Annotated in this window: 51 protein-coding genes and 4 pseudogenes (1 of these 55 cut by a window edge); 23 read left to right on the forward strand and 32 right to left on the reverse strand. The window is 58.6% G+C overall.

The features are described 5' to 3' along the window. Positions 1-83: 83 nt before the first annotated feature. The 3 genes from AB5Y71_RS00225 to dinG form a co-directional block, all read right to left on the reverse strand. A complete protein-coding gene (locus AB5Y71_RS00225) occupies positions 84-980 on the reverse strand; it encodes a histone deacetylase (protein ID WP_368170705.1) in 897 nt (298 codons plus the stop codon). A 181-nt stretch (positions 981-1,161) separates the two neighbouring features. Next, on the reverse strand, positions 1,162-1,821 hold the full coding sequence (locus tag AB5Y71_RS00230) for a DUF2057 domain-containing protein (protein WP_042655856.1): 660 nt from the start codon (positions 1,819-1,821) through the stop codon (positions 1,162-1,164). Between the two features lie 142 nt (positions 1,822-1,963). After that, a complete protein-coding gene (dinG, locus tag AB5Y71_RS00235) occupies positions 1,964-4,036 on the reverse strand; it encodes an ATP-dependent DNA helicase DinG (RefSeq protein ID WP_368170706.1) in 2,073 nt (690 codons plus the stop codon). 395 nt (positions 4,037-4,431) lie between these two features. On the opposite strand from dinG, the gene AB5Y71_RS00240 reads away from it, so the two are divergent. Then, complete coding sequence (locus AB5Y71_RS00240; RefSeq protein ID WP_100654041.1) at positions 4,432-5,457, forward strand: porin; 1,026 nt, start codon at positions 4,432-4,434, stop codon at positions 5,455-5,457. Positions 5,458-5,680: 223 nt separating this feature from the next. Here the strand turns inward: AB5Y71_RS00240 and AB5Y71_RS00245 are convergent. The 4 genes and pseudogenes from AB5Y71_RS00245 to AB5Y71_RS00260 all read right to left on the reverse strand — a co-directional run bounded on the left by AB5Y71_RS00245 (position 5,681) and on the right by AB5Y71_RS00260 (position 9,342). Continuing rightward, positions 5,681-6,702, reverse strand: a pseudogene (locus AB5Y71_RS00245) (IS481 family transposase). A gap of 79 nt (positions 6,703-6,781) precedes the next feature. Then, on the reverse strand, positions 6,782-7,165 hold the full coding sequence (locus AB5Y71_RS00250; RefSeq protein ID WP_368170707.1) for a hypothetical protein: 384 nt from the start codon (positions 7,163-7,165) through the stop codon (positions 6,782-6,784). A gap of 87 nt (positions 7,166-7,252) precedes the next feature. Continuing rightward, entirely contained in the window at positions 7,253-7,837 is a 585-nt protein-coding gene (locus AB5Y71_RS00255) for a hypothetical protein (protein ID WP_368170708.1), read from the reverse strand. 581 nt (positions 7,838-8,418) lie between these two features. Beyond that, complete coding sequence (locus AB5Y71_RS00260; RefSeq protein ID WP_368170766.1) at positions 8,419-9,342, reverse strand: autotransporter domain-containing protein; 924 nt, start codon at positions 9,340-9,342, stop codon at positions 8,419-8,421. 265 nt (positions 9,343-9,607) lie between these two features. Between AB5Y71_RS00260 and AB5Y71_RS00265 the strand changes: the two genes are divergently transcribed. Then, a complete protein-coding gene (locus tag AB5Y71_RS00265; RefSeq protein ID WP_005337611.1) occupies positions 9,608-10,483 on the forward strand; it encodes an OmpA family protein in 876 nt (291 codons plus the stop codon). 85 nt (positions 10,484-10,568) lie between these two features. On the opposite strand, the gene gloA is transcribed toward AB5Y71_RS00265, so the two are convergent. From gloA to AB5Y71_RS00310, 9 genes are all read right to left on the reverse strand, one after another. Further along, a complete protein-coding gene (gene gloA, locus AB5Y71_RS00270; RefSeq protein ID WP_005347113.1) occupies positions 10,569-10,982 on the reverse strand; it encodes a lactoylglutathione lyase in 414 nt (137 codons plus the stop codon). Positions 10,983-11,038: 56 nt separating this feature from the next. After that, a complete protein-coding gene (gene nth / locus AB5Y71_RS00275; protein WP_368170709.1) occupies positions 11,039-11,680 on the reverse strand; it encodes an endonuclease III in 642 nt (213 codons plus the stop codon). 13 nt (positions 11,681-11,693) lie between these two features. Beyond that, positions 11,694-12,446, reverse strand: coding sequence for an electron transport complex subunit E (locus tag AB5Y71_RS00280; protein WP_068977593.1), 753 nt, complete (start codon positions 12,444-12,446; stop codon positions 11,694-11,696). 24 nt (positions 12,447-12,470) lie between these two features. Beyond that, positions 12,471-13,103: an electron transport complex subunit RsxG gene (gene rsxG / locus AB5Y71_RS00285; RefSeq protein WP_368170710.1), complete on the reverse strand. Its 633-nt coding sequence runs from the start codon at positions 13,101-13,103 to the stop codon at positions 12,471-12,473. A gap of 153 nt (positions 13,104-13,256) precedes the next feature. Further along, entirely contained in the window at positions 13,257-14,309 is a 1,053-nt protein-coding gene (gene rsxD, locus AB5Y71_RS00290) for an electron transport complex subunit RsxD (protein ID WP_368170711.1), read from the reverse strand. A gap of 11 nt (positions 14,310-14,320) precedes the next feature. Then, the gene (gene rsxC / locus AB5Y71_RS00295; RefSeq protein ID WP_368170712.1) at positions 14,321-17,011 is read right to left on the reverse strand and encodes an electron transport complex subunit RsxC; all 2,691 of its coding nucleotides are present in this window, start codon (positions 17,009-17,011) and stop codon (positions 14,321-14,323) included. A gap of 14 nt (positions 17,012-17,025) precedes the next feature. Next, positions 17,026-17,604 (reverse strand): electron transport complex subunit RsxB, encoded by a 579-nt coding sequence (rsxB, locus tag AB5Y71_RS00300; protein WP_005350799.1) that lies wholly within the window; start codon positions 17,602-17,604, stop codon positions 17,026-17,028. Positions 17,605-17,606: 2 nt separating this feature from the next. After that, positions 17,607-18,188, reverse strand: coding sequence for an electron transport complex subunit RsxA (rsxA, locus tag AB5Y71_RS00305; protein WP_005337600.1), 582 nt, complete (start codon positions 18,186-18,188; stop codon positions 17,607-17,609). A gap of 181 nt (positions 18,189-18,369) precedes the next feature. After that, entirely contained in the window at positions 18,370-21,513 is a 3,144-nt protein-coding gene (locus AB5Y71_RS00310) for a DUF3427 domain-containing protein (RefSeq protein WP_368170713.1), read from the reverse strand. A gap of 153 nt (positions 21,514-21,666) precedes the next feature. Here AB5Y71_RS00310 and AB5Y71_RS00315 point away from each other — a divergent pair, with 153 nt between their 5' ends. Next, entirely contained in the window at positions 21,667-22,134 is a 468-nt protein-coding gene (locus tag AB5Y71_RS00315; protein WP_368170714.1) for a hypothetical protein, read from the forward strand. A gap of 163 nt (positions 22,135-22,297) precedes the next feature. Then, the gene (locus AB5Y71_RS00320; protein ID WP_043825666.1) at positions 22,298-22,666 is read left to right on the forward strand and encodes a VOC family protein; all 369 of its coding nucleotides are present in this window, start codon (positions 22,298-22,300) and stop codon (positions 22,664-22,666) included. 220 nt (positions 22,667-22,886) lie between these two features. Here the strand turns inward: AB5Y71_RS00320 and AB5Y71_RS00325 are convergent, their stop codons facing one another. Beyond that, the gene (locus AB5Y71_RS00325; RefSeq protein ID WP_368170715.1) at positions 22,887-24,467 is read right to left on the reverse strand and encodes an alpha/beta hydrolase; all 1,581 of its coding nucleotides are present in this window, start codon (positions 24,465-24,467) and stop codon (positions 22,887-22,889) included. 434 nt (positions 24,468-24,901) lie between these two features. Here AB5Y71_RS00325 and rluF point away from each other — a divergent pair, with 434 nt between their 5' ends. Further along, positions 24,902-25,918 (forward strand): 23S rRNA pseudouridine(2604) synthase RluF, encoded by a 1,017-nt coding sequence (rluF, locus tag AB5Y71_RS00330; RefSeq protein WP_368170716.1) that lies wholly within the window; start codon positions 24,902-24,904, stop codon positions 25,916-25,918. Positions 25,919-25,985: 67 nt separating this feature from the next. Here the strand turns inward: rluF and AB5Y71_RS00335 are convergent, their stop codons facing one another. Next, positions 25,986-27,248, reverse strand: a complete 1,263-nt coding sequence (locus AB5Y71_RS00335; protein WP_368170717.1) for an MFS transporter — start codon at positions 27,246-27,248, stop codon at positions 25,986-25,988. Positions 27,249-27,423: 175 nt separating this feature from the next. Here AB5Y71_RS00335 and AB5Y71_RS00340 point away from each other — a divergent pair, with 175 nt between their 5' ends. Next, on the forward strand, positions 27,424-28,266 hold the full coding sequence (locus AB5Y71_RS00340) for a LysR family transcriptional regulator (protein WP_368170718.1): 843 nt from the start codon (positions 27,424-27,426) through the stop codon (positions 28,264-28,266). A gap of 74 nt (positions 28,267-28,340) precedes the next feature. Here the strand turns inward: AB5Y71_RS00340 and rsmS are convergent, their stop codons facing one another. Both rsmS and AB5Y71_RS00350 read right to left on the reverse strand, forming a co-directional pair. Further along, on the reverse strand, positions 28,341-28,496 hold the full coding sequence (rsmS, locus tag AB5Y71_RS00345; protein WP_005359642.1) for a pleiotropic regulatory protein RsmS: 156 nt from the start codon (positions 28,494-28,496) through the stop codon (positions 28,341-28,343). Between the two features lie 94 nt (positions 28,497-28,590). Next, positions 28,591-29,058 carry an acyl-CoA thioesterase gene (locus AB5Y71_RS00350; protein WP_368170719.1) on the reverse strand — a complete coding sequence of 156 codons (468 nt, stop codon included), beginning with the start codon at positions 29,056-29,058 and terminating at the stop codon, positions 28,591-28,593. A 138-nt stretch (positions 29,059-29,196) separates the two neighbouring features. Between AB5Y71_RS00350 and AB5Y71_RS00355 the strand changes: the two genes are divergently transcribed. Both AB5Y71_RS00355 and AB5Y71_RS00360 read left to right on the forward strand, forming a co-directional pair. Then, complete coding sequence (locus tag AB5Y71_RS00355) at positions 29,197-29,835, forward strand: tellurite resistance TerB family protein (protein WP_368170720.1); 639 nt, start codon at positions 29,197-29,199, stop codon at positions 29,833-29,835. A 154-nt stretch (positions 29,836-29,989) separates the two neighbouring features. Continuing rightward, positions 29,990-30,448, forward strand: coding sequence for an N-acetyltransferase family protein (locus AB5Y71_RS00360; protein ID WP_368170721.1), 459 nt, complete (start codon positions 29,990-29,992; stop codon positions 30,446-30,448). Positions 30,449-30,541: 93 nt separating this feature from the next. On the opposite strand, the gene AB5Y71_RS00365 is transcribed toward AB5Y71_RS00360, so the two are convergent. Then, positions 30,542-31,957: a PLP-dependent aminotransferase family protein gene (locus AB5Y71_RS00365; RefSeq protein WP_368170722.1), complete on the reverse strand. Its 1,416-nt coding sequence runs from the start codon at positions 31,955-31,957 to the stop codon at positions 30,542-30,544. 122 nt (positions 31,958-32,079) lie between these two features. Between AB5Y71_RS00365 and AB5Y71_RS00370 the strand changes: the two genes are divergently transcribed. From AB5Y71_RS00370 to AB5Y71_RS00395, 6 genes and pseudogenes are all read left to right on the forward strand, one after another. Beyond that, the gene (locus AB5Y71_RS00370; RefSeq protein ID WP_368170723.1) at positions 32,080-33,651 is read left to right on the forward strand and encodes a cytochrome ubiquinol oxidase subunit I; all 1,572 of its coding nucleotides are present in this window, start codon (positions 32,080-32,082) and stop codon (positions 33,649-33,651) included. Beyond that, positions 33,651-34,790 carry a cytochrome d ubiquinol oxidase subunit II gene (gene cydB, locus AB5Y71_RS00375; protein WP_368170724.1) on the forward strand — a complete coding sequence of 380 codons (1,140 nt, stop codon included), beginning with the start codon at positions 33,651-33,653 and terminating at the stop codon, positions 34,788-34,790. The genes AB5Y71_RS00370 and cydB overlap by 1 nt, the downstream gene beginning before the upstream one ends. A 16-nt stretch (positions 34,791-34,806) precedes the next feature. Then, positions 34,807-34,917, forward strand: coding sequence for a cytochrome bd-I oxidase subunit CydX (gene cydX / locus AB5Y71_RS00380; RefSeq protein WP_005337572.1), 111 nt, complete (start codon positions 34,807-34,809; stop codon positions 34,915-34,917). Between the two features lie 128 nt (positions 34,918-35,045). After that, positions 35,046-36,004: pseudogene (locus AB5Y71_RS00385) on the forward strand (MBL fold metallo-hydrolase). After that, a complete protein-coding gene (locus AB5Y71_RS00390) occupies positions 35,997-36,326 on the forward strand; it encodes a hypothetical protein (RefSeq protein WP_139472826.1) in 330 nt (109 codons plus the stop codon). Before AB5Y71_RS00385 ends, AB5Y71_RS00390 begins: the two are co-directional and overlap by 8 nt. Beyond that, positions 36,314-36,478 (forward strand): annotated as a pseudogene (locus AB5Y71_RS00395) (DUF692 family multinuclear iron-containing protein); the annotation flags it as partial. The gene AB5Y71_RS00390 and the pseudogene AB5Y71_RS00395, both read left to right, overlap by 13 nt. Before the next feature lie 56 nt (positions 36,479-36,534). Here AB5Y71_RS00395 and AB5Y71_RS00400 read toward each other — a convergent pair. Both AB5Y71_RS00400 and AB5Y71_RS00405 read right to left on the reverse strand, forming a co-directional pair. Beyond that, positions 36,535-36,699: pseudogene (locus tag AB5Y71_RS00400) on the reverse strand (NAD(P)H-dependent oxidoreductase); the annotation flags it as partial. Between the two features lie 155 nt (positions 36,700-36,854). Next, positions 36,855-38,033 (reverse strand): MFS transporter, encoded by a 1,179-nt coding sequence (locus AB5Y71_RS00405; protein ID WP_041208527.1) that lies wholly within the window; start codon positions 38,031-38,033, stop codon positions 36,855-36,857. 354 nt (positions 38,034-38,387) lie between these two features. On the opposite strand from AB5Y71_RS00405, the gene AB5Y71_RS00410 reads away from it, so the two are divergent. Further along, the gene (locus tag AB5Y71_RS00410; protein ID WP_233267785.1) at positions 38,388-39,398 is read left to right on the forward strand and encodes an HAD family phosphatase; all 1,011 of its coding nucleotides are present in this window, start codon (positions 38,388-38,390) and stop codon (positions 39,396-39,398) included. Between the two features lie 161 nt (positions 39,399-39,559). Here the strand turns inward: AB5Y71_RS00410 and dkgB are convergent, their stop codons facing one another. From dkgB to AB5Y71_RS00435, 5 genes are all read right to left on the reverse strand, one after another. Beyond that, positions 39,560-40,363 (reverse strand): 2,5-didehydrogluconate reductase DkgB, encoded by an 804-nt coding sequence (dkgB, locus tag AB5Y71_RS00415; RefSeq protein WP_270656695.1) that lies wholly within the window; start codon positions 40,361-40,363, stop codon positions 39,560-39,562. A gap of 74 nt (positions 40,364-40,437) precedes the next feature. Then, the gene (locus AB5Y71_RS00420) at positions 40,438-40,734 is read right to left on the reverse strand and encodes a putative quinol monooxygenase (protein WP_040097728.1); all 297 of its coding nucleotides are present in this window, start codon (positions 40,732-40,734) and stop codon (positions 40,438-40,440) included. A 171-nt stretch (positions 40,735-40,905) separates the two neighbouring features. Beyond that, positions 40,906-41,835, reverse strand: a complete 930-nt coding sequence (locus tag AB5Y71_RS00425; RefSeq protein ID WP_368170725.1) for a hypothetical protein — start codon at positions 41,833-41,835, stop codon at positions 40,906-40,908. 304 nt (positions 41,836-42,139) lie between these two features. Next, positions 42,140-42,502 carry a VOC family protein gene (locus AB5Y71_RS00430; protein ID WP_368170726.1) on the reverse strand — a complete coding sequence of 121 codons (363 nt, stop codon included), beginning with the start codon at positions 42,500-42,502 and terminating at the stop codon, positions 42,140-42,142. Beyond that, a complete protein-coding gene (locus tag AB5Y71_RS00435) occupies positions 42,489-42,887 on the reverse strand; it encodes a DUF6404 family protein (RefSeq protein WP_368170727.1) in 399 nt (132 codons plus the stop codon). Before AB5Y71_RS00435 ends, AB5Y71_RS00430 begins: the two co-directional genes overlap by 14 nt. A gap of 195 nt (positions 42,888-43,082) precedes the next feature. On the opposite strand from AB5Y71_RS00435, the gene AB5Y71_RS00440 reads away from it, so the two are divergent. Beyond that, positions 43,083-43,985, forward strand: a complete 903-nt coding sequence (locus AB5Y71_RS00440; protein WP_368170728.1) for a LysR substrate-binding domain-containing protein — start codon at positions 43,083-43,085, stop codon at positions 43,983-43,985. Between the two features lie 171 nt (positions 43,986-44,156). Here AB5Y71_RS00440 and AB5Y71_RS00445 read toward each other — a convergent pair whose 3' ends face one another. The 4 genes from AB5Y71_RS00445 to AB5Y71_RS00460 form a co-directional block, all read right to left on the reverse strand. Next, positions 44,157-44,390, reverse strand: a complete 234-nt coding sequence (locus AB5Y71_RS00445; RefSeq protein ID WP_368170729.1) for a hypothetical protein — start codon at positions 44,388-44,390, stop codon at positions 44,157-44,159. 193 nt (positions 44,391-44,583) lie between these two features. Further along, positions 44,584-46,560 (reverse strand): methyl-accepting chemotaxis protein, encoded by a 1,977-nt coding sequence (locus tag AB5Y71_RS00450; RefSeq protein ID WP_368170730.1) that lies wholly within the window; start codon positions 46,558-46,560, stop codon positions 44,584-44,586. A gap of 226 nt (positions 46,561-46,786) precedes the next feature. Continuing rightward, entirely contained in the window at positions 46,787-48,289 is a 1,503-nt protein-coding gene (glpK, locus tag AB5Y71_RS00455) for a glycerol kinase GlpK (protein WP_005337546.1), read from the reverse strand. Positions 48,290-48,343: 54 nt separating this feature from the next. Next, positions 48,344-49,192 carry an MIP/aquaporin family protein gene (locus AB5Y71_RS00460; protein WP_005350866.1) on the reverse strand — a complete coding sequence of 283 codons (849 nt, stop codon included), beginning with the start codon at positions 49,190-49,192 and terminating at the stop codon, positions 48,344-48,346. 489 nt (positions 49,193-49,681) lie between these two features. Between AB5Y71_RS00460 and glpT the strand changes: the two genes are divergently transcribed. The 7 genes from glpT to hdfR form a co-directional block, all read left to right on the forward strand. Further along, positions 49,682-51,040 (forward strand): glycerol-3-phosphate transporter, encoded by a 1,359-nt coding sequence (glpT, locus tag AB5Y71_RS00465; RefSeq protein ID WP_005337540.1) that lies wholly within the window; start codon positions 49,682-49,684, stop codon positions 51,038-51,040. A 102-nt stretch (positions 51,041-51,142) separates the two neighbouring features. Then, positions 51,143-51,901: a DeoR/GlpR family transcriptional regulator gene (locus tag AB5Y71_RS00470; RefSeq protein ID WP_005337538.1), complete on the forward strand. Its 759-nt coding sequence runs from the start codon at positions 51,143-51,145 to the stop codon at positions 51,899-51,901. A 317-nt stretch (positions 51,902-52,218) separates the two neighbouring features. Continuing rightward, entirely contained in the window at positions 52,219-53,706 is a 1,488-nt protein-coding gene (gene glpD / locus AB5Y71_RS00475; protein WP_368170731.1) for a glycerol-3-phosphate dehydrogenase, read from the forward strand. Between the two features lie 106 nt (positions 53,707-53,812). Continuing rightward, positions 53,813-54,901 (forward strand): glycerophosphodiester phosphodiesterase, encoded by a 1,089-nt coding sequence (glpQ, locus tag AB5Y71_RS00480; protein WP_005337531.1) that lies wholly within the window; start codon positions 53,813-53,815, stop codon positions 54,899-54,901. A 218-nt stretch (positions 54,902-55,119) separates the two neighbouring features. Further along, positions 55,120-55,602: a serine protease inhibitor ecotin gene (eco, locus tag AB5Y71_RS00485; protein WP_005337529.1), complete on the forward strand. Its 483-nt coding sequence runs from the start codon at positions 55,120-55,122 to the stop codon at positions 55,600-55,602. A gap of 299 nt (positions 55,603-55,901) precedes the next feature. Continuing rightward, positions 55,902-56,273, forward strand: a complete 372-nt coding sequence (locus AB5Y71_RS00490; RefSeq protein WP_005350885.1) for a DUF413 domain-containing protein — start codon at positions 55,902-55,904, stop codon at positions 56,271-56,273. Beyond that, on the forward strand, positions 56,273-56,356 hold the beginning of the coding sequence (hdfR, locus tag AB5Y71_RS00495) for an HTH-type transcriptional regulator HdfR (protein WP_267528388.1). Its footprint extends 789 nt past the window's final position; the window shows 84 of its 873 coding nt (coding positions 1-84); its start codon is at positions 56,273-56,275; its stop codon lies off the right edge, out of view. Before AB5Y71_RS00490 ends, hdfR begins: the two co-directional genes overlap by 1 nt.

Consider the following 56,356-nt stretch of genomic DNA (forward strand, 5'->3'; position numbering starts at 1 on the left):
CCCCAGGGGTCGCCTCTTCTGTTTTATCTAGAGAAATCTCCTCCCACTATGATGGCGTGTCCGCGCCATATAAAGCCATGCCATCAGCCAAAACGGTGGCGCGCCGTCTCAAACAGCGACATATGAAGCGGGATCAGCTGTCGCCAGTCGCGGCGATAGCCGCCACCGGGCACCGCCGCGATGGGTAACCCATGCTTGATTGCACAGTCAAATACCATGGCATCGCGCAGGCGAACCCCTTCATCGCTCAGGGAGAGATAGCCAAGCTCGTCGGCATGATGCACATCGACGCCCGCCTGATAGAGGATGAGATCCGGCGAATAGAGCCGCAGCGCCAGCGATAGTGCCTGTTGCAGTGTGGTGAGGTAGGCATCGTCTGTCATGCCGCTTGGCAGTGGAAAGTCGAGGTGAGAGGCGGCTTTGTGATGGGGAAAGTTGTGCTCCCCATGGAGGGAGAGGGTGATGATGTCGCGCCGTCCGGCGCACAGGGCCGCACTGCCATCCCCCTGATGCACATCTAGATCGACGATCAGCACCTGTTCACAGTGCCCCTCGTCGAGGCAAGCCTGGGCGGCAATCACCAAATCGTTGAACAGACAAAAACCGCTGCCGTGATCCCGATGGGCGTGGTGGTAGCCACCGGAGATCTGCAAGCCGCATCCCTGCTCAAGCGCATAGCGGCTGGCGGCAACGGTGGCACCCACCGAGCGCAAGGTGCGCTCTATCAGCATGGGTGACCAGGGAAAACCGATCTTGCGGATGGCGCGATCTTCCAGCTGGCCGCTCAGGGCCGCCGCGACATAATCGGCATCGTGAATGCGACAGATTTGCTCCCGGGTAGCGGAGGGCGCTTCGCCAAGGGGGTAACCCTGCACCTGCAGGCGTTCAAACAGCCCTTGATACTTGGCCAGCGGGAAGCGATGGCGCTCGGGTAGCGTCAGGGAGGAGTAGAGGGGGTGATAGAAAATGCGCAACGACATGGTGCCATTCTCCCTGGCAAGGTGGTGCTTTCTATATATGAAATCAGCAGATGAATCCACATATGTACTCCCTATATAAAGGGGAAGTGGCAGCGCATAAATCAAGACGCGTCGTGAGTGAGACCGCAGGATATGGAAAAGGGGAGCTTGGCTCCCCTTTCAGTCAATCTCTCAGTCCGGCTTATTGCTGCTGGATAACCCAGATCTGGAAGGCTTTGCGGGTTTCCGCATCTGCCTTGTTGTACCAGTTTTGCAACTGGGTCAGCGCTTCCGGATTGCTTTGAGCCTTGCTGGGGGCAACCTGAACCGGTGCGCTGGCGGCAGCCATCACGGCAGCAGAAGAGACGGCCACTGCTTTAGGCTGGTTGAAGGCTTTACCCATGTTGATCAGCTCTTGCTGATAGTCACGGGTCAGCTGGAAGCCCTCTACTTTCGGCATCACGAACTGTTCGCTGCTCACTTGCTGACCACTGACCTTGTCTTTCAGCGCCACTTTTTGATCTTTGACAAACTGCTTGGCTTCGGCTTCGTTGCGGGGCTTTTTATAGTCCAGCACCAGCTGCTGATTGTCGGCGGCCGTGAAGTTCAGCACCAGCGGCTCGGCGGTCACCAGCTTGATTTCGTTACGGCTGGAGTAGTTGCCTTCAAAGGCGACGACCAACTGGTGTTTGCCGGCAGAGAGGGGGAAGGTGCTGGTTTTGTCGAGCAGCTTGGGGTTGATGGATTGACCATCGATCAGCTGGACGACATACGGGGTGGTCACTTCCAATTGGGCATCAGCAAGGGCGCTACCGGCCCACAACAGACCAGCCAGCGCCGGTACCAGAACAGTCAGTTTCATTTCATCTCCTTGAACAGTCAGGCGATTGCCCACTGAAAACAGGGGCTCATTTTTACAGGTTTGGCCTACTGCGGCAATGGCTCTTTCTGGTGGTCGATGTTCGCGCTGCTGTCAGTTTGTTTATCAATAGCGACCGACTTATTTATTCGATCCGCCGTGTAAACGGGGGGAGGGCGTCGAGCAACCCCTTGCCATAACGTTTGGTCAGCAGGCGGCGGTCGAGAATGGTGACTCGCCCCCGATCAGCCTCTTTGCGGATGAGGCGGCCACAGGCCTGGATAAGCTTGCGCGATGCCTCCGGTACCGTCAGTTGCAGGAAGGGGTTGCCGCCTCGCTGCTCCACCCATTCGGCGGTGGCCTCCTCGACCGGCGAGTTGGGCACCGCAAAGGGGAGTTTGGTGATGACCAGATTGGTGAGGTAGTGACCCGGCAGATCTAGCCCCTCCGAGAAGCTGCCGGTACCAAACAGGATGCTGGCCTGACCGCCATCGCACTTTTGTTTGTGCAGGGTGAGCAGGGCATTGCGGGAGGCTTCCCCCTGCACCAGCAGTGACAGTCCCTTGGCTCGCAAGCCAACAGCCACCTCATTCATCTGGCGGTAGGAGGAGAAGAGCACCAGACTCGCCTCCTTGCCCGCAAGAATACGTGGCAGCACGCTGATGAGTTCGTTGGTAAAGGCCGGCGAGTTGGGTTCGTGCTCCATCTTGGGCAGATAGAGCTCGGCTTTCTGATAATCAAAGGGGGAGCGCAGGCGCAGATAGCGGGTACCGTCGTGCTCCTTGAGCCCCACCTGATGGCGAAAATAACTAAAGGAAGAGAGGGCGGTGAGGGTCGCGGAGACCAGAACGGCTCCCAGACATTTCGACCAGAGCCACTCCTCCAGCAGATAGCCCACCTCTATCGGTGAAGCGTGCAGCCAGATATCGCCGTCATCGCTCTTGGCCATCCAGCGGGCGAGCGGGGTTTTACCGGTCGGGACATGGCGCCCCAGCATCTCCCACAGGGCGCAGAAACTCTCCAGCCGCTGCAGATGAAAACCGCTCTCTGCCAGCAGAGGTTCGGCCTCCTTGCGGCGGATCTCGCCATCTTTCAGCGCTTCACCTATGGCCCCTTGCATCCGATCCAGCGCCCGCAGTGCCTTCTTGCTCGACTCCTTGAGATTCTCTGCCAGCATGGGCAGGGGATCCGGCAATACCCCTTCGGCGAAGCGGTAGTGGGGTTCACTGCCAAACAGCCGATCGTTGGCGCTGAGCCACTGCTCGACCGCCTTCAGGTCAGGTTGGATGGAGGCCAGTGCATCCTGCAGTTTGAGTTGGGGGTCGAGCAGGCTCTCCTTATTAAGAGTCCGCGCCAGCTTGCCTGCACTTTGTACCAGCTTCTCCAGCCAGCGGCGGGAGCCTTTGACGCTGGCCGAGGCAGCGCCGTGATCCCGGGCGATGGTGGGCAGGTGATGGGCCTCATCCAGCACATAGATGCACTCATCGGGGGGCGGCAGAATGATGCCGCCGCCCATGGTGAGATCGGAGAGCAGTAGCGCATGGTTCACCACCAGCACATCGGCGCTCTCCATGTCGTTGCGGGCGCGATGAAAGGGGCAGTGCTGGTGATGGCTCAGCGCCTTGTTGCAGGTGTGACGGTCGGCGGCGATGCGATCCCAGCAAGTGTCGGGAATGGGCTTTGGCCAGTTGTCCCGATCCCCGTCCCATTTGCCATTGGTGTAGGCCTGCCACAGGGCCTGGTAGCGATCTTTGTCGCTGTCAGATGGCTTGGATTTGCTCAGACTGCCAAAGTCGAGCTCGAAGTTGGCCATCTCGGCGCCACTGGCTGCCTGCTCCAGCAGATGCTCGCAGCAGTAGCGCTGACGCCCCTTGACCAGCATAAAGCGAAACGGCAGCTCGCTGTGGCGGTGGTAAAAAGGGAGGTCTTTGTGGATCAGCTGCTCTTGCAGGGCCACTGTGGCGGTGGAGATCACCAGCTTCTTCTGGGTGAGTCGCGCCACCGGAATGGCGCCCTGCGCATAGGAGAGGGATTTGCCGATACCGGTGCCCGCTTCGGCAACCAGAATACGGCGTTGTTTGTCGTACTCGCCGGTCAGGGTTTTGGCTATCTCGGCCACCAGAAAGTTCTGCTCTTTGCGCGGCACAAAACCGGGTAATCCATCCGAAATCTGGCGATAGGTTTGACGAATGGTGGCTTTAAGGCGAGTAGAGAGCATGAAGAGAAGGCCAGTTAGGGGTTAATCGAAGGACAAGGATACCCGCAACCCCTTGGTGAGGTCGAGGCAACAGCCATTATCACGGCAGTTTTACGCTGATCAGACCACTTTGGTTGTTTATCAGGTAGTTAGCGTCATTTGCATGCAAAACAGACTATTCGAGTCCAAATAATCAGCAGGATTCATTGTAAACGTTTTCCTTTTGCCTTGCCGCCAGGTGAGACTTGGCTCACATTTTTGCCTCCATGACTATGGTTTGCGTAAAAAGTTCCAAGTTTTTTCATTGCGGTTCAAAAAATCCGGTGCTAGTCTCGGCGGCATAGTGATGCAAAGAACATCGCTAACACAGGGAATAACAACAACTTAGTGTTTAATTACAGTAGGCATTGGAAACTATGAAAAAGACAATTCTGGCTATTGCTATTCCGGCTCTGTTTGCATCCGCCGCTAACGCCGCAGTGATCTATGACAAAGACGGTACCACTTTCGACGTATACGGCCGTGTACAGGCTAACTACTACGGCGAGCACGATGACGTCGATGGTGAATTGCAAGGTCAAACCCGTCTGGGTTGGTCTGGCAAAGTTGCCCTGAACAACACTTGGTCTGCTTTTGCTAAAACCGAGTGGCAAGTTGCGGCAGAAAATTCTGGCTACAAAACCAGCGATATCGATCCGCGTCATATCTACGTTGGTTTCGATGGTTCCCAGTACGGTAAAGTGTTGTTTGGCCAGACCGATACTGCCTACTACACCGGCCTGATTGAAAAGACTGATATCTTCAACGAGTGGGGCTCTGAAGCTAACGCTTACGGTGGCCGTCAGGAAGGTCAGATTATTTACATGGGCAAATGGGGCGGCTTCTTTGCTAACGCCTCTTATCAGACCAATGATGACAAGGCTGAGCTGACTTTCGGTTCTGATAATAACGGTAATACCGTTAACCTGGCTTCCAAGCTGGACAAAGGTTATGCAGCCAGCATGGGTTATGATTTTGACTTCGGTCTGGGCTTGGCTGCTGGTTATGCCAAGAACGATTATAAGTCTAACACCACTACTGGTCTCAGCAGCGACAAAGAAGACTGGGCACTGGCGGCATCTTACTCCATTAACGGCTTCTACTTCGCTGGTCTGTACAACGAAAGCAAGATCACTCGTGGTAACGAAGACGTTAAGTACAACGGTTATGAACTGGCCGCAACCTATAACGTGGATGCTTGGACTTTCCTGACCGGTTACAACTTCTCTGAAATTGACAGCGTTACTAATTCTACTGTCAAACCTCAGGACATCGCTGATTACACCTACCTGGGTGTTCAGTATTCCTTTACTTCGAAGCTGAAAGCCTACACCGAGTACAAAATCGTTGGTCTGGACGACAAAGACGACGAGTGGACTGTTGCTCTGCAGTACAACTTCTAATAAGTTGCACATGAGTAATACCCTGGCTTGAGTCTTTGACCAAGCTACGAATGGCCGAGATGATATCTCGGCCATTTTCTTTTTGGCGGCATTGCTATTGCGTAACGCAGTCCTGGTGAATCGCCAGATTGTAGTTTCTAGTGATAGTTGGCAAATTGCTGGTCTCGGTTAATTTGTACAGATCTAGTTATCACCTGAAACCGGCCTCAAACCGGTGTCTTGTTTACGCTACTTTGGAGCGTACTTTCTTGAACATGCTGTAGGGGGTCTGACCCTCCATCATCCTGCCCTGATGTGGCCGCTGGGTGTTGTAGTGCTCCAGGTAGCTATCCAGGTCTGTCTGCATCTGCTCTACCGACTCATACCAGGTCGTCCTCCCCTTGATACGGAAGTGTTTATCCAGCAAGGTTCGATGCAGCCGCTCGATAAAGCCGTTGCTCTGCGGCCTGCGGACCTTGGTTGTCCGGTGCTCAATCCCCTCCAGTTGCAGGAATAGCTCGTAGGGATGGTGGTCAGGGCGCCCACGCCCACAGAACTCGCGCCCATTATCCGACAGGATGGTATAGACCCGTGCCTCGTGGGTTTCAAAGAATGGCAGCACCGTTTCGTTAAGCACATGGACCGAGGTGATGGGCAGCTTGCTGGTGTAGAGCCGCCCCCAGGCGTGGCGACTGTAGCAGTCCAGCATGGTTTGCAGATACACCTTGCCAACCCCCTTGAGCGCGCCAACGAAGTGGGTGTCGATCGACGCCACCTCCTGGTGTGGTGGACCTCAATCTGGCGTTCGCGAAACTCGGGGGTGAAGCGTTCGAGCAGGCGAATCTGCTCGTCATTGAGCTCAATGGTCTGATCCCGGTGAGTTTTCTCAAGGCGCAGCAAGCGGTCGTGTTTGGAGAGCAAGTCGTGCCGTTGCCACACGCCACGCACACCACCCGCACTAACATTGATGCCTTGCAGAGCCAGTTTTTGCGCGACTCGCAGCGGGCCATGAGCTGGTCTGGTGAGGGAGTAATCGAGGATGGCCTGTTCAATCTCGGGAGCGACCCGGTTGGGATGAGCCCCTTTACAGCCGGGCAATTTGTCGAGCAATCCCTCGGCGCCATAGGTCTGGTAATTACGGCGAATTTCGTAGAACTGCTGACGGCTGTAGCCGATGAGCTTGCAGGCTTTGCTGACGTTATTGAGCTCTTTAGCAAGCTCTAGCAGGCTGAGTTTGCGACGTGCTACTTTCTCGTTGGTGGTCATGCAGAGGCTGATAGTATTTTGCAGGTGCAAAAAGCCCCTTGGCGGGGCTTGGTGTCTGGCAAGGCCGGTGTCGGGATTATCAATCGAACAGGATGCGGCCGCTGGTGCCGGCATCGCTGTCTTTCCAGCTGGCGCCGCTTTTGCGCAGGGTGTAAGTGATGGTCTCCTGCTTGAATTTCAGGTAGTCGCTGCCGCTGTGATTTGGTTTGACCTGATTGCCATCGATATAGGTTTCCCCTGTGGTATCGACGTGAATTTCGGCCACGGTGCGGCCATCGTCAGTGACCGCCTTATAGTTGCCAGCCCACGGGCTCTCGTCGCCATACTGCACGGCTCCTTCCTGAGCGTGCTCTTGGGCATGGGTCTTGTGGCCGTGATGGGTTTTGGCCACGGCACAGCCGGAGATACCGACCGCCAGCAGGCAACCGAGGGCGACATTGAGCAGAGTCTGTTTGGATTTCATCTTCATTTACCTGTATCAAATAATTGCAATGGATAAGGGGTGGAGCCCCCACGGTCGGTGTGGGCCCCGCTGAGCCGTGGCTCGAAATCAGTCCTGATTGATGCCAGAAATATGGCCGCGGGCGTCGGTGAGGCAGTGCCAGAGCCGGTCATGGGGCCCTTTGATATCAATCATCATCCCCGCTTGGGAGTCGGCCACATAGTCGAGGGTCAGTTTGCTGCGGCTGACGCCCGCTTTTCTGGCGACGGCGTTCATGCAGGCGTTCTCGGCAACCTTGGTTTGCGCAGTGCTGCCGTTGTAGGCACTGCTGCTGGCGTTCTCATCATCGCCGTCGTCATCGTTCTCATCGTCATTGAGCTGGCAGGCGCCGCTGTCGCCATTTTTGACAAAATAGGTGATGCCCCAGTCGCCATTTTTCACCATGGAGAGGGTGGTGCGCCCCTTGCTCGCCTCGTAGAAATTTGAATTCACTTTTTTAAGTGGAACTTGCTGGTTATTGATATAAGCCGTGCCATCTTCGACGCGAAGATTAATATGTCCAGGACAGCTGGCGGATAAATCAGGCACCCCTGCATATGCGGTTCCGGTTATGACCAATACAGAGAGAGCAAGCAGCGTTTTTTCATCAGATAACCTCAGATCAACAAGGATCAGTAAGTGTGATGTCGTCAAAATAACGGTTGCTATGCCTGAACGTTATTTCTGTGCTCATTGCACACCTGTTATCAGTAGCCCGCAGTCAGTCGTTTCAGTGCGCCTCGTCCTGCCGGGATGACGCCAAATTTAGCAGTCGGGTGATGTAAGTAAAATAAAACAGGATTAATTGGATTCATAAAATATGAAAAACTATAAACCATTTAAAACAAGGGGTTAGATGTGGTTCAGGTCACTTTGAAAAAGATGGGGGGACCATCCTGGATGGTTCCTTATGGGTGTCGATAAAGTTGGCCATAGGGCTGCAATGCCGGGAGTAGAGTATTTCCTATGTTGCATGATGGCACAGGCTGGCGACATCACAGGACCAATCAGCCATTGCGCGCCGTAAATATACAGACAAAAAACTCCAATATTCTGTGTGCGAGGGGGGAAATTAGCCTACCAGCAGGTGGATATTTTTACCTGATATGGCTGGGTGGTGAGGCCTATGAAAGGGTCAGGATAAATAAACCCTCCATCAATAGAGGCATGATTATCTGGAACGTTAATGTACTTTCCCTGAGGATTGCCCACTTTTGTCAGGCAAAAATAACGACTCAGAAACTCATGGCCAACCCGATGGAATAACCGCTGGTGTTGTGGCTGAACATATAGCGGGCAACCAGCCGGGTACGGGTGACTATGATGTCGTACTTGCTGCTGTCCAGCTCCAGACCGGCGCCGATGGAGTTGAGGGAGTCAAAGCCAAGCAACCCCCGCTGTTCCCCCAGATATGCGGTATGGGCCCCCTCCAGTACATAGCGCACCGGTCTGTCGAGCAGTGTCCAGTCAAACAGCGGGGCCCGGCGGCGCAGATAGAGACCGAGGTTCTCCGCCTCGGCGTGACCACGGACGCTGGTCGAGGTACCGCCAAAGCTCTGCAGGTGTTGGTAGGAGTAGCGCACTTCGACATCGATATCCTGCGTCTTTGAAAAGAGCTCGTAGTCGAGCATTAGCGAGCCCCCCAGTCCGTACATATTGAGCTGTCCACCATCGAGAAAATCCAGCGAATAGCCCTTGGTGCGCTCCAGCAGCCAGTTGCCGATCCGCAGATCGCTGGCCATGGTACCGAGCGAGACGTTGGCGATGGGGCGCAGCACCCAGTGGCCACCGCGCGGGTCTTCATGGAGGGCGATATCCCAGCCGATCCCGCCAGAGGCGGTCAGGCTGTTCCATTTGGTCGGGAGGGTGCGGCTCTCTGTGCCGTTGCTCACCACAAACTGGGGATCGTAGCGGCTAAAGCCGATCGCCCCTTCCAGATAGATGGGCACGGCTTCACTCATGGTGGCGCCGCCACCGATCTGGGTCATGTTGAGGGCGGCAGATTGATTGGTGCCGCTGCCGATATCGAGGTTGCTGGCGGTGATGTCGGGCACCACGGTGAAGGTCATCAGCGAAAGCACCGCATTGGCGCGCTCCTGTGCCCACTCCTGATCCTGTGTTGCAGCTTTGACAGGGCTGCCGGATAGCGCCAGCAGCATTGGCAACAGCATCTGCAATAAAGAGGAGCAAGAGCGGTGCATGAGTTTGGTTCCCGATAAGCGGCTTCTGGTTGCCCTGGTTTTACTGTAGCGAGCTTCCTGCCGGTTGGCACGGAGCTAAGAGGGGGGAATAAGCGCCGCTTGCGGTCGGTTGCCGCTTGGGGGCAAGCCTTTGCCACACCAACGGCACGCCTTTGCAGTTTGTCGCTAAAGCTTGGCCTTTTGCCGCCGATATCTCTTGTGAGATCGTGTGGAGGACAAGCAATTGAACGCTTGGGTGTTGGGGTTGGTCAGCATATCCGTGAGTATGCAGTTACAGGCTGGGGTCACCGAATTTGGTGCCGGTCTGGATCAATCCGTCTGGCGTTTGACCTCCGATACCCAGATTGAGTGTCGCCTCGAGCATCCTATTCCCAACTGGGGAACGGGGGCTTTTGTCAGCCGCGCCGGGCGCAAGATCAACCTCGACTTCGAGCTCAAGGGCAAGCGGCCACAGGCCCAGACCCAGACGGTGAGCCTTGGCATCATGCCGCCGGTATGGCGCCCGGGAATAGCCGGACGAGAAGTGAGTCAACTGCGCTTCTATCAGCAGTTCGATGGGTTGGTAGAGGGGCAAACCGCCTGGACCATGCTCGACGAGCTGGAGGGGGGGCGGATGCCGACCTTCCAGTATCGGGACTGGTATCGCCAGAACCGTGCGGTGCGGGTGTCTCTCTCGTCGGTCAACTTTCGGGTCAAATATCAAGCTTTTATCGACTGTCTGAGCGGGCTGTTGCCCTACAGCTTCAACGATATCGCTTTTAGCGTGCTCACCTACGACAAGAACAGTGATCAGCTCTCCATTCCCTCCAAGCGGCGGCTGGCGATGATCAGCGAGTTTATCAAGGCGGACAAGAGCATCGACGTGGTGGTGATCGATGCTTACAGCGACAGCTATGGCGGCCGCTGGCCGAACCTGAAACTCTCCGAGAAGCGGGCCGATGCCATCAAGAAGGTGTTTGTCGATCTGGGGATTGATCCCGGCAAGATCTCGGTGGAGGGGCATGGCGAGAAGCAGCACGTCGCCTCCAACGAAACCGAGCAGGGTCGTGCCAAGAACCGGCGGGTGGTGATCAGCATGGGGCGCAATGGCGAGATCTAGCGCCGTCCCTGGTCAGAGAAGCATAAAAAAGAGCGCATCTGCGCTCTTTTTTGATCCTGCCATTCGGCAGCGGGAGTCAGGTAGCTTAGAAGCTGTCACCCAGGCCGGTACCGGCATCTTTCTTGGCAATCAGTTCAATCTTGTAACCGTCCGGATCTTCGACGAAGGCGATGACGGTGGTACCACCCTTGACCGGACCCGGTTCGCGGGTGATCTTGGCACCGGCGGCGCGCAGTGCATCGCAAGTGGCATAGATGTCGTCCGCTTCCAGCGCGATATGGCCGTAGGCAGAGCCCAGTTCGTACTCGCTCACCCCCCAGTTGTAGGTCAGCTCGATCACCGCTTCATCCTTCTCGTCACCGTAACCGACAAAGGCCAGGGTGTACTTGTACTCGCTGTTCTCGCTCTTGCGCAGCAGCTTCATGCCGAGGACGCGGGTGTAGAAGTCGATGGAGCGTTGCAGATCGCCGACACGCAGCATGGTATGCAGAATTCTCATTGCTCAGTTCTCCGGGTTGGTGATGTGTACTGCTTTCAATCTCGGTTGCGAGGCTATCAGTTCTCGGGATAGACCTTCTCTTTGTACTCGCACAAGTCCTCGATGATACAGGAACCACAACGAGGCTTGCGAGCCAGACAGGTGTAACGCCCGTGCAGGATGAGCCAGTGGTGAACATCCAGCTTGAACTCGGCGGGCACTACCTTGAGCAGCTTCTCCTCCACCTGATCCACGTTCTTGCCTACCGCAAAGCCGGTGCGGTTCGATACCCGGAAGATATGGGTATCGACGGCGATGGTGGGCCAGCCAAAGGCGGTGTTGAGGACCACGTTGGCGGTCTTGCGGCCGACGCCCGGCAGGGCTTCCAGCGCTTCGCGATTCTCCGGCACCTCGCCGCCGTGGCGCTCCAGCAGGATGGCGCAGGTCTTGATGACGTTCTCGGCCTTGGTGTTGAAGAGGCCAATGGTCTTGATGTACTCCTTGAGCCCGTCCACCCCGAGCTCCAGCATCGCTTGCGGGGTGTTGGCCACCGGATAGAGCTTGTTGGTCGCCTTGTTGACGCTGACATCGGTCGCCTGCGCCGAGAGCAGCACGGCAATCAACAGCTCGAATGGCGAGTTGAAGTTGAGCTCTGTGGTGGGGTGGGGGTTGTTTGCCCGCAGTCGCTCCAGGATCTCTCTGCGTTTCTGATTGTTCATGCCTTGCGTCCGATCATAGCTCGGTCGCCCGGACGCGGGCCGGGGCAACGTTGCAGTGGGCCACGGTAGCGGCCTGTTTGCGGTCCCGCCAGTCGTTGATGGCGTTCTTGGCGGCGATCAGCAGCCCCAGCCCGATAAAGCCGCCCGGCGGCAAAATCGCCAGCAGCAGGCTGGCATCGGCGTGGAACAGCTCGATGCGCAGGGATTTGGCCCACTCGCCCAGCAGCAGCTCGGCGCCATCAAACAGGGTGCCCATGCCGATGATCTCGCGCATGCCGCCCAGTACCAGCAGCACCAGGGTAAAGCCAAGGCCCATCATCAGGCCATCGAGGGCCGCCAGCAGCGGCGGGTTCTTGGAGGCATAGGCCTCGGCGCGGCCGATGATGACGCAGTTGGTGACGATGAGGGCGATAAAGATGCCGAGCGCCTGATAGAGGCCATAGGTGTAGGCGTTCATCAGCAGCTGTACGCTGGTCACCAGCGAGGCGATGATCATCACGTAGACCGGGATGCGAATATCCTTCGGCACCCAGTTGCGCACCAGCGAGACGGCGAGGTTGGAGCAGACCAGCACCGCCATGGTGGCAAGGCCCAGTCCCAGCGCATTGGTAAAGGTGGAGGAGACGGCGAGGGTCGGGCAGAGCCCCAGCACCTGCACCAGCGAGGGGTTGTTCTTCCACAGCCCCTGACTCATCAGCTCCTTGAGCTCGCCCTTGCGGCTTTCCAGCTCGGCAATCGGGGTTGTGCCCGTTTCAATCTGTTCCATCTGGTTCATGATGGCTCGACTCCGTTAGTTCGTCGCCGGACAAGCCGGGGCGTTGCTGAGCAGTTCGGGTTGCTCCTGCTGCAGTTTAAGCAGGTTCTTCACCGCCTTGACCACGGCTCGCGGGGTGATGGTGGCGCCGGTAAAGGCATCGAACTCGCCGCCATCCTTCTTCACCGCCCACTGGGGCTCGTTGTCATGGGTCAGGAATTTTCCGGCAAAGCTGTTGATCCAGTCCGATTTTTTCAGCTCGATCTTGTCACCCAGACCCGGGGTCTCGTTGTGAGCGAGCACGCGCACGGCGGTGATGGTGCCCTTGGCATCAAAGCCCGCCACGATGCGGATCGCCCCGCTGTAGCCATCCGGTGCGATCGCCTCCAGCGCATAGCCGGTTACCACGCCATTCTTGCTGGCGGTATAGAGTGCCAGCGGCTGATCGCTGCCCAGATACTTCCTGCTGGTCACCTGCTTGCAGCTGGCCACCAGATCGTTGTCATAGCTCCCCTCCGGCAGCAATACCGAGAGGGTCTGCTGTTTCTCCAGCTGCTGCTGGTGGGCGATTTTATCCTTGGTCAACTCGTTGGTCAGTACCACCAGTGCGGTACAGCCGAGCGCGAACATCGCCAGAATAAGGCCGTTCTTGCGCATGCTCTTTAACATGTCCGGGCTCCGTCAGCTGTGATGAGGGAAAAGGGCAGAAACATCATTGGCGACGGGCTCCATACACTTTCGGGCGAGTCAGCGTGTCGATAAAAATGGGCAACGCAGAGGTTGGCCAGCAGCACTCGATACGTTTCGGCGTTATCGTCTTGGTCATTGGCGACGGGCTCCATACACTTTCGGGCGAGTCAGGCTGTCAATAAACGGCACACAAAGGTTGGCCAATAGCACGGCGAAGGCGAACGCATCCGGATAGCCGCCAAAGCGGCGAATGATGTAGACCAGCCCCCCGATCAGCACGCCATAGACCAGTCGGCCGCGCGGCGTGGTGCAGGCGCTGACCGGATCGGTGGCGATAAAGAAGGCCCCCAGCATAGTCGCGCCGCTAAAGAGATGGAACATGGGCGTGGCAGTCGCATCCGGGCTTACCAGATAGCCGATGGTGGAGGCCGCCAGCAGGGCACCGAGAATCGCGGTGGGAATGCGCCAGTTGATCACCTTTTGCAGCAGCAGGAACAGGCCGCCCAGCAGATAGCCGAGGTTGACCCAGCTCCAGCCGATGCCGCCCCAACCCTCGAACAGCGGGCCGCTCAGGATCTCGCCGGTGGTGAGCCCCTGAGTCAGGCCGGTTTTCAGGGTATCGAGGGGAGTCGCCATGGTGAGACCATCCACCCCCTGCTTGAGCTGGGCCATGCTGTAGCCGTCGAGGCTAAAGCCGGTGAAGATCACCGACGCCGCATCACCAAAGCCGAGGCTGTAGGCGCGCACGCTCTCCGGCGGCAGCCAGCTGGTCATCTGCACCGGGAAGGAGACCAGCAGCAGCACATAGGCGACCATGGCCGGGTTGAACAGGTTCTGGCCCAGTCCGCCGTAAAGGTGTTTGGCGACGATAATGGCAAAGGCCGTGCCCACCACCAGCATCCACCACGGCAGCAGCGGCGGCAGGGAGAGGCCGATCAGCACGGCGGTGAGCGCCGCACTGCCATCCATCAGGGCAGGCTTGATGGTTCGGCCACGGAGCTTGAGCACCAGCGCCTCGCACAGCAGCGCTGTCACCAACGCCAGCAGGATCTGGATAAAGGAGCCCCAGCCGAAGAACCAGGTCTGAGCCAGCAAGCCCGGCACGCAGGCCAGGATCACCAGCAGCATCAGGATTCGGGTCTGTTTGCGGTTATGGGCAAACGGCGCAGTCGCAATATTGAACATGAGTCTGTCGATTACCTTGTGGTTGTTCGGTCGGCTGACGGGGCATCTTCCGCGGCGGTTTCGGCAGCTCTGGCTGCCTCGGCCGCCAGCTTCTTCGCCTTGGCGCGGGCCACCGCGGCTGCAATGGCCGCTTTTTTCGGATCAACCGGGGCGTCAACCGCTGGAGCGCTCGCTTCAGGCGCGGCAGTGACGGCAAGTGGTTGCTCACTGCTGGTTGCATCGCTTTGCATCGGCTCGGCCGGTGCGCGCTCACCCTCAGCACCGGCATTTTCTACCTCAGCACTGGTACTTGCGCCCTGCTGGGCCAGTTTTTTGGCCTTGGCTCGGGCGATGGCTGCGGCGATAGCGGCTTTCTTGGGATCGACCGCTTCGCTTGCTGCCGTATCGCTGTGGCTGGTGGTTACTTCGCTCTTGGCTACCGTCATGTCGCGGGTCTCCGCGCTGGCAGCTGGCTCACTCTGCGCATCCTCAGCACCGGCACTCTCGCCCTGCTGGGCCAGCTTTTTGGCCTTGGCACGGGCAATGGCAGCAGCGATAGCGGCTTTCTTGGGATCAATCGCTTCGCTGGCCGCAGATGGCGCATCGCTTTGGGTTGCAGCGGATTCGCTGGTGTCAGCATTTGCAGTCAGATCGCCTTCAGCGCTGTCACTCTGCTGGGCCAGCTTCTTGGCCTTGGCACGAGCGATGGCGGCAGCAATTGCAGCTTTCTTGGGATCGACAGGGGCGTCATTTTGCGTGTTGACCTCGGCTGCCGCGCTGTTGGCTGCGCTTACCGGTTCACCATTCGCCTCGGCCTTTTTGGCTTTGGCCCGGGCAATGGCGGCGGCAATCGCCGCTTTTTTCGGATCAACTTCTGCTTTTTGCTGATCAGCATCTACCGCAGGCGCAGCAACGGCTTCGGCAGCCACAGGCTCGGCGCTATCGCCAGCCTGAGCTGCCTTCTTGGCCTTGGCGCGGGCCAGTGCGGCGGCGATGGCTGCTTTCTTGGGATCGCTGGCGGGGTCAACCGCCTCGGCGGGTTGCGCCGCAGCGGCAGTGTCGCTGTTTGCGCTCTCCGCCAGTTTGGCTGCGCGGCGCGCCTCCGCTTCCCGTTTGCGGGCTTCGCGGGCGGCAATCACCGCGCTGTTGTCAGGCAAGCCCTCGGCGGTAGCGGTAATGGCTGTGATGGGGGCATCCTGCTTGGCCTTGATGCGGGCGAGAGCCGCTGCCACCGGATCTTCCGCGCCTGCGGCCGTCATTGTCTGACGGCGCTGGGCTGCAGCTTCGGCATGGCGCGCTTCGCGGGCCGCTTTCTCTCGCTCGAAACGGGCCTGCTTGGCCTCAAAGCGCTGCTTGGCGCGTTCGGCTTTTTCGGCCTCGGCACGGGCTTCGCGAATGTCGTCTTTGGCGATCTTGTAGTACTGCACCAGCGGGATCTCGCTCGGGCAGACCCAAGCGCAGGCGCCGCACTCGATGCAGTCCATCAGGTTGAGCTTCTCGGCCTTGTCATACTCCTTGGCCCGGCTGTACCAGTAGAGCTCTTGCGGCAGCAGGGTGGCCGGGCAGGCATCGGCGCAGGCGCTGCAACGGATGCAGGGTTGCTCCGGGCCGGGGGCGGGCAGTTCGGCCTGCGTCGGCGCCAGCAGGCAGTTGGTGGCCTTGACCACAGGCACCATGGCGTGAGGCAGGGTAAAGCCCATCATGGGGCCCCCCATGATCACCCGCTGCTCCGCTTCCGGTTGCAGCTCGAAACGCTGCAACAGCCAGCGTACCGGCGTACCGAGGCGCACCCAGGCGTTGCCGGGCTTCTTGAAGCTGTCGCCGGTAAGGGTGACGATCCGCTCGATCAGCGGCTCGCCGTCGATAATGGCGCGCTTGATGGCAAACACGGTGGCGACGTTGAGCACCATGATGCCGATATCGACCGCGCGGCCCCCCTTGGGGACCTGACGGCCTGTCAGCAGCTCGATGGTCTGCTTGGCACCGCCCGAGGGGTACTTGGTCGGCACCGTCTTGACCAGCACATCTTCATCGGTGGCGTGACGGGTCAGTTGCTCGATCGCCTCGGGCTTGTTGTCTTCCACCCCGATCAGGGTCAGCTTGGGTTTGAGCAGGTGCTTGAGCACCCGGATGCCATCCATGATCTCGTCGGCATACTGCTGCATCAACCGATCGTCGGTGGTGATATAGGGTTCGCACTCCAGCCCGTTGACGATCAGGATCTCGGTGAGCTGGCCGCGGCCGTCGAGCTTGCTGTGGGTCGGGAACACGGCGCCGCCAAGGCCCGCTACCCCCGCCTGCTGGATGCGCTCGAGCAGCTCACCCCGCTCCAGATTCCAGTAATCGGCTTTGCCGTTGCGCTCGCCCCACTCATCCTCCCCATCCGGGGTGAGAATGACACAGAGATCGCCGAGCCCGGAGGGGTGGGCAACCGTGTGGTTGCCAATCTCGGTGATGGTGCCCGAGGTGGAGGCATGGACAGGGACGACCCGCCCCTTGGCATAACGGGTCAGCGGCTGACCCTTCTTGACCTTGTCGCCCACCTGCACCAGCAGATCGCCGGCGGGGCCTGCGTGCTGGCGCAGCGGAATGATGAGGCGTGGCGGCAGACCGGCGTCTACCACCGGGCTCTGGCTTGATTGCAGCTTGTTGTCGGCGGGGTGAATGCCACCGTGAAAGTCCCAGAGCGTGCCGGCTTTGATACGTTCGAGTAAGGAATGCATGGTTGCTCCGCTGTTTATTCCACTATCTTGACCGGAATCTTGCCCGGAACATGCACGTTATTGAGATCCCACTTCCAGTTATCGACCGTGGTGGGCACCGGGATCATCTCGATGCAGTCGGTCGGGCAGGGATCGACACAGAGATCGCAACCGGTGCACTCGTTGGCAATCACGGTATGCATCGCCTTGGTGGCGCCGACGATGGCATCCACCGGGCAGGCCTGAATGCACTTGGTGCAGCCGATGCACTGATCTTCGTGGATAAAGGCGACCTTTTTGACCGGCACGGCGGCCTCGTCACTGCCCCCCAGCGGCTGGGGCTCGACCCCCATCAGATCGGCAATCTTGCGCATGGTGGCCTCGCCACCGGGTACGCATTTGTTGATCTGATCGCCGTTGGCGAGCGCCTCGGCGTAGGGTTTGCAGCCGGGATAGCCGCACTGGCCACACTGGGTCTGGGGCAGCAGGGCATCGAGCTGATCGACGATGGGGTCTGCTTCCACATGAAACTTGACGGCGGCAAAGCCCAGGATAATCCCGAACGCCAGCGCCAGCAGGGTGAGCACCAGAATGGCAAAGAGAATATGGATCATGGTTATATCTTGATAAGGCCGGTAAAGCCCATAAAGGCCAGCGACATCAGACCGGCGGTGATCATGGCAATCGATACCCCGCGAAAAGGCGCGGGCACATCGGCGGCGACCAGACGCTCGCGCATGGCGGCAAACAGGATCAACACCAGCGAGAAGCCGGTGGCGGCGCCAAAGCCGTAGATCACGCTCTGGATAAAGTCGTGTCGCTCATTGATGCTGAGCAGCGCCACCCCGAGCACCGCGCAGTTGGTGGTGATGAGGGGCAGGAAGATCCCCAGCAGGCGATAGAGGGTCGGGCTGCTCTTGCGCACCACCATCTCGGTAAACTGCACCACCACGGCGATCACCAGAATAAAGGCGAGGGTGCGCAGATAGGCGATATCCAGCGGCAGCAGGATATAGTGCTCCACCAGATAGGAGCTGGCACTGGCGAGGGTCATCACGAAGGTGGTCGCCAGCCCCATGCCGATGGCGGTTTCCAGCTTGCCGGAGACCCCCATAAAGGGGCAGAGGCCGAGGAATTTCACCAGCACGAAGTTGTTAACCAGCACGGTGCCGATCAATAAAAGCAGGTACTCAGTCATCAATTACCGTCACTGAAAGTCGGGTTATCGGGGTTTGAAGGCGGGCGGTATTATCTGACGTTAGGGCCAGTTAAACAACCGCAAGGCCGCATGGTTATTATGCAACTGGATAATTTAGCCGGGGTTTTGGGCGAGAATTCGGTGGGTTTTGCGCCATATCCCCACCGGGTGAGAAGCCTTACTAACCAACAGCCAATTTGGCGGCTTCTTTCCACATAAATGGCGGCATCGGAGTAGTGAGACGCCATTTTATGTTCATCGGTTGGCTTCCAGTGTGGGATACGTACTCCACCTCACCAAAGTTCACAAAGCCAAGGGTACGGCCAAATTCATCTTTGCTCTGCTCGCGGACGAACAAAAACAAGCGCTTACCTTCTGCTCTGTGGTTAATGTAACTCAGCCCCTTACCCCGCTCTGGGCGAGCGCTGTTTTGGCTCTGCCAATGAAACAGCGACTCGTTGATGGCGTAGTCGTGATAACGGGTAGTGGGGGAGAAGTGCTGTTCCGTTTTGTTCAAGGTAACGAACAGCAACTCGATATTTTGCTCTGCGATGACATAGACCCCTTCGCGAGCCGTGGGTTGCTGCGCGAAGGTGGTCGCGCCAAAGCCAACCAGCACTTGCTCTCTGGCATAGCGAGCATGCAGTTGCAGCGGATTACCGGGAAGGTTTGGCATGGTGCTTTGTTCGTGCTGCACCCGGTTGATCAGCATGGGTAACAGATCTGCCAGCTCGGCCCTTAACTCTGGTTGATTGAGTTGTTTCAGGCTGTGCGCCAAGGAGCTAAAGCCTGCGTTGGGGCCGCTCTGTTGCCAGAAGTCGTAGTGGCACATCAAGGCCATGCGTGCATCGTGCTCGGCCGTTAAGGTAAAGGCGCTTTCCACCAAGGTTTGTAAGAAGTTCAAGTAATGGAGCGCATCGCAGCCCAATAGCCGGGTTTTGATGGCCCGGGTGTAGAGAGTCGACAACTTCTCATCGCTCATTTCAGAAATGGTATGGTTGCGGGCCTGTTTGACCAAGGTGCTCCAATTGCCGCGCTTGTAGATCTCCTCAAGGCTGATGTGAGGGTAGAACTTCAAAAAGTTCGCTAGTGTCAGAGGTAAATCGCAATCCTGTGAGAAACGGCGGATCAGGCCCATAAGGCGCGAGGTATTGAGAGTCGCCTTCTTGATATTGCTCAGAATTAACTCTTGGGTCTGTTTTGAGAGTTCGATGCGGCAGCCCAAGGGGGCGTGAGGGAAGCCCTGTTTGATCTCGTGGCTGATTGCTTTATTAGTTTTACCCACCAGTGCCCGGAATTTCTGGGCAAAGTCATACTCAGCACGGGCATTGCCAACAAAGTCCAACACGGTGCAGCACTCTTTATCACTCGCCAGCCGCAGGCCGCGCCCTAATTGCTGCAAGAAGATAGTGAGGCTTTCCGTTGGTCGTAAAAACAGCAAGGTATCGACTTCCGGGATATCGACCCCTTCGTTGAAGATGTCCACCACGCAGAGAATATTGATAACCCCAGTGCGCAAATCTTGTTGTTTACTATGCCGCTCGTCTCGATTATCGCTGGTGAGGATGTCAGCCTTGATGCCCTTCAATAAAAAGGCCTTGCACATAAAGTCGGCATGTTCACGGCTCACACAAAATGCCAGCGCTTTGATCTTGGTAATATCGGTGACGATCTCATTGAGGCTCTGGACTATTTTCTGTACCCGCTGCTGATTGTGGGTATAGATATTGGTGAGTTCAGTGATGTCATAACGGCCATTTTTCCAAGCCACTTGGCGCAAGTCAGTATCATCATCGATACCAAAATATTGGAACGGACAGAGATGGCGACGATTGATGGCCTCGGGCAAGCGGATCTCTGCTGCGATGACACCACAAAAGTCGGCAAGAATATCACCGCCATCATGGCGCTCTGGCGTTGCGGTTAATCCCAACAGAATGTGAGGTTCAAAGGCGGCGAGCAGACCGCGATAACTGGCCGCCGCAATATGGTGAACCTCATCAATGACGATGTAATCGAAATAATCTGGGCTAAGACGTAAATTAGCCAGCTGGTTATTCAAGGATTGCACCGAGGCAAATAGCTGACGGTAGTGGGTCGGCACGGCGCCGCCGACCAAGAGTTCGCCAAAATTGGATTGTTTAAGCACTCCGCGGTATGAGGCCAATGCTTGGCGCAAGATCTCCTCTTTGTGGGCGACAAACAGGAACTTGGCGTCGGGTTTGGTTTTCAGAAAACGCGCAAAATCAAAAGCGGAGATCAGGGTTTTCCCTGTACCGGTGGCCGCAACCACCAAGTTACGGAAGCGCTGGTGTAAAGCGCGCTCCATCGCCAATTGTTCAAGGATTTCCAGTTGATGGGGAAACGGCGTGATATCAAAGAAATAGGCAGGACTATTTTTGTCCCCATCCCCACGGGCCTCTTGCAGTGCATGCTGCAATTTTGTACGGCTTTCGAGCTTGCCATCAAACAGCTCAAAATCATCGGATTCCCAATAGGTTTCAAAGGTACTCAGGGATTTCTCGATAATATGAGGGATCTCTTGCGAGGTGATTTTTAGGTTCCACTCCAAGCCGCTGGTGAGGGCTGAGTGAGAGAGATTGGAGGAACCTATATAGCCGGTATGAAAGCCGGTATTTCGGCAAAAGAGATAGCTCTTGGCATGCAACCGCTCGCGCTGGGTGTTATAGCTGAGTTTGACTTCGGTATTTGGGAGGCTGGCTAAAAATTCAACTGCCTTGGCATCGGTCGCTCCCATATAAGAGGTAGTAATTACTTTTAATTGGTGGCCGCGGCGAGTGAACTCTTCCAGCTCATGACGGAAAATCCGGATACCTGCCCATTTGATAAATGAGACCAGCCAGCAGATGCTATCTGCCGATAATATCTCCCGTTTAATCTCCGACTCCATCGACAAACCCGCATTGCTGCCACAAAACAGTTCGCTCTGAGTGAGACCTGTCAGAGGGAAAATATCCTCGGCATATTGCTTTAAATTGGCGGAAATGGGGTTATCCAACTGGTAGAGCGCTGTCAGAATTTTTCCCTGACTATCGATGAGGTTCTCGCTAATAAAGTCTGGGTCTTGTGTGCGATCCTTTAGCCAAAGCAATAACTGGTTAGCCAGCTCAATCTGCCGTTGCAGCTGATCCTCTCCAGTTACCGAACCAACCGCATATTCCAAAACCCGGCTCAGAAATCTGGATAACCAAACTGCCGCTTCGGCAGGCTCAAGTTGGCGTTCCCCCACGTAAAAGTGCTCGCGGTCGAGTCGAGATGTCAGCAGTTGAGTAATGAGCTGTTCATAAATACCGCATTGTTGCATCGCACTTTAGCCTTGAACGTTGTACATGAGGGTGGCGAGAAGAGTATCATTTTTTCCAACCAAATCAGTAAGCTGTTGTCGTCTGTTACTCGTTTGAAAATCGCTCCGGTTTTCGTGATACAGCCCGACAGTGACAACCACAGGGAGGTGGTGATGGATCCGGTTTCCTATCTTTTTTCGGCTTATCTCAATCTGGTACAGCAGCAGGTTGCGGATATCTATGGCACTGAGGCCAAGACGCTGGTGGTGCAGTATGAGGGGGAGTCGGTCCCGTTCTCTTTTCAGCTGTGGCAGATCCAGCAGCCGAGCGTTTGCCGTCCTTATGAGCAAGATGTGCGGCGTTTTAGTCAGTGCTCGGTCAAGGCGTCCGCCCTGTTTCACAAGCTGTGTGATGACTTGACCCGACAGGATGACAGCAGTTGGCAACTGCCCAAATTTCGCACCATGTACTGCTCGGCGGCCGTCAGTTATCGGCCGATGATTGCAGAGATTTGGGATGCCAAGCAGAGTCCTGCCAAGCTGGCAGAGCGGGCTTGCAATCAGGCGATTCTGGCGGCGATGGATAGCGAAGATGAGACCCTGCAGGCCCAGCGTGACAAAGCGTGCGCTGCGGTGCAGTAACGCGAATTTATCTGACCAGATCATTTGCGCTCGCTTTGCGCGCCACGGCACACATGGGCTCTCCCTTGCCGGGTAAGATGGGGTTGCCCGCTGTGGCGACGACAGTCGGATGCTTGCGGGCATATGCCGGTCACATCAGCCAGATCACCACCAGGAGGTAACCATGATCAGCCATATCGACCATCTGGTATTGACGGTCAGTGATATCGAACGGGCCGTGGAATTTTACAGTTCGGTGCTCAATATGGAGGCCATCACCTTCGGTGCGGGGCGCCGGGCGGTAGGGTTTGGCAACCAGAAGATCAATCTGCAACTGCTGGGGCAGGAGCCGCGCAATCGGGCGCAGGTGGGGTCGGGAGATGTCTGCCTTATCACCCGCTGGCCGCTGGAGCAGGTGATGGCCCAGCTTGCCTGCCACGGGGTGGAGATTGTCGAGGGGCCTGTGACCAAAAGCGGTGCCTGTGGGCCGATAGAATCCATCTACTTCCTCGACCCTGACCAGAACCTGATAGAAGTGAGCATCTATCCCTGACAGGGTTGGCGCGGCGCCTGACGGTGCAACACCTATCAGAATCACTCTACTTCCTCGACCCGGATCAGAATCTGATAGAAGTGAGCATCTATCCCTGAGTCCACCAAGCCATCAGTTCCATCGCTATCATCAATAGAAAGGGGCCGTCAATTGACGGCCCCTTTCTTGTATCGCCATCGACCCAGCGCCAGTGCCTCTTTGCCGATACTCCAGAAACGCCCTAGAAAGGCGAGCTGCTCTCGTCGCTCTCCTGTAAAAACTGCTCCACTTCTGCCTGATAGGCCGCATCAAGTTGACCGCTGTTGGCAGGGATTACGGCGGCAGGACGAGCGACAGGAGGGGCGGTGAGGCTCTCCATCACCCGCTGCTGCAGATAGGGGTAGAAGGGGTTGGAGGAGGTGCGAGTGAGGGCGCCGGGGTTGACGATCAGCACGCCGCGCTCGCCACGCAGGGCCAGACCGCCGAGATTGATGCCATATTGCTCCCGCTGCTCCGGGCGCGCCGCCATGCCATAGAGGGGATCGTCCATCGGGAAGGGGAGCGCCACATGGGAGAGGGAGTAGATCTCCTTGGGATAATCGATACCCAGCGGGCGGAGCTGCTCAGGCTGATCTGCGCTGGCCAGCGTTTTGGCCTGGGTTGCGGGGGAGGCGGGGTCGACATTGCCCACCACGGTGAGGCGATAGTGCCCGGGGGCGTTGGGCAGCAAGCGGTGCAGCGCCAGCTCGGATGCCGAGCTCATCAGCGGGCCAAACAGGGTGCTGCGGTTGATATCAAACAGCACCAGTTCGCTGCCGTTGGCCGGCAGGTAGTGGTAGAGATCGGCAATGATGGAGCGGGTGCTGACGGTGTAGTCCATCACCGACTGGAAGGTGAGGGCGGGGGGAAACGCCGCCAGCTCGCCACTGGCGGCCAGCTGGCGCACCTGCTGCTGGATGGCGTGGGTCAGGCGATAGGACTGGCGTGCCCCGTTGACCGGAAACGAGTTGTATTTGAACGGGTTGAACTCCGGCATGGTGTCGAGCCAGGCTGCGTTGGCAAAGGCGGGCAGCAGGGCAGGCACGGCCTTGAGCCCGGCGAAGCGGGCAAAGCGGGTCACCCCGATCATCGGGGAGATCAGGACAAGCCGATCCGGTTTTGCCAGCGTGCCGCTCGGGTCGGCCAGCGCATCGAGCGCATATTTCACCGCCAGCGCGCCGCCGTTGGAAAAGCCCACCAGATGCAGCGGCCGCTTGCCCGGTACCAGCAATCTGGCCTCCCGCACCGCAAGTCGGGTAGCGGCCAGCCAGGTCTCCCAATCCACATCCACCAGTCCGGCTGGCACGGTGCCGTGGCCGGGGATCCGCAGCCCCAGCGCGATAAAGCCCTGCTGCTGATAGCGTCTGGCCAGATGGCGCAGGCTGTAGGGGGAGTCGGTCAGGCCGTGCAGCAGCACCGCCACCCCTTTGACGTCACCCTCGGGGCGCAGCAGGTAGGAGCGGTTCCAGTTCTGCTGAAAGCGGGCGGGATTGATGGGGGCGTCCTGATGGTAGCGATTGCTGGCCAGTTGCTGCTCGGGCGGCGTCTTGGCGACTACCTCGGTGGCCACCAGTTCGAACAGCTCTGCTTCGCGGGCCAGATAGGCGTGCCAATCGCTGCTGTCGAGCTCATCGGCGCTGAGTTCGGGGGGCACCACTGTGTGCCACAGCTGCAGCGGCGCTGCCTGCCAGGCGAAGTAGGCGATCACCGCCCATGCGGTCAGCAACAGCAGCAACAGGGTCAGCAGAGCACGGCGAACAAGGCGGCGAGTGTGAGCCAGCATGGTGCAATCCTTGGCGATAGGGGGGGATCCGCCTCTGGGCGGGCAAGTTTGGCGCAGCCAACCGGCTTAAAGCCTAATGGAAACAAGGTGATATGTATAGTTGATGGCGTTCGTCCGCGCTGGCTGTGAGCGCCTGACCCTGCCGTTGGCATCAGGCTGGCCGTTCGAAGGCTGCATCGCGGGCCATCTGGCGGCGTGAACTTATCCGCGGATGCCCGCTTGGGTGCTGCGAACTTGCAACTATCTGCCCCTGAAAGAGGGCAATTATGCTACTGTAGCGGCGTTTTTTGATGGATAAGCTGGCATTGGCCTTTTTTGAAGATGGAATGGTATGCAGAACTTTGACGTAGTGAATTGGCTGATGCAGCAGACAGCCTCCCCGGCACAGCCGATGGCACAACCGGGCGTGGCCCAGACCCTGTGGCAGGTGACCCATGCTGGCTAACGAATCCATGCGCCTGAACAAATACATCAGCGAGAGCGGTATCTGCTCGCGCCGCGAGGCCGACCGCTTTATCGAGCAGGGCCACGTCTTTATCAACGGCAAGCGGGCCGGGATCGGCGATCAGGTGCAGGTTGGCGATCTGGTCAAGGTGAACGGTCAGGTGATCGAGCCGCGCGAGGCGGACAGTCTGGTGCTGATCGCCCTCAACAAGCCGGTGGGTATCGTCAGTACCACAGAGGCGGGCGAGAAGGACAACATCGTCGATTTCGTCAACCACAGCACCCGGGTCTTCCCCATCGGGCGTCTCGACAAGGATTCGCAGGGGCTGATTTTCCTCACCAACCACGGCGATCTGGTCAACAAGATCCTGCGGGCGGGCAACGATCACGAGAAAGAGTATCTGGTGACCGTCGACAAGCCGGTGACCGACGAGTTTGTGCGCGGCATGGCGGCCGGGGTGCCGATCCTCGGTACTGTGACCAAGAAGTGCAAGGTGAAGAAAGAGGCTCCGTTCGTCTTTCGCATCACGCTAGTGCAGGGGCTTAACCGCCAGATCCGCCGCATGTGCGAGTACTTCGGTTTTGAAGTGACCAAGCTGGAGCGCATTCGCATCATGAACGTCAGCCTCAAGGGGCTGCCGGTAGGCGAGTGGCGCGATCTGACCGACGACGAGCTGATCGATCTGTTCAAGCTGATTGAGGACTCCTCCTCCGAGGTGAAACCGGCCAAAGGCGACAAACCCAAGGCTGCCAAGGCTCCTGCGGCGCAAAGCGCCAAACCGGCCCAAGGCAAGAAGCCGCGCCGCGATGACGATCACGAGATTGGCGGGCGCCCCAATGTGCCGGGCCCGGAAGCTTTCGAGAAGAAGCTGCCGGTGGGCAAGGGGGGCGCGGGCAAAGGTGCCGCCAACAAGGGCGGTGCTGGCAAAGGGGCACCCAAGGGTGGCAAACCGGCCGCTGGCAAGCCGCGCACCGCTAACACCGGACGGCAGAAGAAGGGGCGCTGAGTTGCCCCTCTGAGCGGCGTCAGCCTCGCTCGTCATCCTCAATACGGTTATCCCCAACACACCGGCCTCAGGCCGGTGTGTTACTTTGGGCCGCAGAGCTGGCCGGGAGAGGTGCCGAAAGGGACGGCTCGCTGGCGGTCGGTAACCCCATGACGCGGGGGTAGTGGCGCGGGTCGAGGCGCAGCACCAGCAGGCTCATCAGCAGCAAGCCCCCCAGTTGCCACTGCCAGGCGGCTGCGAAGTCGCCCACATAGTGATAGAGCCGCGCCGCCACCCAGGGGCCTGTGGCGGCCAGCATAAAGCCGAAGCCCTGCATCAGGGCGCTCAGGGTACCGGCGCGGCGCGGGTCGGGCAGGTGATCGAGCGCAATCACCATGATCAGCGAAAAACTGCCGCCAAGACCGGCGCCGCACAGCATGCACCAGAGAATGGGGGCGCTGGCTGGCGCCAGCCAGAGACCGCCAAATCCCGCCTGCTGCATGGCGATGGCAAGGCCCATCCAGGGTCGCCGATCCAGACTGCGCGCCGCCAGCAGCGGCAGAACGAGGCCGCTGGCGGTCTGGGCCAGTGCCAGCCAGGCGACCAGCTCGCCCGCCTGCGCGGGGCTCCACCCTTGCGCCATATAGGCGGGGGCCAGCCAGGCCACTACGATGCCGTAGCCGCTGTTGATGATGCCAAAGCAGACGATCAGCAACCAGCTGCGGGGCAAGGTGATCAGCTTCTGTTCGCCGTGGGGAATGGCGACCGCGGCGGTGCTTGGCAGACGCACTTTCCACCCTAGCCAGACGAGGGCCAGCAGCACCGGCAGGCTCCAGAGCGCCAGCGCTTGCGACCAGTCGAGGCTCACTGCCAGCCTTGGGGTGAGGCTGGCCCCCAGCGCCCCTCCCCCCATCATGCAGGCGGAGAAGATCCCCATCACCAGCGGTACCTTGTGGGCGAAGGCCTGCTTGATAAGGGCGGGCAGTACCCCCTGCACCAGTGCCGACCCCAATCCACAAAGCGCCGCGCAGGCGATCAGCAAGGCGCCGCTCTGGGCATCAAAACGCAGGGCACTGCCCGCCGCGAGCAGCAGCAGGGCCAGCCCCAGCAGGGTGGTGGCACTGGCAAGGCTGCGCAGGCGCGGGGTGAGTAGCACGCCGACCCCGATGAGCCACAGCGGCAGCAGGGTGAGCCAGGCCAGGGTATCCATCCCGAGCGACAGGGCGCGGCCAATCTCGCCGCTCAACGGGCCGATGGCGGTAAGAAAGGGGCGCAGGTTAAGGCCAGTCAGGATCACCAGCACCAGCAGGGCGGTCTGGCCTGTGGGTTGATCCGCATTTCGTTGATTCATCGGGTGCAGTTTCCGGTTCTGGGAGAGACAGGGGGCATTCGGGACACGGAGTCATCGGGGCTGAACATGGCAGATCACCGTCAAAGGAGGCAAAAGCGCCAGCCTAGCGGGGGCGAAAGTCATTTGGAAATTAAATGATAGAATGGGCTTAAGTAGTTTTGTAAATGGAGTGCCCATGCTGGATCCCCTGTTACTGCGCAGTTTTGTCGCCATTATCGACACAGGCAGCTTTACCCGCGCCGGTGAACGGGTCCATCTGACCCAATCCACCATCAGCCAGCAGATCCGCCGCCTTGAGCAGCAGCTTGGCTGTCCACTGCTGGATCGCTCCGGTCGTCAGGTGGTGGCGACGGCGGAGGGAGAAAAATTGCTGGGTCTGGCCCGCCGCATTCTGGCGCTGCTGGCGCAGGCCGAAGAACAAGTGACGGAAGGGAGCGTGGCGCTTAGCCTCGGGGTGCCAGAGGATTTTGCCGCAGGCGCCATTACCCCGGTACTGGCCGCCTTTGCCCGCGACTACCCCGAGGTGCGGCTGGAGGTGCAAAGCGGCCTGAGCCACGAGATCTGGCAGCGCTTCGAGGCGGGAGAGCTGGATCTGGCGCTGGTCAAACAGACGCGGGGGCAGGGTTCGCCCCTTGCCAGTTGGCGCGAGCCGCTGGTATGGGTCGACAGTCGCGACTGGCCCGCACGGGAACGGGATCCGCTGCCGCTGGTGGTGTTCCCGAGCGAAGGGCTCTATCGCCAGCAGATGACCGAGGCGCTTGATGGTCTGGGTCGGCGTTGGCGTATCGCCTATGTCAGCGCCAGCCTTGCCAGTTTGCAGGGGGCGGTGAGCGCGGGGATCGGGGTGAGCTTGCTGCCCAAACGGTTGATGCCCGCCGATCAGCTGGCCCTGACCCAGTGGCCCAAGGTGGCGCCGGTGGAGCTGGCGCTCCATGCCGGGGGAAGCGGGAGCGAGCCGCTTAGCCGCTTGAGCGCGGCCCTGATCGCCCTCTGTGACGAGGTGATGGGGCCGCAGTGAGTGGCTTTGTGGGGAAACTTCTGTGGGGAACAACTGAAGTCGTAAAGATAAGGCGGAAAAAGTGCGGGGAGGGATCAGTGATCCTTCCCCTCCGCCAGCTTGCGCTCGTAGTCATTTTTTACGATGGCCAGCGCCGCTAGCACCAGCTCGGGGGCCAGCTGGTTGGTTTCCAGCAGTTCAATCAGATCCACCGCGAGTTTCACCTCGGGCGGGGCAGTTTCCAGTGACATGGGCAGGGTTCCGGTTGCGGGAAGAGGGGGGATTATACAGGGGCGCCGCCGTTGGCCGAAAGCGCCCGCTCTGTCGGGCTGTGAGGCACTAAGGTCAGAGGTGCTGGCGCATCTCCTTGTCGATCTCCTCGCGCAGGGCAATCAGCTTTTTGGCGTACTGCTGCAACTGCAGATCGCTCTCGCTCACCGGCTGCCACTGAGGCACCGGGGTCGGTTTGCCCTGCTCATCCATCGCCACAAAGATGATGATGCAGTGGGTGGTCTTGTGGCGCTCGGCCTCGGTGGGGTGGCGGCTGTAGACATCCACCGCCAGATGCATGCTGGTGGTGCCGGTGTGGATCACCTGAGCGTGCACCTCCACCAGCTGGCCAATCTGGATGGGGCGCAAAAAGCGGATCCCCCCCACATAGACGGTCACCGCATAGCCGCCGCACCAGCCCGCGGCGCAGGCATAGCCCGCCTGATCGATCCACTTCATCACCATGCCGCCATGCACCTTGCCGCCGAAGTTGACGTCGGAAGGTTCGGCCAGAAATTGCAGGGTCAGTTCGCGATTGGGCACAGTCACATCCTTATTGCCTGAAGAGTTTCCCTGAGCTTTGCCCCATCGGCCTGCCCGGTCAAGGGTTCATCCCCGATTCAGGGGGGCGGGGTCACTATCTTGCTCTATCGACGAGAACATAGCCGCAGGAGTGACACCATGAAACAGATGTTGGAACAGTTGCTGGGGGCTGGCAAAGGCTGGCTCAACGAAGGCGGAGACAAGCGCAAGGGGCAGATGCAGGGAGCGCTGGCCGGCGGCGCGCTCGGTCTGCTGCTGGGCAATAAAAAAGTGCGCAAATATGGTGGCAAGGCCGCTGCCGTGGGCGGCGCGGCGGCCCTTGGCGGGCTGGCCTACAAGCTCTATCAGGATTGGCAGGCCCAGCAGGCGGCACCGGCCCAGCCCACCCATCCCATCAGTGGGCTGGAAGGCAATGCGCTGGATGCCCGTGCGGCCCTCTTGGTGCGCGCCATGGTGGCCGCGGCCCGGGCCGATGGCCATATCGACGGCGCCGAGCGCCAGAAAATTCAGGAGTACCTGACCGAACAGGGCCAGAGCGATGTCGCCCGCTGGATTGACGCCGAGCTGGCCCGCCCCCTCGATCCCCACGCGCTGGCGCGGGAAGTGACCGATATGGAGTTGGCCACCGAGGTCTATCTCGCCTCCCTGCTCGCCATCGAGGTGGATCACTTTATGGAGCGCGGTTATCTCGACGAACTGGCGCGGGCCCTTAAACTCGATGACAACCTCAAGGGGAGCATCGAGCGGCAGGTGGCCCAGCTTAACACCCCCGCCTGATAGCCCTCATCGCCATGGATTGCCGATAACGCCCCGCTCAAGGGGCGTTGTTGTTTCTGCTGCCCGCCAAAAGATACGGATGAGCCTATTTGGATTGCGGGGCACAGCCCCTAAGATGGCGCAGAACCATCACCATTTTTGCAAGGAGCAACCGTTGGAGATACGCAAGGCAACCGCACTGGATATCGACGCCATTGTCGAGCTGAACCGGCAGATTGGAGAGCTCCACCATCAGCACTATCCCGAAGTGTTCAGCCCCCCTTCGCCAGAGGAGAGGGCATTTTTGCTGAGCGCCATCGGCGTGGAAGGGCGTCTGTTCTGCGTTGCCGAGCAGGATGGCAGGGTGGTGGGCTTTTTGACGGCGCGGATCGATATCAATGAGAGCGTGCCGTTTCTCAGCAAGCTGCCTATCTGCCGGATCGGCTCGGTGGTGGTGGATGAGCAGCACCGCTCCCGCGGGATTGGCAAGGCGCTGATCGCCCATTGCGATGAGTGGGCCAAGGCCCGTGATGCTCAGCAAATCCGGCTGGAGGTGATGGCCTTCAACGAGCGCGCCAAAGCCCTCTACGCGTCGCTGGGGTTCAAGGTGCAGTCGCAGATCATGGCCAGATGAGCTGTTTGTTATGGCGAGTAACGCCGCGTCACTCCCCAACTACAAAGGCCCGTTGCGGGCCTTTGTTCGTTTCGTCAGCGGCTCTTTGTCTCGTTACTTTTCAACGAGTTGTGCGGCAATCAGTGCGGCCAGCCGGGTGAGGGCCTGCTCCAGCTGTTCGCTCCAGGGATGGGAGCTGTTGAGGCGCAGGCAGTGGTTGTGTTGTCCCTGACTGGAAAAGAGCGCGCCGGGGGCTACTGAAAAACCGCTGCCCAGAGCCTTGGCGTGCAGGGCACGGCTGTCGAAATGGGCAGGCAGCGCCAGCCAGAGGAAGTAGCCGCCATCGGGGGAGGAGATCCGCACCTCGTCCGGCAACAGCCGTTGCAGGGCCGCCCGCATCTGTTGCTGGCGCTGGGCCAGGGTGTGGCGCAGGCGGCGAAAGTGGGCATCGACCCCGCCCTGGCGCAGCATCTCGGCCAGCGCCAGCTGGCTCGGCACATTGGTGGAGAGGGTGGACATCAGCTGCAGCCGCTGCACCCGCTCGGCATGGGGCCCCGCCACCACCCAGCCGACCCGAAAGCCCGGCGCCAGACACTTAGAAAATGAGCTGCAGAGCAGGCTGTCGCCACGCTGATCCCAGTGGCGGATCGGCTTGGGGCGCTCGCGGCCGAAATAGACCTCCGCATAGACGTCATCCTCCACCAGCGGCACCCCATGGCTGTTGAGCAGCGCCATCAGCTGCGCTTTGTGACTATCTGGCATGGTGTGGCCGAGCGGGTGCTGCACATTGCCCATCAGCCAGCACGCCTTGACCGGAATGCGGGTGAGTGCGTCGGCCAGCAGGTCGAGGTCGATGCCCACCCCCGGAATGACCGGGATCTCCACCGCCTTGAGTTTCAGCCGCTCGATGGCCTGCAGGGCGCCATAGAAGGTGGGGGACTCCACCACCACCCAGTCACCGGGCTCGGTCAGCACCTGCAGGCTTAGGGAGAGTGCCTCCATGGCGCCGGTGGTGATGATGATCTCCTGCGGATTGACCGCCACCCCGTCGCTGGCGTAACGCTGGGCGATGGCGCGGCGCAGCGCTTCGTTGCCGGGGGGCAGGTCGGCCACCGTGCTGAAGGGATCAAGCTTGCGCATGCAGCTGGCCAGGGCCCGCCCGAGCTGGGGATGGGGGAACAGGGTCGGGTCTGCTACCGACATGCCAAGAGGTACCAGATCCCGTGATTTGCTCGCCTGCAACACCTCGAACACCAGATCGTTGATATCCACCGAGCCGCTGTAGTGGGTCTGGCTCGGCGTGTGCTGCACGAGCTGTGGTGAGGCGGCTTTGACGTAGTAACCCGACTGGGGGCGGGCGAGGATCCGCCCCTGACTTTCGAGCAGTTGATAGGCCTGCAACACCGTCATGGGGCTGAGCCCGTGGGTCTTGCAGCTCTGGCGAATGGAGGGGATGCGCTCCCCCGGTTGCCAGATGCCATCGTCGATCTGGCTTTGCAGGCGGTCGGCCAACTGCTGGTAAAGGGACATGACCTGGATCAACTGTTATAGGTGTAATTCAATATAACTGCATCTGTTATAGGTGTCATGCTCCGTGATGTACTTGTCCTGCATGAAACGTGCAAGGCAAATACAACAAAAGAGAGTGACGCATGATCAATCCGGATGACGTGGTCAGCCTGTCGCGCCTGCAATTTGGCGCCACGGCCCTGTTCCACTTCCTGTTTGTCCCCCTCACCTTGGGGCTGTCCTGGATCCTGGTGATCGCCGAGTCGGCCTATGTGATGACCGGCAAGGTGATCTATCAGGACATCACCCGCTTCTGGGGCAAACTGTTTGGCATCAACTTCGTCATGGGGGTCACCACGGGGATCACCATGGAGTTTCAGTTCGGCACCAACTGGGCCTATTACTCCCACTACGTGGGGGACATCTTCGGTACCCCGCTGGCCATCGAGGGGCTGATGGCCTTCTTCCTCGAATCGACCCTGGTGGGGCTCTTCTTCTTCGGCTGGGACAAGCTCTCCCGCGGCAAGCACCTGCTGGTGACCATGCTGGTGGCGCTCGGCTCCAACCTCTCGGCACTGTGGATCCTGATCGGCAACGGCTGGATGCAAAACCCGGTGGGGGCCGAGTTCAACCTGCTGACCCAACGGATGGAGCTGGTGGATATCGCCGCCGTGCTGCTCAACCCGGTGGCGCAGGTGAAGTTCGTTCACACCGTTGCGGCGGGCTATGTGGCCGCCTCCATGTTCGTGATGGGGGTGAGCAGCTGGTATCTGCTGCGCAAGACCGAGGTGCAGTTTGCCCTGCGCTCTTTTGCCATCGCCTCCGGCTTCGGGCTGGCCGCCATCCTCTCGGTCATCGTGCTCGGGGATGAGTCGGGCTATCGCACCGGCGAGGTGCAGAAGGTGAAGCTCGCCGCCATCGAGGCGGAGTGGCATACCGAGCCGGCGCCAGCGTCATTCACCCTGTTCGGCTTTCCGGATCAGCAGGGGGAGACCACCCACGCTGCCATCAAGATCCCGTATCTGATGGGGATCATAGCCACTCGCTCCCTCGATGAGGCGGTGACCGGCATCAAGGATCTCAAGGTGCAGCACGAGGCGCGTATTCGCAGCGGCATGGTGGCGTCCGGTGCACTCGAAGAGATCCGCGCCGGCAACGACTCGGCCGAAAACCGGGCGCTGTTTGCCAAACACGGCAAGGATCTTGGCTACGGTCTGCTGCTCACCCCCTATGCCAGCAATATCGCCAAGGCGGGGGAGGCGGAGATTGCCAAGGCGGTGGAGGACTCCATCCCGCCGGTGGCGCCACTGTTCTGGGGCTTTCGGGTGATGGTGGGGCTTGGCGTCACCATGCTGGGGCTGATGGTGGTGAGCTTTGTTCAGCTCTGCCGCAACCGGCTGCAAGACTCGCCACGCCTGCTCAAGACCCTGCTCTGGAGTATTCCGCTGCCCTGGATTGCCATCGAGGCGGGCTGGCTGGTGGCCGAGCTCGGCCGTCAACCCTGGACCATCAGCGATGTGCTGCCGGTCTCGGCCTCGGTCTCTTTGCTTCAGCCGGGCCAACTCTGGTTCAGCCTGATCGCTATTTGTTCCATCTATACCCTGTTGCTGGTGGTGGAGCTGTTCCTGTTGCGCCATGTGATCCGCAAAGGGCCCGCCATTCTCCATACCGGCCGCTACAGCGGTGAACAACCCGAACTTGCGAGGATCGCCTGATGGATTACGCAACCCTGAAACTCATCTGGTGGGCACTGGTGCTCTTCATGATGGTCGGTTTTATCGTGATGGATGGCTTCGATCTCGGCATCGCCATGCTGCTGCCGGTGGTGTCGAAAGATGACGACGACCGCCGTCTGGTGATCAACAGCGTGGGGCCGGTGTGGGAGGGCAATCAGGTGTGGCTGATTGCCGGTGCCGGCGCCCTGTTCGCCGCCTGGCCGCTGGTTTATGCCGCAGCGTTCTCGGGGCTCTACATCCCCATGGTGGTGTTGTTGCTCGGGCTCTTTCTGCGGCCGGTCGGTTTTGACTATCGCAGCAAGCTGGCCGATCCGGTGTGGCGCCGCTGGTGGGATCGGGCGCTGGTGGCCGGTGGCCTGATACCGGCGCTCATCCTCGGTGCGGCTATCGGTCTGGTGATGGAGGGGCTGCCGTTTCGCATCGACACGGCGCTGCGTCTGCACTACGGCGCCTTCGACTTCCAGTGGGGCTGGCTGCTCTCGGTGCAGGCCACTGCCATCAGCCTGTTGCTGCTGCACGGCGCCGGTTTTCTGCAAGCCAAGGTGACCGGCACCCCTGCGCTGCGCGCACGGGGGATCGCCATCCTGCTGGCCCCGCTGGTGAGCCTCTGCTACCTGCTGGCCGGCTGGCATCTGGTGGATCTGCAAGGGTTTCAGCTGACCGGTGTCGGCACACAACCCTTTGACCCGAATGCTGCCATCAGCCCGCTGATGAAGGGGGTGATCCCCCACGCCGGAGGCTGGCTGCGCAACTATTTTGACTATCCGCTGCTGTGGTTGGTGCCGATCATCGGGACGCTGGCGCCGCTGGTGAGCGGGATTGCCTCCTGGCTGGAGCGGGGCCGGATTGCGCTGCTGGCCAGCGCCATCGCCTGCGCCGCCATGCTCTGCTCGGTGGCCATCGCCCTGTTCCCCTTTGTGCTGCCTTCATCACTTGATGTAGTCAGCAGCCTGACCCTGTGGGACAGCACCTCCAGCTACAAGACCCTGGCCATTATGTTCGGCCTCGTGCTGGTGCTGATGCCGGTCAACCTGGGCTACACCGGCTGGGTCTATCGGGTGGTGCGCGGCAAGCTCGACCGTGCCCGCATCAAGCGCGACAGCCATCAACTCTACTGACCTCAAGGGATCTGCTATGTGGTACTTCACCTGGATTTTGGGCCTCGGATTCGCCCTGCTGCTGGGCCTGTGCAACCTGCTCTGGCTGGAAGCGCGCTGGCAGGCGGACGAACGGGATGGTAACTGACGGCGGGGTTCGCGCCCCGCCACGGCCGGTGGTTGGCGTTCACACGTCGCCATCGGCCCCTCTCTCCCCCTCTTTAAACGACACAAACGACACACTTTCAACCGACAACCAACCGACAGGTAATTGTGATGAAACAGAGATTGAAAGCGGTGGCGCTGGCCATCGGGTGCGCGCTCACCGTCGCCCCGGCCTGTGCCGAACCGGTACAACTGACGCCACTGGATAAAACCTTCACCCTGCAGGTGCTCGGCAGTGGTGGCCCCATCTCCGATGATCTGCGCGCCTCCTCCAGCGAGGTGATCTGGTGGAAGGGGAAATCCCGCATCCTGATAGATGCCGGTGGCGGCGTCTACCTGAGCTTCGGCCAGGCGGGGCCAAGCTCGAAGAGGTCGATTTTATCGGCATCACCCACTTCCACACCGACCATGTGACCGACCTGCCCGCCCTGCTCAAGGGGGCCTATTTCTTCGAGCGCAGCGATCCGCTGGATCTGGCGGGGCCCGAGGCCGGTTCGGCCTTCCCCAGCATGAGCGGCTACTTCGATGCCCTCTTCAACAAGGACAAGGGCGCTTATGCCTACCTGAGCGGCTTCAAGGATGGCACCGATGGCCTCTTCCCAATCACCTTGCACGATGTGCCCTACCAGAGCCCGCAGCCTCACACCGTCTATCAGCAGGATGGGCTGACCATCACCGCGCTCGGCATTCCTCACGGTGACGTGCCCTGTCTGGCCTATCGCATCGAGAGCGCCGAGGGGACCATCGTTATCTCGGCGGATCAGAACGGCAGCAACCCGGCCTTTGTGCCGTTTGCCAAGGGGGCCGACATTCTGGTGATGCCGCTCGCCATCCACGAAGGGGCCGACTCGGTCTCCGCCTCGCTTCACGCCAAGCCATCTGTGGTGGCCAAGATTGCGGCCGAGGTGAACCCCAAGCTGCTGGTGCTCAACCACTGGATGGGGGTTGGCCTCAATCACAAGAAAGAGGCGATGGCCATCGTCAAACAGCAGTTCCACGGTCAGATCGTGGCCGCCCGCGATCTCTCCAGTTACCCCGTTTCATCCGTCAAGGAGTCCGCTCATGAGTAACTCAAGCAGCAACAAAACCACCGGCAAACTGACCCTCTCCATCGCCATGACCAGCCTGATTGCCCTGACACCGGGGCTGGCGCTGGCGGCCACCCCGAGCGATGCGCCGGTCAAGGCCGCCCCCAGCGAACAACACGGTGGCAAGTGTGCGGCGGGCAAGTGCGGCACCGAGAAGCGCTTCGAGAAGCAAGCCCTCGACAGTGATCCGCAGGGTCGACTGGTGCGCGCTCGCGATGGCAAGTGTGGCGTGGCGGGTGAGGGGATTGATGGCGACAGCTCCAGCAAGGGCAGCAAGATGACGGAGGGGGTATGCGGCCAATAAGCTCCCGCAGTCGGGGGATCGGGCTGCGTCAGGAGCATCTGGATGCGCTCTGCTCCGGCCCCGTCCGCCCCGGCATCGACTTTCTCGAGCTGGCGCCGGAGAACTGGATGGCCATCGGCGGCGCCAAGCGGGCGCAGCTGCATAAGCTGTCCTGCTCGGTGGCAGCCAGCTCTTCGAGTTGCAGCTTGAGAAAATCGGGATCGCTGGCGGCGGTGAAGTTGCGCCGATCCGAGACGGGATCAAAGCCCATGGCATAGAGATCGCTGGTCATCACTGTGTGGCCCGCCTGCTCCAGCGCCCTGATGGCGTGGCAGAAGAGGGCACCGTTGAAACTTTTGGGTTCGGGATGGGCATAGACGATAAGCACCTTCATAACAGACTCCGTGGAAAATGATGCGAGGGTGACAGGCTTGGTTGCTGAAACAGTTGCTGAAATGGTTGCCGGGTTGACGCTGTGTCACAGCATAGAAGCCTGCCGCGCCGATTGCAGCAGGCGCCACGCTCTTGCGTGACGCCTGCTGGCGCAGCTTATGCCTGACAGGCGGCGAGCCGGACGGCTTCGCGGCGCTCGCTGACATGTGTCAGCCCGTAGGCAAGCAGCACGATAAGGGCGCCGATCCAGGGGGTGTGCATCAGGCCGAGGTGTTCCACCACCAGGCCACCGACGACGGAACCGAGCGCAATGCCGACGTTGAAGGCGGCGATATTGAGGCCCGATGCCACATCCACTGCCTTGGGGGTGTGCAGTTCGGCCTGCTTCACCACCAGTACTTGCAGACCCGGCACGTTGCCGAAGGCAAAGGCGCCCCACACCAGCACGGTGAGCACCGCCAGCACCGGATGGGGGGCGGTGAAGGTGAGGGCCAGCAGCACCAGCGCCAGACCGGCAAACAGCAGCTTCAGCGCCGGCAATGGGCCCATCTTGTCGGCCAGCTTGCCGCCCCAGATATTGCCGACGGCAACCGATACCCCGTACACCAGCAGGATCAGGCTCACCGCACCGGCGCTAAAGCCGCTCACCTGCTGCAGGATGGGGGCGAGGAAGGTAAACGCCGTGAAGGCGCCGCCATAACCGAGGGCGGTTTTGGCGTAGACCAGCAGCAGCGGCTTCTTGGTCAGTACCGAGAGTTGCTCGCGGATGGTCGAGGCCGCCCCCTTGGGCAGGTTGTTCGGGATCAGCAGCAGGCTACCCACCATGGCGACGAGGCCGAGCAGGCTTACCACCAGAAAGGTTTCACGCCAGCCAAAGACCTGACCAATCCAGGTGCCGAGCGGTACGCCGGTCACCAGCGCCACGGTAAGGCCGCTGAACATGATGGCGATGGCACTCGCCGCCTTCTCTTTGGCCACAAGACCCGTGGCGATGGTGCTGCCTACCGAAAAGAAGACCCCGTGGGCCAATCCGGTCAGGATGCGGGCCACAATCAGACTCTCGTAACCGGGGGCCTGCCAGGCCAGCAGGTTGCCGGCGGTAAAGAGTGCCATCAGCCCCACCAGCAGCCACTTGCGCGGCACCTTGCCGGTGAGCGCCGTGAGCACGGGGGCGCCGATGGCCACGCCAAGGGCATAGAGGCTGACCAGCAGGCCCGCCGAGGGGAGCGAGACATTGAGCTGCTCGGCGATGGTGGGGATAAGCCCCACAATCACAAATTCGGTGGTGCCGATCGCAAAGGCACTTAAGGTAAGGGCAAATAACGCCAGTGGCATAACAACTCCTTGGTTAGGGACTCCCGATGGGAGAATGGCGCCAGTATGCCGATGGGTTTTGTTGGCAAAAATGACGGTGACATCAAATTACTTTTGCCAAATCAGCAGCAATGGCGATGGGGAGGAGGGGGTTGTGTTGCACGCTGTGCGAGCGTAACGCAGTGATCTGCTTCGCAGAACGGGATTAACGCTGCTCCTTTTCTGAGCTTGCTTAAGCTCCAGTACAAGCTGGCCGCCATAGGATTTTCCCTGTGAAACCCTCGTGTGTTGAACCCATGTGCGCCGCCGGTGTTGTGATGGCCGTGCGCTTTCATCTACAGGCAATAGACAGGCAATATCCAGCTGACAGGTAACATGATGACATTGAACCGACTCTCCTCTCTTTTGCTGCTGTGCGGCGCCTTTGCGGTACAGGCCGGCCAGAGCGATCCCCTCTCAGCCTGGAATGACACGGCGGCCAAGCAGGCGATCACCCGCTGGGTAACCAATGCCACCGATCAGCAGCAGGCCACGTTTATTCCGCCAGAGAAGCGCCATGTGGTGTTTGACAATGACGGCACCCTCTGGCCTGAAGCGCCCATGACCTATCAGCTGCAGTTTGCGATGGACGAGATCAAGCGCCTAGCACCGGAACACCCGGAGTGGAAGGCCGACCCCATCGTCGCGGCAGTGCTGAACAATGACCTCAAGGCAGTGGCCAAATCGGGGGAGAAGGGGCTAGCCAAGCTGGTGGGACTGACCCACAGCGGCATGACTACCACCGAGTTTGCCGAGCGGGTCACTCGCTGGGTCAACAGCAGCAAGGATCCCCGTTTTGGCTGCCACTACGATCAGCTCGGGTATCTGCCGATGAAGCAGCTGCTGGGGTATCTGCGGGATAATGGCTTCCAGACCTGGATTGTCTCCGGCGGCGGCGTCGATTTTATGCGGGTGATGTCCGAGCAGATGTATGGCATCCCGCCCCAGCAGGTGATTGGCTCCTTTACCCTTGGCGAGTTTGCCCTGACCGGGGAGGGCAGCGAGATCCGCAAGACCATGAACGGCGCCTATTTCGATGACAGCAAGGCGAAACCGGCCGCCATTCACCTCTTTATGGGGCAGCGTCCGGTCGGCGCCTTTGGTAACAGCGATGGCGACGTGCCCATGCTGCAATACACCTCGACCAATCCGGATTACCACACTTTCGGCCTGCTGGTGCACCACACCGATGCCAAGCGCGAATACGCCTACGACAGCCATCCGCCAGCCAGCGGCAAGCTGATCGACGGGCTGGCACAGGCAAAAGCACGGGGCTGGGTGGTGGTCGATATGAAATCAGACTGGAATCAGGTGTTCGATCCCGCCCTTTGCCAGAACGCGCCCTGATTGCGGGGCTGCATCTGGCATCAATATGGCGGCTGGACGTTCAGCAAGCGCTGCAAAGCGTGAGGCAAGAAAAGAGACAGGGAGAGCATGATGCTCTCCCTGTTTTATCTGGCTTGCTGGCAGAGCCAGCCTTTTTTCGCGTTAGTCTCACGCCTTTCGTGTCAGTCCCATGCGGGGGCAAAGTCGGGATTGGCGCAGCGCTCGCCCCGATCCAGCGTGGCGATGGCGGCCATCTCCTCGCTGCTCAAGGTGATATCGAGAGTGGCCAGATTGGCGGCCTGATTCTCCCGCTTGGTTGAGCTCGGGATCACTGTCATCTCCTGCGCCAGCAGCCAGGCCAGCGACACCTGCGCCGCCGATACCCCGTGGCGCTTGCCAATCTCCATCAGCAGCGGCTCGCTCAGCACCTTGCCATAGGCGAGCGGCATATAGGCGGTGACGGCGATACCGTGAGCTTTGCAGAACTCCACCACCTTGCGGTTTTGCAGCAGCGGATGAACCTCGATCTGCTGGTGAGCGATGGCCCCCGGCCCCAAAATCTCGATAGCTTGTTTGAGCTGGGCCACGGTGAAGTTGGAGACCCCGATCTCCCGGGTCAGGCCTTGTGTTTTGGCCTCAGCCAACTGCTCCAGATAGACTGCCATCGGCACCTCATCCTTGGGGGAGGGCCAGTGGATCAGCGCTAGATCCAGATAGTCGGTGCCCAGTTTTTCCAGGCTTACCTCCAGGCTCGGGATCAGCTTGCCCGGGCCAAACTCGCTGGTCCACACCTTGGTGGTCAGGTAGATCTCGTGACGGGCAACAGTGCTGCGGGTCAGCACGGCACCGACCTCGGCTTCATTGTCATAGATCTGGGCGGTATCGATATGGCGATAGCCCAGCTCCAGACCGTTGGTCAGGGTGGCAAGCAGCGGCTCGCCCTTCAGGCGGAAGGTGCCCAGACCCATGGGTGGCATATTGATCATCTCGTTCCTCTCGTTCCTCAATGGGGTGGTGGTTGGCCCTTTATGGGCTGAACAGAAATAGGCTCTAGGGCCAGTCAGGCGCCCAGCGGCTGATAGCGGCGAATGGTGCTGCTGGCAAACCAGGGCTCGGCCTTGGCGACAAATTCCGTAAAGTGGGGCTGACCCTGATGGGCGGTGAGGGCGGCTTCGCTCTCCCATACCTCGTAGAGCATCCAGCTGTTTGGATTGTCCAAGTCCTGATGCAGCTGATAGCGCTGGCAGCCCGCCTCTTGCAAGGTGGCCGCAATCAGCGGCTCAAGGGCGGCGCGAAACTGGGCGGCGAATTCGGGTTTGGCTTCAAGCTGGGCAATCACAATCACGGGTGATGACATCTGAACCTCCTTGGCAAAAACGAAGGGTCAGTATGCCTGCCGTGACTTGCAGGAAACAGGGCGCTGGTCGCAAAACAGTATTGAGATAAGAGCAGCAATGGGAAGATAAATGACACCGACAAAGTCGGTGTCAGGGAATAACTAGATCTATACATTAAGGCATAATTAATTTCAGACTACATTGACTTTGTCAATCACGATGTCGATCTTATTTCTTAAGGATATAGGGTCATTTATTTCTTTTGACATACTACAAATATCATTTATCTCTTCGCTGTTATATAAGTTTCCTTCGAGATTTTTCAAATGACGTTCGATTTGCCTGCGGGATGACGTAGACATTCCATCGATTAACAGTAGCGCTTTTAATCCTTTTATTGCAAGATTTCTTTTTCCATTGTCATGCGTAGCTAAATAGAATAGTAGGTCGGAAAATCTTAAGTAAGTTAGTTCATTGTTGGATACGGTAACATTGTCTATTAACTGTGACAAACCGAGTTTCGCTGCTATATAAAACAAGGTGTGTGACTTTTCATTTAACATAGAGAAAGAAGAGCTAGATTTAGATTTTACTATTATCATAATCGACATTACAAATACTGATAAACCAGCTAAAAAACCACTTAAAATAGATCCTTGAGTTGAATCATCTCTTTTTTTATTACTCAAACTTCCCAAAACCTCATCACTACGTAAAGCTATCTCTGGGTTCATAATCTTGTCTTTAGAAGATAGCATTAGGGATAATGTAAAGTGATCATTCGGGTGCATCTTATTAAATCTGATTATTGTATCTTCTGATTTTGATATGTTAGGTTCTAAGCCTGTAGTTTTGTCTAAATTAATGGCATCAATGTTTGCTCTGGTTTTAATATGTGCTTCGACATTGGATAGAACCTTTTTTCCTATGTTCTCTACTTGTATTGATGCGATCGACTTAAACACACCATTCACTTCAAGCAGTGGTCCCTGAATGATGGAGTAACTAAGCTGTGCCTTTGGTTCGCTTATCTCATCATATATTTTAGGTGCAACAGCAAATAAGCCTGCAATCAGTGCAGGTAGAATAGCGTATAGAATTATTTTTTTAACTTCTGACATTGATATATAATTCTCCCGGTTTTTATTAGTAGTTATTCATCTTTGTTAGTAATCAGCACTAGCAATGTTTGATAACTCAAAAATATACGTCCTGAGTTGTAATGTTATGTCTAATGTGTCCTTTTACATATATCTTTGTCATGCCTCTTGATACTAAATGGTAATCCATTTTTTCCCCTTGATAAACAGTAGCAAGCTCACAGGGTAGGTGATTTTTTAGTCGTTTTTAGGTGGCTGAAAGAGATAACGGCTGGTTTGGCGAATGGATAGGGGGCGGAGATTAATTACTCTTCGCCCTATAGTATCAGGCGCTGGCAGGCTCGGACCAGACCGCAAACTCATTGCCGCTGGGCTCAACGAAGTGGAAACGGCGGCCACCGGGGAAGTCGAATAGTGGGCGACTGATGGTGCCACCGTGTTGGCTCACCTTGGCTTGGGTCGCTTCAATATCAGCGCTGTAGAACACCAGCAGGGCGCCGCCCTGAGCTGTCTGGCTGCACTGATCCGCTCTATAGAATCCGCCATCCAGCCCCTCATCGGAAAAGGCGCAGTAGTCGGGGCCGTAATCGACAAACTGCCAGCCAAATACAGCCTGAAAGAATGCCTTGGTCGCGGCGAGATCCCTGGCCGAAAACTCCACATAGTTCAGTTTTTCATGGGCTTTCATTCAGTTCGTCTCCCTCATCATCAGCATCGCTGGGCTCAGCAAGTTGTTCCCACGGTGTCAGTTTAAGTCGCTTGTGCCGTAATCTGAGGACACTGGCCATAATGAGGCCGATTAATCCCGCAAAAAAAGCGGTTTGACGTAGAGCAAATACCAGATCCATTCCCATGGGTTGCCAGCTGAAAAACCACAACAGTACGCTCCAGATCAGTCCAAGGCCGATGCCAAATACCAGAAAGTTGGTAAGCCAGCTCTCGTAATGTGGCGGTTTGACAGACCAACCCAGTTGGCGCAACAACCAGAACAAGGGGGGATTGTAGTTGGCATGCCATACCCCTTTGTTAGCCAGCTCATGATGGGCGGCGGCCAGCCGTTCTTCAAATGTCATGGTATTCATCCTTGTGAAACAAATGGTGCCATACGGTGCTTTTTAGGCTGCATTGTACTGATAAATCGCGGGTATGATGTGGGCTCGCGGTCACGTTATTTCTCTGTAGAAAAAAAGAACTGGCCTCACCGCACGCTTGCCAATCCACAGCGGCTGCGCCTATAAAGGCCCATAACTCTTGTCCGGATAACAGCAATGAAGACCCATTCTGATGAACTGACCCTGTTTGTGGCGGTGGTGGAGGCGGGCAGTTTTCGCCAGGCGGCGGAGAACCTCGGCATGGACAACTCGGTGGTGAGCCGTGGCATCAAGCGGCTGGAGGAGAAGCTCTCAACCGTTTTGCTCAATCGCACCACCCGCCGGGTCAGTCTGACCGAGGAGGGGAGTTGGTTCTATCAGCGGGCGGTGAAGATACTGACCGAGATGAGCGAGGCGGAGGGGCATCTGCTGATGCGCCGGGAACAGCCCGAAGGGGTGTTGAGAGTCGATGCGGCCACCCCCTTTATCCTACACCGGCTGGTGCCGATCATCGGCGAGTTTCGCCGCCGCTACCCCTCCATCGAGCTGCAGCTGCACAGCTCGGAGGGCTTTATCAATCTGATGGAGCGGCGGGTGGACATGGCCATCCGCATCGGCGAGCTGACCGACTCCTCCCTGCGTGCGCTGCCGCTTGGCCGTTCGCGGTTGCGGCTGCTGGCCTCTCCTGCTTACTTGAGCGAGCACGGCACCCCGCGCCAACCGGCGGATCTGCTGATCGGTCACGAGTTGCTTGGCTTTTTGCATCCCGATCACCTCAACCACTGGCCGCTGCTCAGTGCCGAGCAGGGTGATCGCTTTGCCATCACCCCCAGTCTGCGTGCCAGCAGCGGCGAAACCTTGCGTCAGCTGGCGCTGGCGGGGCAGGGGATTGTTTGTCTGTCGGATTTCATGACCGGGCCGGATCGAGAGAGTGGCGCGCTGGTGGAGGTGCTGGCCCGCAGCAACAGTGGCGCCTCGCGCCCCATCAATGCGGTCTTCTACTCCGATGCCCAGCGGGATATCCGGCTGCGGGTCTGGCTCGATTTTCTTAAAGAGCAGCTGGGCAGCCATACCCTGTAGTTCAGGTTGGTTTGTGCGGTTTGTTTGAACGGTTCGTCGCTGCGGTTTGCTTAACGAAAAACAAGCCGCGCCTTCGTTGCGGCCCATCAGCATTAGCCTGGCGGCAGATAAACAGACGGCCGACTTGAGGGTCGGCCGCCGGTTCGGGAAGGTGTGTGAGCTGAAGCGCAGTTAGCGGGGCAGTTTGCCCCATACCCGGCTGAGCAGGGCGCCGCCGATCACCGGCGGAATGGCCAGCAGCAGGGTCCACTGCCAGGAGAGGCCGCCGACGGTGGCGGCCAGTACGATGCAGGTGAGCACCACCAGTTGGGCCACCATCATCAGGAAGGTGCCTTCGCGGGGGGTCAGTGTCTCTTTTGGAGTGGCGACGTGGGCTACGGGCGCTTGATTGGTGGTCGGTTTCATGGCGATATCCCTCTGTTGAGTCTGATATCACTAAGCAATGGCCGTTCCACATTTTTTTATGTTGATTATCAATGTCTTGCGAGTCTTGTCGTCATTCCCGTTTCGAGAGCGCAGGCAAAATGATTTGCAAAATGAAAACGCCACCCTGCGGTGGCGTCTTGGTTATTGAGAGGGATAGAGGGAAGCGCCGGGCCTAGCCAATCCGGTATTGGCGGATCTGCTCGTCGATGGCTTTGGCCAGTTCGAACAGTTCGCGGCTGGCGGCATTGCTCTCCTGCGCGTGTTCCCGCTGGTGTTCGGCCACCATGGCCAGCTCGTCGAGCGCCGTTCTGGCTTGCCCCATCTGTTGATTCTGCGCCTGCGCCAGCGCGCTGATCTCGTTGATCTCGAGGGCGGTCTGGTTGATCTGGCTGGTGGCATCAACCAGCACCTCTCTGGCCTGATTCATCCGGTTGTATCCCTCTTCGCTCAGGTTGCGGGAGTCTGCCATCGAGCTGCTGGCCTGCCGGGTTCCCTCCTGCAGGCGCAAGATAAGATCCTGCACATCCTTGGTGGCGGTCTGGGTACGCACCGCCAGTTGGCGTACCTCGTCGGCCACCACCGCAAAGCCCCGTCCCATATCCCCCGCACGGGCCGCTTCGATAGCCGCATTGAGGGCCAGCAGGTTGGTCTGGTTCGAGACATCGCGGATGAGGTTCATGATCTGGGTGATGTTGTTGCTGTCTTTCACCACTTCATCGAGCAGGGCTGAGGAGCTGCCGATGCTGCTGCGCAAGGTGTCGAGTTGCGCGGCGCTCTGGGTCACATCCTGCTCGATGCTGAGCATATGGTTGGCGATGCGTTGGGTCACGTCGTTGACTCCTTCAGAGCGGCTGGCGATCTGCTCGGCGTTGTCGCCGATGGTGGTGACCACAGTGGTCAGCTCCTGAATGCTCTGGGCCTGCTGGCACGCTTCTCCTGCCAGTGCCTGGGCCTGCTGCATGGATTGGGACGACTGGGCGGAGAGGGCGCTCCCTGACTGCTGGAAGCGTGAGAAGCTCTGGTTCAAGCTCTGGATCAGCCGATTGAAACTTTGGGCCATCATGCCCAGCTCCGACTCGTCAGAGAAGTCGAGCCGGGTCGCCAGATCCCGATCGGCAGTGATGTGGTGCATGCCATCGGCAGCCTGACGAATGGGGCGACTGATGGAGTGAGCCAGCCAGGCGGAGGCCAGCATGGCAATCCCGCCGATGGCGAGCGACACCATGATGATCAGCTGGCGGGATTCCTGCAGTCCCTCTTCCAGCTCGGCGCTGTTGATCTCGCCAATCAGCAGCCGGTTGAGGGTGGGGATGTAACGCACCGCGATGAGGTAGGTTTGCCCCTCCAGCGTTAGCGCCTCTACGGCCACCTGTTCCCGGGCATTGGGAATAAGCCGCTTGACGGTATCGAGGAAGGATTGCTGGTGGTGGGCGGCGCCTTCCACCTCCTGCTCGGGGTGGATCTCGATATTGCCCTCCATGTCGGCCAGATAAACCTGACCGCTCTTGCCGATACGGTAGCCGCTGATGAGTTTGCTCAGGGCGCTCATGTCGATGGAGGTGCCAGCCACCGCCAGGGTCTTGCCCTCGTGGGTGACGGCGGTGTTGATATAGAGGGAGGCGCGCTTGTCAAAATCGGAGATGTCGAGGTTCAGCTCATAGGGTTTACTGCGTTTGAGAAAGCCGAAAAACCACCCATCTTTCGGGTCTGATTCGCTCAGCGATTTCTGGGCGATGGGGCCGCCGCTGAAGTTGATCAGGGTGTTGCTCTGGCGGGGTGCGATAAAGACGTTGCCGCCGATCCGCCGTTGCAGATCCTGAAAGTAACGCTCCATGGCGGGCCACTCTTGCTCTGGCATGCCAGCGGTCAGCCAGTCGATGACAAAGCGGTTACTGGCCAGCGCCTGCGCCTCGGTCAGGTGTTGGATAAGCTGCGCTGTCAGCTGGTTGGCAATGCGATCCACGCTGCTTGGCAGCTCGTAGCGTTCGACCCGCTGCTGGGCCTGACTGTGGGATATCTGCTCAAGGATCAAGGTGATGCAGCTGATGGCGATGGCCATCAGTATCGCTACGCCAGCGAGGATCCGGGTGCGGATCCCGAGCCCTGACCAGAGTGAGTGCAGTGTAAAACGGTGTATCGCCCTCTCCATATCGCTCTCCTCATAAATAAGGTCGCATATGCGACCCAGATGATGATTATAGATAGAGAGCTCAATTACGTTGTGGCGGATGGTAACAACAGAGGGTGGCAGAAAAACAGGAGGGAGCAATGAGCGGAGAAGGGGGCAGAAACCGGCAAGGGAAAGCATAAAAAGAGAGGCCGACATTGCTGTCGGCCTCTCTGGTGTTTATCTCAACGGAATATCGGGTGCCCGATCAATCCTCTTCAGCCCAGCGGCGTGAACGCTCAACCGCTTTTTGCCAGCCGCTGTAACGTTTGGCGCGATCGTCTCTGTCCATCTGCGGGATGAACTCGCGGTCCACGCTGAATTTGTCTTCCAGCTCGTCCGAGCTCTTCCAGAAGCCGACTGCCAGACCTGCCAGGAAGGCGGCGCCCATGGCGGTGGTCTCGATGCGGGTCGGACGTACCACCGGGGTGTGCATCATGTCAGCCTGGAACTGCATCAGGAAGTCGTTGGCCACGGCGCCGCCATCCACTTTCAATGCTGCCAGCTTGATGCCGGAGTCCTGCTGCATCGCATCCAGCACGTCGCGGCTCTGATAGGCGATGGATTCCAGCGCGGCGCGGATGATGTGGTTGCGGTTGGCTCCACGGGTCAGGCCAACCATGGTGCCGCGAGCATACGGATCCCAGTAGGGTGCACCCAGACCAACGAAGGCCGGCACCAGATAGACGCCGTTGGTGTCACCCACCTTGGAGGCGAAGTAGTCGGTATCGCGGGCATCGTGAATGATCTTCAGCTCGTCACGCAGCCACTGGATGGTGGCGCCGCCCATGAACACCGCACCTTCCAGCGCGTAGTTCACTTCCCCTTTCGGGCCGATGGCTACAGTAGTCAGCAGGCCGTTGCTGGAGCGAACCGGCTCGGTGCCGGTGTTCATCAGCATGAAGCAGCCGGTGCCGTAGGTGTTCTTGGCCATCCCTTTTTCAAAGCAGAGCTGGCCGAACAGGGCAGACTGCTGGTCACCGGCAATACCGGCGATGGGGATGCGGGAGCCGCCGCCACGGGTGGTGTAGCCGTACACTTCGGAAGAGGGTTTCACTTCCGGCAGCATGGACATGGGGATGCCCAGCTCGTCCAGCATCTTCTCGTCCCACTTCAGCTCGCGGATGTTGTAGAGCATGGTACGGGAGGCGTTGGTCGGGTCGGTGACGTGCACTTCGCCATTGGTCATCTTCCAGACCAGCCAGGTATCGATGGTGCCGAACAGCAGTTCGCCGTTCATCGCTTTCTCGCGGGCACCTTCCACGTTGTCGAGGATCCACTTCACCTTGGTACCGGAGAAGTAGGCATCCAGCACCAGACCGGTGTTCTCACGAACGTACTCTTCCAGACCGCGCGCTTTCAGCTCCTCGCAGATGGCGGCGGTGCGGCGGCACTGCCAGACGATGGCGTTGTAGATGGGCTTGCCGGTGGCCTTTTCCCATACCACTGTGGTTTCACGCTGGTTGGTGATACCGATGGCGGCGATCTCTTCGCTGCGCAGGCCGGTCTTGGCCAGCACTTCGGTAAAGACGGAGGATTGGGTCGCCCAGATCTCCATCGGGTCGTGCTCTACCCAGCCCGCTTTCGGGTAGTGCTGGGTGAATTCGCGCTGGGAGGTACCGACAATGTTGGCATCCTGATCAAACACGATGGCGCGGGAAGAGGTTGTTCCCTGGTCCAGAGCGACGACATATTTCTTTTCAGCAGACATGATGTTCTCCACGTTTCTATTTTCCACGTTTTTATACGTTGGAGGGGGCCGCTCTTATGCGGCAGCCTCTTCTTTGGCGGTTTGGGTCGCTTGCTCGGTGGTGACGACACGGTTGCCCGGGACGCAGGGAGCCAGCACTTTGACATACAGAGCGGTACCAATCTGGGCGCCAACGATGGGGCCAAGGATCGGAACCCAGAAGTAGGGGTTGTCACGACCACCGGTCAGGGCAACATCACCCCAGCCAGCAAAGAACGCGAACAGTTTCGGACCAAAGTCACGAGCCGGGTTCATGGCAAAACCGGTTAACGGGCCAAGGGAGGCGCCGATCACCGCGATCAGGATACCGATCAGCAGAGCGGCCGCGAAACCTTTGGGGGCGCCATTGTTGTTGTCACCCAGCGCCATGATGCCCAGCATCAGGACGGCGGTGATCACCAGCTCGACGGCAAAAGCTTGCATATTGGTCAGCAGGGCATTGGGGTAGGTGGAGAAGATCCCCGCGGTGCCGAGGCTTTCGACGCTGCCGCGCACCACGTTATGGGTCACTTCCCACTGGGTGAAAAGGTTACCATAAAGGAAGTAGACAAGGGCCGCGAAGCAGAAGGCACCTGCCATCTGGGCGATGATGTAGGGCACCACCTTGCGCTTGTCGAACCCGCAGAAGGTCATCAGCGCCAGGGTTACAGCCGGGTTCAGGTGGGCACCTGAAATGCCGCCGGTCACATAGATGGCAATGGCTACACCCAGACCCCAGGTAATGGAGATTTCCCACTGCCCGAAGTTGGCACCTGCCAGCACCAGTGCCGCCACACATCCGACGCCGAAAAATATCAGCAGGCCGGTTCCGATAAACTCGGCGATGCACTCGCCAAGCAGGGTATTGGGTCTTTGTATGCTCATACTTTTGTTCCTTATATCCACCCGTAGAGGTTTGATGTTCCGTTTTATCTTTTTGTGTCTATCCGTTGCTGCCGAAAACGTTTCCTTGTTGTTTTTGCGTCTTGCGCAAACGTTATGCTCGTTTGCGCTCGTTATCGGTCGTGACAGAAAATAACCCTTCCCAATAATTTCACCATCCCCCCTCCATAGGAAATGTGGACAAGATCCCACTCATTGCTAAGAAAATGTGACGTAAAGCATCTTGATAACCGCAAGTTACCACTTAGGGGGTAGCTTGCAACCCTTGCCACACAAGGGCTGGCGCTTGCTGAGTGATTTCTCATTTGGAGCTTTTATTTGTAATAAAACTGCAATATTTGAGCATGCATCACAGATTAAATGAGCGCATATGAGCACAATAGGCTCGCTTACGAATCAGTGGACTCACATGATTCGTTGGAATGGTCAGGGCATCCTCAACCGCCCATAACAACAATAAGGAAGCAGAACATGCTTAGTCTCTTCAGGCCTGCGGCGCACATCGACAGGCTCCCGGCTGACAAGGTCGACCCCTTCTACAAACGCATGCGTTGGCAGGTGTTTTTCGGGATTTTCTTCGGTTACGCCGGCTACTATCTGGTACGGAAAAACTTCAGTCTGGCGATGCCCTATCTGATCGAGCAGGGCTTCTCCCGTGGTGATCTCGGTTTTGCGCTCTCCGGGGTCTCCATCGCTTACGGTTTGTCCAAGTTCCTGATGGGGAACGTCTCTGACCGTTCCAACGCCCGTTACTTCCTCTCCGCCGGTCTGCTGCTCTCGGCTGCCATCATGTTCATGATGGGTACCATGCACTGGGCCACCTCCAGCATTGCCATCATGTTTGTGCTGTTGTTCCTGAACGGTTGGGCACAGGGCATGGGCTGGCCGCCCTGCGGTCGCACCATGGTGCACTGGTGGTCACAGAAAGAGCGCGGCGAAGTGGTTGCGGTCTGGAACGTGGCTCACAACGTGGGTGGCGGCATGATTGGCCCGCTGTTTATCCTCGGGATGGGCTGGTTCAACGACTGGCGCAGCGCCTTCTATGTGCCTGCGGCTGCGGCGGCCGCCATCGCGGTGATCGCCTTCTTCGTGATGCGTGATACCCCGCAATCGGTCGGTCTGCCTCCCATCGAGGAGTACAAGAACGACTATCCGAAGGATTACAACGAGAGCCACGAGCAGGAGTTCTCCGCCAAGGAGATCTTCGTCAAGTACGTGCTGCACAACAAACTGCTGTGGTACATCGCGATCGCCAACGCTTTCGTTTACCTCATTCGTTACGGTGTGCTGGACTGGGCGCCAACCTACCTGAAAGAGGCCAAGCACTTCACCGTCGACAACTCCTCCTGGGCTTACTTCCTCTACGAGTGGGCCGGTATTCCGGGTACCCTGCTGTGTGGCTGGATCTCTGACAAGATGTTCCAGGGCCGCCGCGCCCCGGCCGGTATCCTGTTCATGGTGCTGGTCACCCTGGCTGTGCTGGTTTACTGGTTCAACCCGGCCGGCAACCCGACCATCGACATGATGGCGCTGGTGGCAATCGGCTTCCTGATCTACGGCCCTGTCATGCTGATCGGCCTCTATGCTCTTGAGCTGGCACCGAAGAAAGCAGCCGGTACTGCGGCAGGTTTCACCGGTCTGTTCGGTTATCTGGGCGGCGCCGTGGCAGCCAACGCCATGCTGGGTTATACCGTTGACCACTTCGGTTGGGATGGCGGCTTCATGGTGCTGACCGTCTCCTGCGTGCTCTCCATCATCCTGCTGGCGATGACCCTCAAGCACGAGAACATTGCCGTTGCGGCCAAGAAAGCGGCTGCCCATAAGGCATAAAACGTGATCCTCAGCTTATTGATCCCAAAGGGGATCAGGTAAACTGCCAAAAGGCCCCGCATCTGCCGGGGCCTTTTTTTGTCTCATCATCGGAGTGCAAGCGTGAAGCAAACCCAACGACATCTGGAGATCCTGGACGTCCTGACGCGGCAGGGATTTGTCTCGACCGACGATCTGGTGACCCACTTTGACGTCAGCCCCCAGACCATTCGCCGGGATCTGAACGATCTCGCCGAACAGAACAAGATCCGGCGCCATCATGGCGGTGCCTCCCTGCATTCGAGTACCGTCAATACCGCCTATAGCGCCCGTAAAGTGATGCAACTCAAGGAGAAAGAGCGCATCGCCCGCGAGGTAGCGGCCAATATTCCTGACGGCTCATCGCTCTTTATCGACATAGGCACCACCACCGAAGCCATTGCCCGTGCCCTGCTCGATCACCGCGAGCTGCGTATCGTCACCAACAACCTCAACGTGGCCAGCATCCTGACGGCCAAGGATGACTTCACCGTCATCATTGCCGGTGGCGAGATCCGCAACCGCGATGGCGGCATCGTGGGGGAGGCGACCCGCGACTTTATCGGTCAGTTTCGCATGGACTATGGCGTCATCGGGATTTCGGGGATCGACAACGACGGCTCCCTGCTCGATTTCGACTATCACGAGGTGAAGATCGCCCAGGCCATCATCGCCCACTCCCGTCAGGTGTTCCTGGCCGCCGACCACACCAAGTTCGGTCGCAATGCCATGGTCAATCTGGGCAATCTCAGCCAGATCCACGCCCTCTTTACCGATCAGGAGCCACCGGAAAAGCTGGCGCGATTGATGGCGCAACACCAGATCGCCTGCCACATCTGCTGACGGCGAAACACGCCCTGGCTGTGCCGGTCGCCCATCAGGGCGGCCTCCTTTCTTTTTTTGTCTCCCATTCCTGCACTCATCTCACCCCTTTATGGGTATTGCCAAAACCACTATTCAATCTGGTTTTTTTGGTTATTAACCCGCCGATGTTGGCCCGATGCCATTTGCTCCGCTGACCTGTCCCCTTTGCCACCTCTGGCGGGCTGTGGCGATCACACTTTCGCCATAAAATGTTCGTTTGTTGTATTTTCATGTTCTAAAATGAGCGAAATCAAACATTGCTGTTATAGCAATCATAAAAATGAAAGTAGGTGAACATGAGCGAACATTATGATCTGGTCGTCGTCGGTGGCGGCATCAACGGGGTCGGCATCGCAGCCGATGCGGCAGGACGGGGTCTGAAGGTTGCCCTGTTTGAGGCGCAAGATCTCGCCTCTGCCACCTCGTCCAACTCCAGCAAGCTGATCCACGGCGGTTTGCGCTATCTCGAGCATTACGAATTCCGGCTGGTGAAAGAGGCATTGGCGGAGCGGGAGGTGCTGCTCAGTATGGCGCCTCACATCGCCCGTCCCATGCGTTTTCGCCTGCCGCACCGCCCGCACCTGCGTCCGGCCTGGATGATCCGCGCCGGTCTGTTCCTCTATGACAATCTGGCCAAGCGCGACAAGCTCAAGGGGAGCTGCGGCGTGCGCTTTCTGCCGCAAGATGGCTTGACCGCAGGGATCAACAAGGGGTTTGAATATTCCGATGCCTGGGTCGACGATGCCCGGCTGGTGGTACTCAACGCCATGATGGCCCGTGACAAGGGGGCCGACGTCCAGACCCGCACTCGCTGCATCAAGGCGGTGCGCGGTTCCAAACACTGGACGCTCACTTTGGAGCGGGAAGGGGGCGAGCAGTTCACCGTCACCTGCCGTGGTCTGGTCAATGCGGCGGGCCCCTGGGTCAAGACCTTCTATGACGAGAGCCTGCACGAGAAATCCCCCCGCGGCATTCGCCTTATTAAAGGCAGCCACATGATAGTGCCGCGCATCCATGAGCGCGAAGAGGCTTATATCCTGCAAAACGAAGACAACCGCATCGTCTTCGTCATCCCTTATCAGCAGGGCTACTCCCTCATCGGCACCACGGATGTGGAGCACCACGGCAGCCCGCGGGAAGCGAAGATCAGCGAGGCCGAAATTACCTACCTGTGCAAGGTGGTCAACGCCCACTTCACTCGCCAAATTGCGCCGAAAGATGTGATCTGGACTTACGCTGGGGTACGCCCGCTCTGTGATGACGAGTCAGACTCGCCGCAGGCGGTGACCCGCGACTACACCCTCGAACTGTCTGGCGAGTCTGACGGTGCGCCGCTCTTGTCGGTGTTTGGCGGCAAGCTCACCACCTATCGTAAGCTGGCGCAGGCTGCCTGCAACAAGCTCAAGCCCTGGTTCAGCCAGATGGGGGATGACTGGACTGCGACCAGCCGTCTGCCCGGCGGCGAGTTTGACTGCTCGGTGCGCGAGCTGGCCCGCGCCTTTGCGCTGGAGTTTGACTGGCTCGATGATCGCAGCGCCCTGCGTATTGCCGAGGCCTATGGTGCCCATGCCCGTCTCTGGCTGAAAGAGGATCGCGGCATTCACTTTGGTGGTGGCCTCTACGAGTCGGAAGTGCGTTATCTCATCGAGCGGGAGTGGGCCTGTTCACTGGACGATATCCTCTGGCGCCGCAGCAAGCTGGGGCTGCGCCTGAACGACTCAGAGCAGCAGATGCTGCAGGTCTGGCTCGACCAATACCATCAGGCTCTGCGCAAGGCGAGCTGATGGGTGACGGTGGGCAGTGCGCTGCTGCCCACCGCTTTCCACCGTAAATATGCAACAAACCTCTGATAGAACAATTACCTACACACAATAATAAAGAGCATCACATATGAAAAAACTCGCCGTTTCTCTCATCGCCTTGAGCCTTGGGGCATCCCTCTCATTACCCGTGTTGGCTGCCGATGAAGGCAAGGTGGTGATCGCCCACCGTGGCGCTTCCGGCTACCTGCCCGAGCATACCCTGGAGTCCAAGGCGCTGGCCTATGGCATGGGGGCTGACTATCTGGAGCAGGATCTGGTGATGACCAAGGATGACCAGCTGGTGGTGATGCACGATCACTTCCTCGATGGCATCACCGATGTGGCGGCGCGCTTCCCCGGCCGTGCCCGTCCGGACGGCCGTTATTATGTGGTGGATTTCACCCTGGATGAGGTGCGTTCCCTGCGTATGACCGAGCCGTTCCAGCTGGTGGATGGCAAGCAGGTGCCGGTCTATCCGGCCCGTTTCCCGCTCTGGAAGTCAGACTTCAAGATCCACACCTTCCAGGAGGAGATAGAGATGATCCAGGGGCTCAACAAGAGCACCGGCAAGAACATCGGCATCTACCCGGAGATCAAGGCGCCCTGGCTGTTCCGTCACGAAGGCAAGGATATCTCCAAAGCAGTGCTGAAGGTGCTCAAGGAGTACGGCTACACCGGGAAGGATGACAAGGTCTATCTGCAGTGCTTCGATGCCGATGAACTCAAGCGCATCAACAGCGAACTGATGCCCGCCATGGGTATGGATCTGAAACTGGTGCAGCTGATGGCCGAGACCGACTGGAACGAGACCATGGTCTACGACGCCAAGGGCAAGGCAACCCCCTACAACTATGACTGGATGTTCAAGCCGGGGGCGATGAAAACCATCGCCAGCTATGCCGAAGGGATTGGCCCGTGGAAGCCGATGATCGTCACCGAGCCGGGCACCCTGGGCAAGCCGGTCTTCACCGGCATGGTAAAAGAAGCCCACGCGGCGGGCCTGAAAGTTCACCCCTATACTTTCCGTCAGGATGAGGGGCAGATCCCGGCCTATGCCAAGGACTTCACCGATCTCCTTAACATCTTCCTCTATCAGGCCGATGTGGATGGGGTGTTCAGCGACTTCCCCGACAAGGCGGTCGCCGTCATCAAGGCCCATCAAGAGGCGGCCAAATAGCACTCTGGCGCCATTTGAATGCAAAGCGAGGCTAATTGGCCTCGCTTTTTGTTTCAGGTTCCCGCAACGGGAGTGTGCGCCCTGTCAGAAAATAGCCAGATCACGTCATGGTGTGCCGGATCTGCATCATTTTACGCAGTTTTTACGTAGCAGATCGCTGGCATGAAATCGGCAGAGCGGTTAGTCTAGCGGCGTTGAACCAACCCCATGAGGTACAGATGAAAACCGTATTGCGTTTTAGCCTGCTGGGCGCCTTGTTGCTGGGTGGCCATGCCTTCGCCGCCGAGCCGAAAAAATTTGATATCAGCATGTTCCCAGCCGCTGACGTGAATCAGGAACGTGTGGTGATCCGCCTGCCTGAAGTCGAAAAAGAAGCCGACATGATGGTCGAGCTGCAGGTCGGCAAAAAGATGATGGTTGATTGCAACGTACCGCGTTTTGCAGGCAACCTGGAACAGCACAGCGTCAAAGGCTGGGGCTACAACTACCTGAAACTGGGCAAAGTCTCCGACCCCATCAGCACCCTGATGATGTGCCCGGATAACCAGCAGAAAGAGACCTTCGTCCAGATCTACGGTCAGGGCTTCTTCGTGAACTACAACTCAAAACTGCCGTTCGTGATTTACGTGCCGCAGGAGTATGAAGTGCGCTACCGTCTGTGGCGTGCCGACAACCTGGCCCAACCGGCCATGATTGAGTAAGCATGTTTGAACCAAAGGTTCAGCTGGTTCACCTGATGTGATAAATAAAGCGCCGTATGGCGCTTTATTTTTGCCTGCACAGTCACAAAAAGTGACGTGCAAATTGGCTGCACGTTTACATAAGTTTATTATTTATCAACGTTTTTTGTGTGTTATGCCACAAAATCGGCGTCAGCGATGGGGCAAAGTGACATCGATAAAAGATATTTATTAACATAGTGAGAAAATTGATTTTGCACTCGGCGATGGCCTGATGATACTTGCCCGCAAAGGTCAAACTAACCAGAAAAAAGAGCACTATGAGCTTCGAATCAGACAAGCGTTTCAACGACTTCAAACATTTTCCCCGTGGCCTGCGTCGCAGTGGCGAATTCACTGTGGCCGAAGCGGACAGTCTGGAAAAGTATGGTACCGCCATGCTGGCACTCTACCAGGGCAACCTTGCACCCCGTGACGATGTCGAGTCCGCCTTCGTCGAGCAGGTCAAATCCGGCGAAGCCGGTGCCAACCCCCATGCCAAGGTGTGGTTCAAATACCTCAAGGTGATCGGTCCCAAGCGCGTTCATCGCCTCTGCACCGTCGTTGGCGGCGCCAGCGAAGAGAGCAGCGGTGGCGGCAGCTTTGATGTCGGTGGTGGCAGCGGTGGTGGCAGTGACGAGTCCATCGATTAATGGATACCGAGCTGCTTCGGACCTTTATCGAGGTGAGCAAGACCCGGCACTTTGGCCGGGCTGCTGAAAATCTCTATCTGACC

The organism is Aeromonas sp. R9-2, from assembly GCF_040908025.1.
Taxonomy (GTDB): Bacteria; Pseudomonadota; Gammaproteobacteria; order Enterobacterales; family Aeromonadaceae; genus Aeromonas; species Aeromonas veronii.

Excerpts from the sequence above, each read along its gene's own strand:
- AB5Y71_RS00230 (WP_042655856.1), bottom strand. The coding sequence starts at position 1,821 with ATGAAACTGACTGTTCTGGTACCGGCGCTGGCTGGTCTGTTGTGGGCC.
- AB5Y71_RS00225 (WP_368170705.1), bottom strand. The coding sequence starts at position 980 with ATGTCGTTGCGCATTTTCTATCACCCCCTCTACTCCTCCCTGACGCTA.
- rsmS (WP_005359642.1), bottom strand. The coding sequence starts at position 28,496 with ATGTCACTGGAAACTGCCCCGCCCGAGGTGAAACTCGCGGTGGATCTG.
- AB5Y71_RS00445 (WP_368170729.1), bottom strand. The coding sequence starts at position 44,390 with ATGAAACCGACCACCAATCAAGCGCCCGTAGCCCACGTCGCCACTCCA.
- AB5Y71_RS00335 (WP_368170717.1), bottom strand. The coding sequence starts at position 27,248 with ATGAATCAACGAAATGCGGATCAACCCACAGGCCAGACCGCCCTGCTG.
- glpT (WP_005337540.1), top strand. The coding sequence starts at position 49,682 with ATGCTTAGTCTCTTCAGGCCTGCGGCGCACATCGACAGGCTCCCGGCT.
- AB5Y71_RS00420 (WP_040097728.1), bottom strand. The coding sequence starts at position 40,734 with ATGTCATCACCCGTGATTGTGATTGCCCAGCTTGAAGCCAAACCCGAA.
- dinG (WP_368170706.1), bottom strand. The coding sequence starts at position 4,036 with ATGCTCTCTACTCGCCTTAAAGCCACCATTCGTCAAACCTATCGCCAG.
- AB5Y71_RS00490 (WP_005350885.1), top strand. The coding sequence starts at position 55,902 with ATGAGCTTCGAATCAGACAAGCGTTTCAACGACTTCAAACATTTTCCC.
- AB5Y71_RS00430 (WP_368170726.1), bottom strand. The coding sequence starts at position 42,502 with ATGAAAGCCCATGAAAAACTGAACTATGTGGAGTTTTCGGCCAGGGAT.
- glpQ (WP_005337531.1), top strand. The coding sequence starts at position 53,813 with ATGAAAAAACTCGCCGTTTCTCTCATCGCCTTGAGCCTTGGGGCATCC.
- cydX (WP_005337572.1), top strand. The coding sequence starts at position 34,807 with ATGTGGTACTTCACCTGGATTTTGGGCCTCGGATTCGCCCTGCTGCTG.
- rsxB (WP_005350799.1), bottom strand. The coding sequence starts at position 17,604 with ATGATCCATATTCTCTTTGCCATTCTGGTGCTCACCCTGCTGGCGCTG.
- AB5Y71_RS00320 (WP_043825666.1), top strand. The coding sequence starts at position 22,298 with ATGATCAGCCATATCGACCATCTGGTATTGACGGTCAGTGATATCGAA.
- AB5Y71_RS00315 (WP_368170714.1), top strand. The coding sequence starts at position 21,667 with ATGGATCCGGTTTCCTATCTTTTTTCGGCTTATCTCAATCTGGTACAG.
- rluF (WP_368170716.1), top strand. The coding sequence starts at position 24,902 with ATGCTGGCTAACGAATCCATGCGCCTGAACAAATACATCAGCGAGAGC.
- rsxD (WP_368170711.1), bottom strand. The coding sequence starts at position 14,309 with ATGTTCAATATTGCGACTGCGCCGTTTGCCCATAACCGCAAACAGACC.
- rsxG (WP_368170710.1), bottom strand. The coding sequence starts at position 13,103 with ATGTTAAAGAGCATGCGCAAGAACGGCCTTATTCTGGCGATGTTCGCG.
- AB5Y71_RS00365 (WP_368170722.1), bottom strand. The coding sequence starts at position 31,957 with ATGTCCCTTTACCAGCAGTTGGCCGACCGCCTGCAAAGCCAGATCGAC.
- AB5Y71_RS00440 (WP_368170728.1), top strand. The coding sequence starts at position 43,083 with ATGAAGACCCATTCTGATGAACTGACCCTGTTTGTGGCGGTGGTGGAG.
- AB5Y71_RS00425 (WP_368170725.1), bottom strand. The coding sequence starts at position 41,835 with ATGTCAGAAGTTAAAAAAATAATTCTATACGCTATTCTACCTGCACTG.
- nth (WP_368170709.1), bottom strand. The coding sequence starts at position 11,680 with ATGAACAATCAGAAACGCAGAGAGATCCTGGAGCGACTGCGGGCAAAC.
- AB5Y71_RS00370 (WP_368170723.1), top strand. The coding sequence starts at position 32,080 with ATGATCAATCCGGATGACGTGGTCAGCCTGTCGCGCCTGCAATTTGGC.
- rsxC (WP_368170712.1), bottom strand. The coding sequence starts at position 17,011 with ATGCATTCCTTACTCGAACGTATCAAAGCCGGCACGCTCTGGGACTTT.
- rsxA (WP_005337600.1), bottom strand. The coding sequence starts at position 18,188 with ATGACTGAGTACCTGCTTTTATTGATCGGCACCGTGCTGGTTAACAAC.
- AB5Y71_RS00240 (WP_100654041.1), top strand. The coding sequence starts at position 4,432 with ATGAAAAAGACAATTCTGGCTATTGCTATTCCGGCTCTGTTTGCATCC.
- AB5Y71_RS00250 (WP_368170707.1), bottom strand. The coding sequence starts at position 7,165 with ATGAAATCCAAACAGACTCTGCTCAATGTCGCCCTCGGTTGCCTGCTG.
- AB5Y71_RS00355 (WP_368170720.1), top strand. The coding sequence starts at position 29,197 with ATGAAACAGATGTTGGAACAGTTGCTGGGGGCTGGCAAAGGCTGGCTC.
- AB5Y71_RS00280 (WP_068977593.1), bottom strand. The coding sequence starts at position 12,446 with ATGGAACAGATTGAAACGGGCACAACCCCGATTGCCGAGCTGGAAAGC.
- AB5Y71_RS00260 (WP_368170766.1), bottom strand. The coding sequence starts at position 9,342 with ATGCTGCTGGCGCTATCCGGCAGCCCTGTCAAAGCTGCAACACAGGAT.
- glpD (WP_368170731.1), top strand. The coding sequence starts at position 52,219 with ATGAGCGAACATTATGATCTGGTCGTCGTCGGTGGCGGCATCAACGGG.
- AB5Y71_RS00410 (WP_233267785.1), top strand. The coding sequence starts at position 38,388 with ATGATGACATTGAACCGACTCTCCTCTCTTTTGCTGCTGTGCGGCGCC.
- AB5Y71_RS00405 (WP_041208527.1), bottom strand. The coding sequence starts at position 38,033 with ATGCCACTGGCGTTATTTGCCCTTACCTTAAGTGCCTTTGCGATCGGC.
- cydB (WP_368170724.1), top strand. The coding sequence starts at position 33,651 with ATGGATTACGCAACCCTGAAACTCATCTGGTGGGCACTGGTGCTCTTC.
- gloA (WP_005347113.1), bottom strand. The coding sequence starts at position 10,982 with ATGAGAATTCTGCATACCATGCTGCGTGTCGGCGATCTGCAACGCTCC.
- AB5Y71_RS00390 (WP_139472826.1), top strand. The coding sequence starts at position 35,997 with ATGAGTAACTCAAGCAGCAACAAAACCACCGGCAAACTGACCCTCTCC.
- eco (WP_005337529.1), top strand. The coding sequence starts at position 55,120 with ATGAAAACCGTATTGCGTTTTAGCCTGCTGGGCGCCTTGTTGCTGGGT.
- AB5Y71_RS00460 (WP_005350866.1), bottom strand. The coding sequence starts at position 49,192 with ATGAGCATACAAAGACCCAATACCCTGCTTGGCGAGTGCATCGCCGAG.
- dkgB (WP_270656695.1), bottom strand. The coding sequence starts at position 40,363 with ATGATCAATATGCCACCCATGGGTCTGGGCACCTTCCGCCTGAAGGGC.
- AB5Y71_RS00450 (WP_368170730.1), bottom strand. The coding sequence starts at position 46,560 with ATGGAGAGGGCGATACACCGTTTTACACTGCACTCACTCTGGTCAGGG.
- AB5Y71_RS00435 (WP_368170727.1), bottom strand. The coding sequence starts at position 42,887 with ATGACATTTGAAGAACGGCTGGCCGCCGCCCATCATGAGCTGGCTAAC.
- AB5Y71_RS00325 (WP_368170715.1), bottom strand. The coding sequence starts at position 24,467 with ATGCTGGCTCACACTCGCCGCCTTGTTCGCCGTGCTCTGCTGACCCTG.
- AB5Y71_RS00310 (WP_368170713.1), bottom strand. The coding sequence starts at position 21,513 with ATGCAACAATGCGGTATTTATGAACAGCTCATTACTCAACTGCTGACA.
- AB5Y71_RS00340 (WP_368170718.1), top strand. The coding sequence starts at position 27,424 with ATGCTGGATCCCCTGTTACTGCGCAGTTTTGTCGCCATTATCGACACA.
- glpK (WP_005337546.1), bottom strand. The coding sequence starts at position 48,289 with ATGTCTGCTGAAAAGAAATATGTCGTCGCTCTGGACCAGGGAACAACC.